The following is a 57,671-nucleotide window of genomic DNA, read 5'->3' on the forward strand; positions in this document are numbered from 1 at the left end:
CGCCATGCATTTCCCACCAAGTGGGCCCAACCGCCCGGAACGTGCACAGATGGGGGATAAAAAGAACATGGCGAGAACACGCGAGCTCGATGTGTAACTTTTGGGTCTGTGCGGCTTGAAACGTGTCACATTATGGAGGATGCGGCCCATTTGAGACAGCGGAATTTGTCACACTCGCCTGTCTCGTGAGGGTCTGCCCTTTTGTGACGCGATATCGACAGCTGCCATTCATGCAGCGCGCGGCGAAAACCGACGGTGAGCCCGACTTGTACCTTGGATTTTCGTGCTGCGTGCGCTCGCAGCAGCAAAATCGCCGCGCCTGCACTATTTTCGGTGCCGCTGCGCGGCGTGAAAACCAGCCGTTTAAGAATGCTGCAGCGAGATCTGTCACCCGAATTCACAGGCCGCAGGACGAAACAGATGAGCTAATAGGATGAACTGCCTTCCCACCGAACCGCTGCTATCGTGGTGGGATTGGCGGAGGAGAGGAGCATCCCTTTAGCTCAATCTGAGGTCGAAAAAGCCGTGACAAATGGTTCTGACGTCGATACGAGTCGCAGGAGTGCAACCATAGGGGCGTTGATTTATTGAAGTTCGCGTTGTTGGGTTGAGGGGCAACGTGGAGCTTTTTGCCAACTTAGGCTCTATTTTCAAAACTTAACGGTGAAAGCCGTGATCATTATTTGAGGTCGGTTTGATACAAAAATTTTTTCTGGTTTGGCTAATGTGCTTGGCCTCGATTGCGCGGGCTGATCTATTGGATCTTTCAGAGTATGGCGATTTCAAGAAGATTTACTACATCCCAGAAGCTTCCGCTGACAACGTCGAAGTGCGCTTATTCCTGCCGGTCGGTGAGGCGGATAGAACCGGGGCTGAAGGCCTTGCGCATTATCTTGAGCATTTGGTCGTCTGGTCCGCTGACAAAGTGCACGGCGAAGGCTTTCGCAATCGAGAAATGAATGCTTGGACCTCGCCTTTCTGGACAGCCTATTGGAACCGCGGCCCTAAAGATTCAACTGTGAATATGCTTCGCAATGCCCGTGCCGTGTTTGAGCCTGTGCAGCTTGACCAAGACTTTATGCTCACCGAACGGGACGTTGTTGAGCGGGAATTTGACCTTCGCTATCGTGATAATCCGACAGCGGTGCTCTATCGCGAGGCCTTTCATCATTTGTATGGCGATCATGGGCTTGGTCGCTCTGTCATGGGGACGCCTGATAGTCTTCGACAGTTGCCCGTCAAAGAGGCTTTGGCATTTCATCAGCAACGGTATAATGCGCAAGACGCATATCTGTTGATGTCTGGACCACTTACGAAGGAACAGATAATAGGGCAGATTGAGGAGCACTTACGTGGCTTGCCAAAACGCGCAGCCATTGCGCGAGGTTTTTCGTCGCCACTGCCCCGCCCACCATCAAGTTCCCTAACGCTGAATCTACCAAAGCTGGAGCGTGAGCTGGTGCTTTTTGTTGGCCAAGCGCAGCCCCCAGTCGAATTTTCACGCCGCAAGATTTGGTTCTCTCTGCTCCTATTGGAAGATATCCTGAATTCCTCTTTGCAGGGTGGACTAGCTAAGCCCTTATACTATGACCGTTTTACGGTTACCAAGATCAGCGCCAAACTCTATCTGCTGCCAACCGGTGATATTGGCTATGAGTTTTTCTTCGCCCCGGAAGATGGTATCTCTGCCCAACAGGCATTGAGCCGCGTTCAAAATCTTCTGCACCAGCTGGCAGACGACAGCATTCCAGATGAAACGTTAAAATCGCTCCGGGGCCGCACCTTAGAACAGGTGCGTCGTTTTGAAAAAGATGATCCGCACTACGCTACAACGATCGCGCAACAGAGCATCTTGAACCTTGGTGAAGCACTTGATGTGAAAACCTATCACTATGAGCTGGGGCGGCCCAGCTTGTCAGACTTGACTGCGATCCTGGCTTCAATTGTTGCCAGCCCTTTTGCAACAACTGCAATCACCAATCCGGAGTTATCCCAATGAAGACCTTCTTCAGCGCTCTTTGCCGCGCCGCTATGGTCCTGTTCCTGTTGACCGGGCAGGTTGTTGCCTATGAAATCACAGAACAAAAAACGCCAGATGGCTATGATTTCACCTATGTCCATATGCCAAAGGCAAACCGTACAGCCGTTTCAATTGCCTGGGTTGGCGGCTACGGGTTTTTATCGTCTCGCAAAGAGAACATCGAAGAGCTGGGCCCGATCCTGATGATCAATGGCGGTGCGGGCGGCCTCAGTCCGGATGAAGTCGTCGCACGGTTCAACGCCATTGACAGCGGCGCACGCCTTTATTTGGACGATGATGCCCTGCGTGGATTTATTGTGGCTCCGGCCAAGGACTTGGGCGAGGCCTCAACAATAGCCAACAAGGTTCTCGCCGAACCGACCTTCGATCCGCGCTGGTTAAAGCGGTTCCAACGTAACTATGTTGAAAACGTCAGGGGGTATAGTAAAACCCCGAAAGGGCAGGCGTGGCTGTCGCTGCGTAATATCACTGTCGGAAACCACCCCCTGCGACAAGTGTGGAATGGTACTCCAACGCAGAATATTTCCAGTATAACCATCGACGACGTCAGCGACTGGTACGCGCGTACCGTGACGACAGATGGCTTGGAGATCGCAGTTGCAGGGGATGCCAAACCGACGGCCGTTGCCGAAGCCATTGACACTGCGTTGCGCGCGCTGCCGAGCCAAAACGCACGCGAGGATTTGCCGCCTCTGCAAATGCACTATCCGGCCAAGACCATCCTGATCCATCGTCCCGAGGCAGAGAAATCCTTCATACTGATCGGCGGCCCGATCCCCCCTTCTTACAGCGTGGATTACGAAGCCTTGCAGCTCGCCACCGGAGTGTTGGGGGTATCGGATCAGTCACGTTTGTTTACAGCGGTCAGAAAAGAATTGCGTGCATCCTATGGGTTTAGTGCGCATTTTTCCGATTTCACGCGGGCCAACGGGATGCTCTATATGCAGGGCGAGGTCGAGACCGCTAAGCTGCAAAAAGCACTGGAAACAGTTCAACGCACCTATGAAACCTTCCGTACAGTTGGCGTTGGCATGGTTGAGTTTCCATTTGCGCATCGCATTTTCAAGAACCGTGTGCGCAGCAATATGGACAAACCCGATACCATCGCACATCTTTTGACCGAAGCGCAGTTGACAGGCCGGAGTTCTTCGTCGGGTTTGCAGTATCTCGAACGCGTAGAGGGCCTTTCACGCGCCGAAGTCAATGCAGCAATCCTGCGCCATTTTCCAAAGTTCGATGACATGGTGAAGATCGTCGTCAGCCCTGACAGAGACGCAGTCAAAGCGGATTGCGTCATCTCCGCTTTTTCGGACGCCGCCGACTGCCGTTGAGTTAATGCATGACCAATGAAATGAGCCATCAAAAGGAGAGCCTGCAGCCTAAAGAAATTCCTCTTTCTTGGTTTGGAAAAACACTTTGGAAGTTCACGCCGCTCTATGTTGAACTCGTCTTTCTGGCTGTTTGCACCCGGCTGTTGGGGTTGGTTGAACCCTTCATATTTCAGGTGATTATCGACCGAATACTACCTTTTGAACGTGAAGCGACTTTGGTCGTCGTAGTACTGATCTTTGCTGCCGTTAGTATTTTCCATATTGGGTTCAATATCCTGTCAAGTCTGCTAGGTATGCTTACCGCAAACCGTGTCACTAGTGAGCTTGGAAGACGAATATTTGAGCACTTGTTTCGGTTGCCATATGAGCATTTCAGAAGATGGCCCGTCGGCGAGACCATTGCTCGTATCAGTGAAACAGACACTATACGGTCCTTCCTCGTTGGCACGACCACAGGCGTATTTCTCGATCTTCTCTTCGTAGTAATTTACCTTTCCGTACTCTTTGCACTTTCTCCTACTCTCACTGCTATTGTATTGATTTCCCTGCCGGTCCAAGCATTTGTGTACTTCGTTTTTGGACCCTTTTTGCGTCGTAGATTACGTGCACAATTTGATGCAGGAGCACGGCATCAGTCGAGAATGGTCGAAAATATTGGAGGCATAGCAGCGATCAAAGCGCTTAGTGCAGAAGATAAAATGCTCGACAGCCTTGATGAGACACTCCACGCAAGCCTGGATGCAGGGTATCGAGTGGGCAAACTAAACATTGTCAGCAGCAATTTAGTTTATGCTGTCAGCCAAACACTCACAATCTTGATTATTTTTTTCGGAGCGAGGCTGGTGTTTTCAGGTGATCTAACCCTTGGCCAATTGATCGCTTTTCATCTTGTCACAGAGAAAATAGCATCACCAATAAGCAACTTCTCCGGTCTTTGGGAAAAGTGGCAGAACATCAGAATTTCCCGCCAACGGCTCGGAGATATCTTACTTTCTGCTCCAGAACCTTTTGGAACACTTCCAAGATTGCCGGAAAATGTTAAGCCCGAACTTAGATTTGAAAACGTATCCTTTGAATACCATCCCGGTGCACCAATACTGAAGCATTTTTCTTTTACAACTCAGCCTCAAAGCTTGACCCTTGTTGTGGGACCATCTGGCATTGGGAAAAGCACGTTTGGGCGTCTTGCGGCGGGCATCGAAAGTCCCGCGAAGGGAACCGTTCTATTGGGGGGTAATGATATCGCACAACACGAACCGCATGATGTGCGTACAAAGATCGCTTACGTTCCACAAGAACCCTACCTGTTTTCAGGAACGATACGCGAAAACCTCGTCCTGAGTGCAGCTAGTGCGAGCCCGACGCAAATTAGAGGTGCATTACGGGCAGCTGCTGCGGACGAGATGGTAGAACAACTCCCAATGGGGCTGGATACACAAGTCGGAGAACGCGGAGCCGCCTTGTCGGGTGGACAACGTCAGCGCGTTGCCATAGCTCGCTCACTGCTCAACAATCCCAAGGTATTGATCCTGGATGAACCAACCAGTGCCCTAGATGATGCAGCACAAAACCGAATGATCTCAGAGATTCAGAGCCTTCGAAACCACATGACAGTAATCGTTATCACGCACCGTCCGGAGGTCTTCTCTAACGCAGATCAAGTCGTGAACTTCGAGGCTCTAAGATGACCCGGCACAGAGCCTCGCAAAATGTAGCATCGCCCACTTTGCATGGGACCATCATTTTCACTGTGTCAGTTTTCTTCGCTATCCTGATCATGTCTTATATGTTCAAAGTAGAGATCGTGGCCAAAGGGATCGGAAAGGTCGTTCCCATTGGAAGAGTGCAGGTTGTACAGCCCGAGTTTGGCGGGCAAATCCGAGCTATCCATGTACGTGATGGGATCCGTGTTTCCAAAGGTGAAGTGGTCATTGAGCTTGATCTAACCAACGCCCAAGCTGCACAGAACACACTAGAAGCGGAAGATGAGCGGTTGCGCATTGAGCGATACCGAATAGAAACTGTCATTTCTGCTCTGTCACTGCATCAAGATCTAGACGATGGTACCGTCTTCCAAAAGATTACCGAGTTCAAAGAGTTCAGACCAAAGTCTCAGGTCAAATTTTTCAACGAACAGCGCGCGCTCATGAAGGCGGAATTGTCGGAGCTCTCTGACGCGCTTGCTCAGGTAGACGCCAGAATCCAAGCCAATGAAAAATCGAAATCCGTAACCCAAGCGGGTATCTCACGCATAGAAACCGCGCTAGTTACCCAGCAAGAACGACTTGTATCGGCGCAAAGCCTATTGGAAAAAGGTGCGACCAGTCGATCAAGCTATCTTGACGTTCTCGATGGATTCAACCGCCTTGAAACAGAGAGAGAGGTGTTTTTGCGCGAGCTGGATGAAAAGGCAGCCTTGGGTACCGCTCATCTGGCCGAGCGATCTGGCATTCTCTCTGCCCTACGAAGTCGGCTTCAAACCAGGAGAGCCGAACTTGAAGCCAGGCGTGCAACCCTATCTGAAGAACTCGTGACCAATCAAAGACGTCTTGAAAATACCAAGCTTATTGCGCCGGTATCTGGAACTGTAGATCAACTATCAGTGTTCACGATCGGTGGTATTGTTGATGCGGGACAAGAGTTGCTGCGTGTTGTTCCTGAGGATCAGGAATTCGAGATTGAAGCCATTTTCCCGAACACCGATGTTGGATTTCTTGAGGTTGGCCAGCGCGTTAATATCAAACTGGACGCCTACCCTGCGGAACGTTTTGGCGCATTACGAGGATCAGTGACAAATATCTCAGCTGACGCGGTTGAAGTTGATGACAATGTCTACGGGTTCGTTATCCGCATTCAACCTGAAACAATGGCGCTTGAGACACCGGCCAATAGCTATGCAATCCAGCCTGGCATGACATCTACCGTAGATGCCATCACAGGTGACAGGCGGATTATTAGCTACTTCTTCGCGCCTATAGTTAAGGTTGTTCAGGAAAGTTTAGGGGAGAGGTAACAAGAGTTGGATCCGGTACCGAGAAGGCTCCCCTCGCAATAAACTCAGTGTTTTCGAAGATAAGAGATCCCCAAAAACAATGCAAAGAAAACGGCAAAGAACGCAAAGTTTGCAAAGCTAAGAATTTCAGACCCAGAAGTGTAATTGGTAAATAGCGAAAAAAGAATTGTCGAGAGTACCGAAGCTACCCCAGTTTTTTTGATCATGTCGGAATTCAATGTTAATCTCCCTTGACTTTGAAGAATTCCCCGCCCTTTGGAAGGGCGAGGAGATTACTCTCTTTTTTACCGACCGAAACAGGCGTCACTACCAAGCCCACCAGCAACACCGCCAGACACCATACCTCCGAGCCCTCCAGCCGCACCGCCAGCTGCAGCACCTCCGGGACCTCCAAGCACTCCGCCTGCTACCGCACCACCTGCAAGTCCGGCAACACCACCGATAGCAGCTCCTTCGGCAATATCTCCCACACATTCACTGATGCCACCACCTTCGCCGCCACCGCCGCCACCACCAAAGCTGATCGGTGCAAAAAGATCGGCAGGATAAATATCGTCATTGTTGAACATTTTGTGTTCCTTTGGATTTTGGCAACCTTTTGTGTTATAATTGCCATTGCTGTTTTCTGGGATTAGTCCCAGAGGCTCAAACGGGCGGTTGGTTGGTCTAGAACCAGCCGCCCAACTTACGATTACCTGATGGCAATCGTAATCTCGGGAGGTCGCTAGTAACGCCAGAAGTAACTCACAGACATCGTCGGGCTATCCAATGCGAAGACTTGGTGGAACCAGCCCGCGGGCTGCACCAATAATTCGCCTGGATGCAGATCAACTGAAATCGATTTGGCCCCTTTGGCTTTCGGAAACAGATCATACCGGGGCTTATGCGGGTTGAACCAGCACGATTGATAGTAGCTGTAAGCCTTCTTGGGATACAACAAATCTGCCTGATCCGCAGAAAAAAGCTCCAACCGTTTACGCCCCATGACCTGGAATAGAAATCCCGTGGTTGGATCGCAGTGTAAAGCAGTTGCTGGTGTGTTTGTCGAAACGGACCCTAGCCAAAGCTGAGCCGGTATGAAATCCTCGCGATCAAAGAACATTGGCCCAAAATCATCCCACATCTCATGTGGCATCTTCACACCTTCGGTATAGGCCTTATCCAAGGTCGTGTCGTTCTCAAGCTCTGGCTTTTCTTCAAAGAGACGCATTTGATCAGCCAGCTCTCGCAATGTGATCTTCAGCTCTGAAGAACGACGGCAAACAATTGAATCGCCATATTTTTCGACCAGCCAATCAATTGTCCAATCCTTGCAGGGCGGTGAGGGCTCTAACCCTGTAATGATAGTCGGCAAACCTTCATCAATTGCTTCGAGCAACTGATGCTGAGATGGCAAATGAAGTCGCACCACTTCGTCAAGGTTCCGATGCCCTTTCTTCTTGTGTAGGGCGCGAAGGGCTGCAAGCCTGTCAATCGTAGTGTTTGAGGGCCTGACACAGGACATGCCGAGCTGGAACGCTAGATCTAGATTGCCTTCGAGCTCGACGGTTCCAAGAATCTCAGGGCTGCGCCAATCTAGGATTTCGTAGTCTCTGAATATGGTTTCTAAAGTAGCAAGCGGAAAGGTCATTCTTGTGTCGACCGGGTGCTCATGAATAGGCCTGACGATCTTAAGCGCCTCGCCGAACACCGCTAGGAAATCAAGTTCCGGATGATCAACTACCTGAACAAGAACTGTGCCCGAAATCTCATACGGATTCTCAAAACCTCCCTCCAGAAGCTGGATAAGTCCATTTACGGTCTCTTCTGCCGATGCGAACTCCGGCGCAGGATATGCAACGTTCATGAGGAGGAAACTCTCTGGCTTGCGGTTTCATGTATTGCGGGGCGCTTCCAGTGATTTACTCGCCGAACAGAGCCATCTAGGTTCCGTCGAACACTTGACGCGGTTCGAACCTTTGGAAAAACGTTGTTCATCATATCGCGAACGTAGTGACGTACACCCCCATAGGGCGCGACCCAGTCATTCATGAACATGCGGTCACCACACTGCCACTCGTCTCTTGAAAGAGCCCGGCCAGTTGCGTGAATTTCCTTCTCAACGCTCTCGTTGATCCAAGCCCAGGTGATCATGGCAGCAGGCACGCCGCGCTCGTCGAGATAAAACCTGATTTGGTGAGACCAGATGGCGGGAAGGATTTCCGTTCTGTAATAGTCCCCCAGCTTGTGTTGCCCATGGTAGGGTGAACGCGCAAGTAGTTCCAAAGCGAAGCCAGTGCTTGCATAACTATCCAAGTTCACCATGCGATTTGTGCCTGCCTTGCGCTTCGCTCATTTTTGGAGCTCGCTGTTTTGGCGTGCGGTAGCCGTCGCTTCAAACTACGTTGCAAACGTAGATGATCGCCAAAGGGCGCTGCTTGCCGAGTGAATTCAACATGCTCTGGATTTTGGTCACTTTCATTCCAAGTGGCGTAGCCAATAGGCTTGTTTTCATCCCCAATCACCACATAAGCTGTTTGGGTTTGCAGGTGATGAAGCAGCCTATTGTAATATTTCGAAATAGACATTTCAGAGTGACCCAATAAGTAATCGAGATCGAGGTAGGTCATCATGCCGAGCGTACGGTACGCTTCAATTGCAGGAAGGTCGGATTTCTCCGTAGGTATTTCTGGGAAATAGTTTTTCATTAGGACGCTATCCGAATTTTGACGTTTCGTCGGGAAAGGCAATGGGTGGCCACCGAAGTACTCCGCAGCAAGTTTGTTCAACATCCTCCCCCCGTTCGCCCCGGCAGCATATATTTTGCTCAACTGTGTCGACTTGCAGCGTTGGAAGAGAGTTTGCGAAAAATACCGAGCCAATGGATAGTTCCAGGCATATTGATATTGTCGTTGACCATCCAATAGCGCCGCTTCGAGAGAAGACTTGTGTGCGCCAAAATAGGTATTATCGTCCGCATTGTAGGCGCTACAAATGGAAGCTGAGGACAGTTCATTGAATTGTAGAATGGCGAGTTCCGATATGAATGCGCACCATTCCCGCGCAACAGGCGGCATCTGCCCTTTTCCACTCTTCCAACTTGCCACAATTTGCACTGCGTGACCGAATTCATGAGCCATTGTGAGCAAGTCCGCAACGCAGCCTTGGTAGTGCAAACTGACAAACGGTAACTTCCTGTGACCAAGGTCATATGTGAACGGCATTGGATGCTTCGCCTTATTGGGCGCCAAACACCTTGGGGCGTCCGTCGAAACCCTAGCTATTTCGTCAGACAGCTCTGGTATCGCGATGCACAATGACGTTGCACACTGCGCCCATGCCTCGTCCGCCGTCATGCAGGAGTTGATACGCTCCTTCGAAACAATCCTTGAGGTGTTCATCGGCTCGACGATCCGCTCGAGGTGGGAAAGCACGTCCTTTTTCTCAAAGTCATTAAAAATACACCAATCACAAATGGTTTGTCGACTTCCCATAAGGGGGCTTCTATCCAACAGCGGCATGTCGGCTTCACCAAGGAGGCATTTTAACTCTAAAGGGAACACGTAAAATTCTCACAAAAACATCCCTTCACAATAAACAACCCTGGAGGGAGATCAATGATTTTTTTGACGAGCATGAGGGAGCTCTCACCTTGCCAAAAATTCTACAGATTCTTTGTTCAAGAACTTGTAATTGTTTGATTTCTAAAAATAATATCCACGAGCGTCTCCTCGAATCACTTCATTAGGTAGGGTTTTCCGTACCCCCCCCCGGGGCGAGTCAGGGGTCATCAAAATTGTCACCAACTCTCACTTAAATCACTCTGCCTAATTGCTGTGTCTCCGATTTAAAGTACTGTAAATTTGAGCCAAGTAGGCATGATGTCCATCAAAGGGGTCTGTTCCGGCTGAGTGCAGAATGACACCTTAAGGCTTTCTGCACCTTTATTACTCATGATTTTTTCTCTGTGGCCGTCCTTGCGGCGGCCATGGCTGTTTTGGGTCCTGATGGTGGGTGTGAAGGTGGCAAGAAATAGGGTTGATTACTTCACATGGCGGAGTGGGCGCGCCCCCAGTTTTAGCCTGCCGTGAAAGCCTTACGCCACCTGTACTCACCGGTGAGTAGGATGTGGGCCCAACCGAGTGGCGAGATGTGCGCCAAGAGCTCAGGTTGGCAGTCGAGCCCGGCGCGGCGATACGCTGACTTTAAGCAGGCCTTGGTACCTCTCGCTGCCGTGCAAAACACGCCACGCTTGAGTATCCCGTTCGAGCCACATGAATGGTTGGATGATCGTAAGGCCCGTTTGAGAAATGGGCTTGAACGATTAGCGCACGCTGCCAGAAACGGGACAATCCCCGGCGGATCAATAGAAAATGGCACTCTCAAGCTTGACAGACTGTCCGCCGATGTTCCCGCTGAAGCAGATCAACTCGTGTTGGATTTATATCGCCGTATTCCTGATGTCCGCATCACAGATATTCTGCTGGATGTTGATAAGGCCACTGGGTTTACAGATGCCTTTACGCATTTGCGAACCGGCGTTCCGTGCAAGGATAAGATTGGCTTGTTGAATGTCCTGCTGGCAGAGGGTTTGAACCTCGGGCTGAGCAAAATGGCGGAGGCGTCCAACACCCACGAATATTTCCAGCTCTCACGTATATCGCGATGGCATATAGAAAGTGATGCTATCAATCGGGCACTCGCTATGGTGATCGAAGCGCAATCAGCGTTACCCATGTCCAGATTCTGGGGTGCTGGCTTAACCGCTTCCAGCGACGGGCAATTCTTCCCGGCCACCCCTCAGGGCGAGGCGATGAACCTTATCAATGCCAAATATGGCAACGGTCCCGGGCTGAAAGCCTACACCCACGTCTCGGATCAATTCGGGCCATTTGCCACTCAGAATATCCCGGCAACCGTGGGAGAGGCACCCTATATGGGGTCTGATCCGGTAAGGGGCAGGATAGTACGCTAAGCCGGATTGGTTATCGTTTTGGCCATCTGTATTCGCCGGTTAGCAAAATATGCGCCCACCCGAGCGGTGAGATATGCGACAGGAGCTCTGGTGGGCAATCTCGACCATCGTGCAATCTTGCCGTAACCGCGCGCCCGAGATGATCCGTGTTCCAATAGATGATGATCGCGGCCAATAGATTCAGGCCAGCCATCCTGTAGTGCTGACCTTCAGCCGTTCGGTCCCGGATTTCACCTTGCCTGCCAATCCGCAGAGCGTTCTTCAAAGCGTGATGCGCTTCACCCTTGTTCAAGCCAATCTGGGCACGGCGCTGCATGTCAGTGTCCAGCAACCATTCGACAATAAACAGGGTGCGCTCGATGCGGCCGATCTCCCGCAGAGCAACTGCCAGCTCATGCTGACGCGGGTACGATGCGAACTTCTTCAGCAGTTGGCTGGGCGGCATGATCCCTGCCGCCATTGTCGCAACAGCGCGCAGGATGTCCGGCCAATTCTGGGCAATCAGGTTTTCCCGAATCTTGCTGCCGACCAAGCCGCGCAACTCCTTGGGGGCTGTTGAGGGCTCGAATACATACAAGCGTTTGGATGGCAGATCCCGGATACGCGGGATGAATCGATAGCCCAGCAGGGCCGAAACGGCAAAGACATGATCGGTGAATCCACCGGTGTCGGTATATTGCTCTTTGATCCGCTTGCCGGTTTCATTCATGAGCAGGCCATCAAGGATGTAGGGCGCTTCGCTCACCGTAGCCGGAATGTTCTGGGTAGCGAATGGCCCGAACTGGTCGGATACGTGGGTATAGGCTTTCAACCCTGGCTCATTGCCGTATTTTGCATTGATCAGGTTCATCGCCTCACCCTGACGAGCCGCCGGGAAGAACTGACCATCACTGGACGCGGTGACACCTGCACCCCAGAACTTTGCCATCGGCAATCTGGATTGTGCGTCAATGACTGCCGCCAGTGCCCGGTTGATGGCATCGCTTTCGATGTGCCACCGGGACAGGCGTGACAGTTGAAGGTAATCATGGGTGTTGCTGGCTTCGGCCATTTTGCTCAGGCCGAGATTCAGCCCCTCTGCCAGCAGAACATTCAGCAGCCCAATCCTGTCCTTACAAGGCGCACCTGTTCGCAGATGGGTAAAGGCGTCTGTGAATCCAGTGGCCTCATCCACTTCCAGAAGCAGATCGGTGATGCGTATATCTGGAAGTTGGCGATAGAGATCGAGGACAAGCTCTTCCGCCTCGTCAGGTACGGCGGTTGTTAGTCGTTCGATCTTGAGCGCGCCATTCTCTATAGACCCGCCGGGGATGGCTCCGTGCCTGGCAGCCCGCGCTAAACGGTTCAGGCCGTCGGCTATCCGCACCTTTCGATCTGAAAGCCAAGTGACCGGATCAAGAGGCATTGTTAATCTGGGGATGGTGGTAACGGCTGAAATTGGCACAAGGACCTGCTTCAAATCAGCGTAGCGCTTTGAATGTCCCAGCCAGATATCCCCGGAACGGAAAGCATCGCGTAGATGAAACAGCACGGCGACCTCCCAAAGGCGATGGTCATCCTCCGGCTGAGTTTTAAGATTTCGATGCCATTTCGAGTTTTTGCGCAGAAAATCTGTCGGTTTTGCCCGGTCGACTTTTCCACCAATTGACTCAGTGGCATTCACCAAGGGAATGGCGACCGGGGCGGCCTTGATGTCCAGCGCTTTCAGCATGCGTGGGGCATAGCGCCGGAACCGGCGATGTCCTTGAACGACATGAGCAAGTGGGTCCGCAGCCATGGTGTTGGTCAATTGCGCCGACGTGGCAACCAGCTCCTCCAAGACCGGCCATCCAGGTGTGTCCGAAACGGTGGTTTCTAGGGATGCACCATCGCTGTGCGCGGCAAGTAAGGCAGTTCCCAACTCTGTGAAGGAGCGCAGCGTTTGCTGGACAGCGACCTTTGCGTCGTCAACGCGGGAGTCGCACAGCCTCTTGGCATCTCGCCAAGTCTTTCCAACGATCCGATCATGGGTTTCGACAACAGCGTCGGCGATAGCAGCCCGCCACCCCACCGCGCAGACCGCTAGAATGGCCAACCGTCTGTCGCTGGTAATGTCCCGCAACCCGTCCGCGAAATACCGTTCACCCTGTCTGCGCACCCGGGCAATCCGATGAGGCGGTACATCGTCCAGAATTTCGGCCGGCAACTCGATAGCCTGCAAGAAATCCAATCGATCAAGCAGACGACTAGCACCTGCCGAGTTTTGTCCGACTTCAAACTGGCGCAACCAAACAAATCGGCTGACCCGTTCATCGACCAGTTCCGTCAGCAATGCATCCAATTGGAATTGCATCGCTTCACTGAGACGATCCGCAATACGGCTGTCGATCTTCCGTTCTGAGACAACCAAGGCATCCGCACAAAGCCGTTCAACAACAGAGACACCGGGCAGGACTGTATGCGTATGGCGGCATTGCTCGACGAACCGCCGGGCCAAATCCAAACTGGATCGTGCCGTTTCTGCTTCCAGTGTCAGCCACGCTTTCAGATCACGTGCCCCCTGACCCGAGAACATCTTGTATCCATAAATCTCCCGAAGATCGGCAAGATGTTCGCGCCGGGTTTCAGCCCGGTGCGCGTAATCCGTCAAATCCTCGGGCGCTATGCCCAGCTGTGCCGCCAGAAACTCGGTGATCTCGGATGGAATGACTTCTCCCGGCTGCAACAGCCGACCCGGATAGCGAAAGACACAGAGCTGCAAAGCAAACCCAATACGGTTTTGTGCCCGGCGTCGGGATCGGATGTGTTCGATGTCATCATCGGCAAGCGTATAATGCCGGAGCAGGGTCGCTTCATCGGATGGAAGATCAAATAGCGCCGCCCGTTGTCGGTCGCTCAAAATCTGGCGTCTTGGCAATTCTAATTCCTGTATGTGGGGGATTGGCTTGTCCGTAAGGGGATCGCTGAGCGGGCGAATTCCCGCCGCACATCCCTTCAACAAAACTGGCTCAAAGAGCGTCTCATATAGATGGTACGATAAAAATTGCAATGAAGGGGCCTTATTCGTACAGTTCGGCCATGAACACCACACTTATCGGATACGCCCGCTGCTCCACTGACAACCAGGACCTCACCGCACAGAAACAAGCGCTGGAAAGTCTCGGCGTTGCCCCGGATCATATCTATACCGACCACGGGCTGACCGGCACCAACCGCACTCGTCCTGGTCTGGATCAGGCCATTGCCGCCGTGCGGGAAGGTGACACGCTGGTGGTTCCAAAACTCGACCGGCTGGCCCGATCTGTTCCTGATGCCCGCGCCATAGCTGATCAACTCCAGGAGAAAGGCGTCAAGCTGGCTCTTGGAGCGTCCATCTATGATCCGACCGATCCAATGGGAAAAATGTTCTTCAACATCCTTGCCACCTTTGCCGAGTTCGAGGCCGATCTGATCCGCATGCGGACCCGCGAAGGCATGGCTATCGCTCGTGCCAAGGGAAAACTGCGTGGCAAGCAGCCGAAGTTATCAGACAAACAGCAGAAGGAACTTTGCCGTATGCACGGCACTGGCGACTATTCCATCAGCGATCTGGCCGAGGTGTTTTCCGTGTCCAGGCCAACCGTTTACAGAACATTGAACAGGCACAAGACCTAACCAATCTTACACCATAAGATTTCACGGTTAGTTTGAATCAGATCAGTGTTCAAAGTGGAAACCCACACACTATTCTATCCGATCAGGCAATCCCCTGCCATTGTTCCACCAGCGGTTCGGGTTGTCACTTTTGGGGTTATAGGCGGCGCGGCTTGCCCAATCCTCCCGGACAAATATCACGGGTTCTTCGTAGTGATGCGCGTGGATGATTGCATCCATTACGCTTGATAGAGTGTCCAGGTCCCGCTCAACAGATATCTTCAGTTCGACCATCGGGTAAGTTTCGGTCGCTCCTGGTTCAAACCCTTCCACATGCGTTGTCGTTGTCGATCCAGGCTCGGGCTGGGTGGTTTCCTTTCCAACCGCTGAAATGCTGGCATTGCGCTGATACCGGCCAAAGCTCAACGGATGGATTTTCATGATCTCATCCAGAATGCGATCTGTGTCTTGCGGCAAAGTCTGCACCTCGATGGTCCATACGGGAACAAGCCGACCTGACTCGGCTTTGTATTCCGTCAAATCAATCATTAAGAATTCTCCTTGTTGTTTCAAACGGGGTGTAGGTTCTCGCTTCCTGCTTCATGAGGGCAGCGCCTCGACCACCACCGTCATGGCCCTCATTTCTGATTTTTCGCGGCCATCAGAACCGCGACCAGAACCAACATGCCCCCTGCTATGGTGCGGACATGCGGCACTTCAGAAAGAACCAGAAATGCCAGCACCGGTGCAAGGGGTACTTCAAGCGTACTCAAAAGCGCGGTCTGACCAGATGGGACACGTTTCGCGCCTTCGGCGAGCGTGACCGAGGCGATGGCAAACACCAGGCCAAAGGCGCTTAGTATCAGGATTTCCGATAGCGGAATGCCAAACGGATTGCCCAAGCCAAACGCGACGGGCGCAAGCAACAGGGAAGACAAAGCAGCCGGTCCCGCGCCGGGCGTTGACGGAAACTTGCGATAGATGACCATCAGAATCGCCATGGCAAAGGCCATGCCAAAGGCCAGGAGATCACCGCGAAGGTTTATCCGCCCGAGCGATCCCGAGACGATAATTGCGACGCCTCCAAGCGCCAGAAGCGAGCCGAAAACAACCGTTTTGGACGCTTTCTCACCTACCCAGAGCCATGCAAGAAGCGCCGCCAGCATCGGGGCCGTGGCATAAATCATGGAAACGTTGGCGATTGTGGTCAGTTTGAACGCGGCTATGAAGGCTGCTGTGCCAAGCGCACCCACAATGGCAACTGCGATACCGCTGATCCCCATTTTCGCGAAGTTGTCGCGGACCTGCCCGCGATACCAGACCCATAGCGTCGTAAACCCGGCAGAGAACACGCCGCGCCAAAAGATGATGTCCCATGGTGCTGCTGACACACCTTTGGAAAACAGCCCGGCGGTGCTGAAGGTGATGGCGGAAACAACGACGAGCATGCCCCCCAACCCATATTGGGATTGCGTTGCCTGCGCAGTCATCCCTCTTGTCCCTTGCCAGCAATTGCAGTGCCATGGATGTCCTGCGCATCAGGCCGGTTCCAATACTTGTTTGGATTGTCTTTGTCGCCGGTGTACTTTGACCGTGTGCCCCAACACTCACTGATGCGTATTGTCGGCTCTTCATGTACATGGTTTGCGATGATGATCGCAAGTGTCTGTTCAAGAAGCTGTTTATCTGGTGCGATTGAAATCGTGATGTCCAATACGGACACGGATTGAATCGTCTGTTCGGCCCCCGCATGTGACCCGTCCAAGGCGCGAAACTGTTGTTCCCCTTCTGCTGACACATGCAGACAGCAGTCGTAATGCCCCTGTTTCAGCTCGACGCCCTCGCGCAACGCTGCAAGCAAAGGCTCTTTCCCCTGCATGGGTGTCTGGATCACCAGCACCCATTCTTTTTCAAGAAAAGCATCTTTCATATCCACTTCGGCCAACCCGACCATCTGTTTCCCCTTACTTGTTTTCTCGGGTCTAACAGTTGACGGATGCGGCATGCTTCGGATATTTCCGAAATATGCATGATGAACCTCCCATGTCGCGCGTGGGTGCTCTGATCGGTTCCCCGGCACGCGCATTGATACTGACCGAGCTTTTTGACGGCCGGGCGCTGACAGCCACCGAACTCGCCGGTGTTGCGAATGTTTCTCCCGCAACTGCGAGCGAGCATCTGAGCCTTTTGTTGTCGGGTGGATTGGTTACACGAGAGAAGAGTGGACGGCATAATTATTACCGTCTCGCATCGCCCGAAATCGCGAACGTTCTTGAACAACTGGCCGTGCAAACAGCAAACATCGACCCAGCCGCGAAACCCATCCGAAAAGCCCGAACGCCAATCCAGAATGCCCGAATGTGCTATGATCACATTGCCGGACGTCTAGGGGTTTCGATTGCAGATGCTTTGGTGAAAAGAGGCGCCTTGATCGCTCTGGACACGGATTATGAACTAACCCCAAAGGGTGAAGCGTTATTTGATGCCTGGGGGATCAACCCTGCTGATCTGAAACGGTCAAAACGCGTTTTCGCACGACAATGCCTGGATTGGAGCGAACGCCGCCATCATGTCTCAGGTACTGTAGGGGCTGCTCTTGCTAACCTCGCGTTCGACAAAGGCTGGATAACACGTGCCAAAGAGCGCCGAGTTCTGATCGTTACGCCGCTAGGGCAGCGAGAAATGAAGACCCATCTCGGCATTACGGTTGGTCAAAATGAAACAACGGTTTAGCGACCAGTTTCAGCTTTAGCGTACTATCCTGCCCTCTACTGGAACAGACCCCAACTGGTGCGTAATCCTGAGCTTCAGGACGCTGTGATTGATCGGCTCCAAGAAGGTTGGTCACCTGAACAGATTGCCGGTCGTTTAAAGCTTGAAGGCTACACGGCGACCGTCAGTCACGAAACCATTTATGCCTATATCTACAGCCCGGATGGTCAGTCACAAGCGTTGGCGCGTTATCTTCCTGAGCGCCGCAAAAAGAGAAAACCGCGCTATGCCCGAACACCGCGCGGTATGATGTTTCCTCTGGAGCGCTCTATCCACAACAGGCCTGATCACATCAAATCCCGCGAGACATTTGGAGAATGGGAGGGTGATTTGATGATCTTCCGGCGCGAGCACGGGAAAGCAAACGTCGCATCGTTGGTCGAACGAAAGACCCGATTTGCAGTTTTGTTCCGCAACAATGACCGCAGCTCGAAACACTTCATTGCGAAACTCATGAACGTGATGGAGCCCCTCCCCCAGTCCGCCAGGCAATCGATAACATTTGATCGAGGAATTGAGTTCTCAGGCTGGAGGAAGCTGGAAGCCGGGATTGGAACGAGTGCATGGTTCTGTGATCCGCAGGCCCCCTGGCAGAAAGGGTCCGTTGAAAACTTGAACAAACGAGCACGAAGGTACTTGCCCCGCGACACCCCAATCGCTGCACTCTCAAACCGCGATATGAAGGCGATTTGTGACCGCCTGAATGGCACCCCCAGAAAGTGCCTTGGATGGCGAACACCAACAGAGGCATTCGCCGAAGAACTTAGAAAACTAGGATAGAGAAATGTCGCAACCTAACTTGAGTTCACACGTTTGCATCGGTCTTGTTCAACGTCTCGCCCAAAATCTTCTGTGCATGCCTCGCCTCGATGCAAATTGCCGGAAGCCCTTCCGCCTTCAAGGCATGAAAGAACCAAGTGCCAAGAGGACCAGTTTCAAAAACGACTCTCAGGGGTTCGTGTGCGTGTTTGCGAACTGTCTTTGCAATAACCTCTGGATCAGAGGGGCATTTCCCGCGCCATATTCTTTTGCCGTCTTCCCGGATCGCAATCGCGGTATCCTTCAACGAAACGTCAAGCCCTATATGTTGGCCCATTTTCAATCTCCATTTGTTGCTCCGAACAAGACCCTTTCGGATCACGCTCTGAACATACCGAAGAAAAAACATTCGGATGCCATGGCAGAACGCCGACGAGACAGAGCGATTACCCCATGTTCTGTGATCCCTCCTCACCCTGGCAAAAAGGCACTGTCGAGAATACCAACCGACGCGCCAGACGCTGGCTGCCCCGCAAACGTGACATCAGAGCGATGACCGATCACGACATGAAGCAGATCTGCGACCGCCTGAACAATACGCCCCGCAAATGCCTCGGATGGAAGACACCGGCCGAAGTCTTCCAAGAAAAGATGTTGGAGGAAATGCGATGACCACCCTACCCTGAGGCCAACAAGAGTCGCACATGCGCTTAAACTGTACTTACGGATAGCTCATGCTTACGTTTGCGCACTAAACCTCAACGGTTGCGCCCAAGACATTTCACTCAGCTTAGACTTACAGTTCTCTAAAACTTTAGAGGATTAACATGATTACACTTTTAAATGCCGCTCCCGACACTGGAAACCAGGGCGTAAGTGCCCTCTGCCATGCGACCGTTTCAGGTCTGTCACGCCGAGGCGCGTCAAATATTACGGTCGCGGACCATGGGCGCGGTTTACGTCAGGCGGATTGGGGCTATGCGACGGTCAACCTTGTTGGCCTCACTCATAACCGCCGCCTCTGGCGCGGAGATAATCTGCGTGCGGCACATGTTTGGACGCGAGCAGGTGGAGGTCCGAACACGCCCGCACGAACGGTTGCAAGATCTCGCGCAGTTCTTGATATCTCTGGCGGGGACAGTTTCACGGATGTTTACGGTCCCAAGCGGTTCCGCGCCATGATCCTTACCAAGCGATTGGCTCTAAACGCCGGTGTGCCACTCATCCTTTTACCGCAGAAACTCGGGCCCTTCTCCAACCCGGCCTTTAAAGCAGAAGCCGTCGCAATTCTGCGTGCGGCCACTGCCGTCTGGGTACGAGACACTCTCAGCTTTGACTTTCTTCGCGAAGCATTGGGAGCTGACTTCGATCCAAACCGGCACCGTCTGGGTGTCGACGTCGCGGTGGCTTTGCCCAAGGCACGACCAAATAAGTTGCAATCTTCGGCCTCAAGTTGGTTCAGAGCGCCCCGAGACTTCCCCCTGGCGGGACTGAATGTCTCCGGTCTTCTGTGCAATGACAAGGAGGCGGCCCGTCAGAATTTTGGCTTGAGAGATTTTCATACCAACCAGACCGATGCCCTGGCGCAAGAGTTGCTAAAACAAAATCCGGATCTTCGCTTGTTGCTAATTTCTCATGTGCATCGCCCCGGCGGTGACGTAGAAAGTGATCTGGACGCAGCGCGGGGTCTACAGGCACGGCTTGGTGCCTTGGGAGAGGGCCGTGTTTTGGTCCTGGAAGACCAGCTGAACGCAATGGAATTGAAATGGGTGCTGTCCCGGCTGGACTGGTTTGCCGGAGCGCGAATGCATGCAACAATTGGTGCGTTTTCCTCCGGGGTGCCAACCCTCGGGTTAGGCTACACGGACAAGGCACAAGGGGTGTTTGACGAGTGCGGCATTGGCGAAGAAGTTGTGGATCTTCGCTCTGCCAATGCCCGCCGGCTGGCCGAAAGAGCTGCGGCTTCTTTTTCCAATCGGTGCAATCTCAAGGCTGATCTTGCCAGCCGTATTGAGGGGATCAAAGCACGAGCCAACCATGAGATGAGTGTGATTGCCCGCCAGGCAGGCATTGCATGCTGATCGCAGCGCGGGCTTCATCCGGGAAAACGATGGTATGGATAATACCAATCCTTGCAGAGGCAGCTGCGCTAGGCCGCTCAGTGGTTTTTGCCTGGGTTCTCGGGCCAAGCGAGTTGGGCCAAGCAATGATCCTGGCCCTGACCGTTAGGCTTGCGGAAATGGCAAGTGACGTGGGTGTGGACCGGCTGATACTGCAAGCCGAGGATGGTGGCTCTTGCGGCTTTCAGTCCAAAATGCACGGCGTCACCATCGCAAGAGGGCTGATTGCGGCTCTGGTCCTGCTTGCCGCAGCACCTATCCTTTCCGCAGTGTTCACGGATGGTCCATCGCCTGCATCATACGCATGGCTGGCGGCTATTCTGGCGCTGCGCGGGATGGTACATCTGGACTTTCGCCGCAGTGAGCGCCTGTTCCGCTACAAGCGGATGGCGTTGATCGAAGGCGGTGCAACCGTTGCCATGATCATTTGCGTAGTACCAGCCGCAGTGATTTTCGCAGACCATCGGGCGATGCCGGCTGTGCTGATCGCGCATGCGGCCGTATATGCTGTCCTCTCTCATCTCGTGGCCACAAGGCGGTATCGCGTTCGATTTTCCGTCAGCGCCTTTTTGCGGGTCTGGCGCTTTGGCGCACCGTTGATTTCGAATGCCGTGCTTCTGTTTGTGATCTTCTATGCAGATCGGCTGATCGTGTCCAAGGCCTATGACTGGGCCACCCTGGCCGTATATGGCGTGGCCCTGCAACTGGCTTTGCTGCCTGCACAGATTACAGGTCGGGCCGCCGCATCCTTGGTCCTACCAAGACTTCGGATTGCCATCCGCCGCAATGCTCTGGCCTTGACCTGGCAGCCTGTATTTACACTGCATGTCTTGCTCGCCACCTCCATGACGGCGGGGTTTGTCCTGCTATCTCCCTCTTTCATTGCATTTGTCTATGGCTCGGGCTTTCGGCCAGATGCCGCACTGGTATTGGCGCTAGGAGGCGCTGCCGGGTTCCGCATTCTTAGAACCCCCTATTCGCAGCTGGCCATCGCAACCGGGCGCACCGGGGATCCGGCAAGGGCAAATCTGGTGCGGGCTCTGGCCCTCATCCCTGCGGCGGTTTTTGCAGTTGTCGGCCTTCCGCTTGCGGCAATCGCCGCCGCGGCTGCTCTTGGAGAAGCCGGAGCATCGTTGCGCGCATATCTACTTGCTCGTCCCACGTTCAGCACTTCAGAAAAAGAGGAGGTTTTCGCATGAACACCGACCCAATTACCGCGATTGTTGCAGGTAACATGTGCACCGGCTGCGGTGCCTGTGCCGGGGCCTTCCCCAACGCGATCCGTATGATTGAGGATCCGGTGCACGGGCGGCGGCCTGTGGTAGAAAACACCGGCGCGGGACGACAGGCTGCCAAATCGGCGCTGGCGGTTTGTGCCGGGGTGTCCAGCGATTGGTCCGATTTGCAACTTGAGGACAGGATCGACGCAGATTGGGGGCCTGTTTTAGGCGCTTGGGAGGCATGGGCTAGCGACCCGGAGATCCGCCGCCAAGGGTCTTCGGGGGGGGCGGTGACAGCCTTGGCCTGCCACGCGTTGTCGGCAGGCACAGCCGACGGAGTGGCCCATATCGCAGCACGGCGGGATGACCCGCGTTTGAATGAGGCCGTGATCAGCAAGAACCGCGAGGGGCTGATGCGGGGCACCGGGTCACGCTATGCCCAGGCAAGCCCGGCCGAAACACTGGGCAAAATCGCCCGCCAGAACGACCAGGTCGTATTTATTGGAAAACCATGCGATGTCGCGTCAGCGCATCAAGCTATGCGATCGCAGGCTGATCTCGCGGCCAAAATTCCGCTTACGATCGCGATTTTCTGCGCCGGAGCTCCAAACCTGAAGGCGACAGAGCGGCTGTTGGACAGGCTGGAGGTTCCCAAGAACGCGAATGTGGTGGACTTGCGTTATCGCGGGAATGGCTGGCCAGGCATGATGCAGGCCATGTGGAAGGACCCGCAAGGCATCTTGCATAAGAGCAAGAACATTACTTATGCCGAAGGCTGGGGTAAGTACCTGCAATCAGAACGTCGCTGGCGCTGCCGGATTTGCTCGGATCATACGGGCGCCTTTGCGGATATTTCGGTTGGGGATCCCTGGCACGCCCCTCCGTCTGGCGAACAGGACAAGGGGCGTTCGCTTGTCATTGCCAGAACCAAGCGGGGAAAAGAGTTTATCGAGGCGGCCATACGAGGCAAAGCACTCGTGGCAGTACCAAGACCTCGCGATGTGATCGCGCAGGCCCAACCCAATCTGAAAAATACGCATGGGGCTGTCTGGGGCCGCTCTCTGGCCATACGGGCCGTGGGGCTGCGAGCGCCCAGAACCTTGGGCCAGCCGCTCTTTTCCTTGTGGATGGGTCTGCCCCTGAAACAGAAAATCCAATCAGTTCTTGGCACCTGGAAACGCATATTGCGCGAGCGCCTGTGGCGCAAAGTGATTATCTCGGACATTCAGAAATGAAGCTGGCGGTCCTCCTTTCCACAGGGCGGACGTCCAATCTGGATGTCCTGAGGCTGGGTCTGGCCGGTTGTGTCATTGTCAGTCATGCGTGGCCCCTCGCACTTGGTCCCAGCACTGCAGAGCCACTGGCGCAGCTCACGGGCCGATCACTTGGCGGTTGGGCCGTGCTGTTGTTTTTCTTTCTGTCCGGCCTGCTGGTAACGGGAAGCGCTGAGCGCAAGACGATGTCGGCCTTCTGGCAAGCACGCGCCAAACGGATTTTCCCCGGATTAGGAGCAGCTTTGCTCGTCACGTTGGCGCTGGCATACGCCAGCGGAGCCGTGCCACAGGCGGATCAAGCTGTCGTTTGGTTCCTGCGCGCATTTACTCTGATGTCGATCGAACATCAGATTCCGGGTGCCTTTGCAGAGAACCCTTATCCCGGTGTTGTGAACGGCCCGCTGTGGAGCTTGTTTCATGAAGTAGCAGCCTATGTCCTCTGTGTCCTTCTCGTCCGCTCTGGCCTTGCCCGCCATGTGCTGGCTGTTGCGGGGCTTACGCTGGCCGCCGGAGCCGCAACCTGGTGGAGCGGGTATCTGGCCGGGCGCCTCGCGGTGTTCATCCCCTTGCTCTATGCCTTTCTGCTGGGCATGGCTGCCTACCGCCTGCGCCATATCATCAAGGTGAGACCTGCGCTTGTTGCCGTAGCTGGCCTGGCCGCTCTGGGTCTGCCCGGCGCTTTGTCCATTGGGGCTGTGTGCCTTGCAACGCTGGGAGCTGCACTCTGCCTGCCGCAGATTAAGCTGCATGCAGATTATTCCTATGGTCTCTATATCTATGGCTGGCCGGTTACGCAGTTTGCGATCCATCTGTTGCCGGGCACGGGGCCGGTTGCCTTGGCCATCCTCAGCCTTGCTGCAACATTTCCTTTTGCCGTTTTAAGTTGGCACCTGGTCGAAGCGCCAATGATGTCGCGTCGACCTGTGCAGGTGTAAATCATGGTGGCAAGGGTTTCATCATCACGCGGGATAATGGGCGTTCCAACTGCGATTGCAGTCTTTTTCCTAGCGGTCATGCTGCCTACAGCTGTCTCTCTCAACCTTGGAGGTCTCCGGCTTTCTGCCTACCGGGTTGTTCTGATTGTTCTCTTCCTGCCGATGCTTGTGCAGCTATTGTCAGGGCAAAGAGGCCGGATCACCATTTTTGACATCTTGCTCCTTTTGCACTGCACTTGGGCCGTTATTGCGTTGATCAAATGGGGTGGGCTTGGGCAAGGAATTGAGTCCGGCGGCATCTATTTTGTAGAATGCGCCGGGGCCTATCTGGTCGGCCGATTGTACATTAGGTCCTATGAGGACTTTGCCGCAGTGGCACAGGCCTATGTCGCCGTTGTGGTCGCCACGCTTTTTTTTACGATCCCCGAAGCGCTGACCGGCATTCACATTCTTCACGACAGCATCTCAGGTGCATTCGGAGGTGCGCGGGCGCCGTTCATTGAACCGCGAATGGGTATCGAACGCACCTTTGGTCCCTTCGATCACCCTATCCTCTACGGGGTGTTCTGCGCTTCGGCTTTCTCGCTTGCTTACTTTGTGGTTGCTGAGCGGAGGTTCAGCAATCTGAGGGGCATGGCCAAGGTGTTTGGTGTTGGCCTTGCAACCTTTATGTCCGCATCAGGCGGCCCTTATCTGGTCCTGATGATGCAAGGCTTTGTTGCCCTCTGGGAGCGCGCATTCAGCCGCGTGCAAGGCCGCTGGGCCGCGCTCTTTTCACTGATGGCACTCGCCTATATTGCGATTGATCTGTTCTCAACAAAAACACCCTTCCACGTGTTCGTGAACAATTTCACCTTTTCCAAACAATCCGCCTACAACCGAATTCTACTGTTTGAATATGGCACAGCCGAAGTCGCCAGACATCCCGTTTTTGGAATTGGTCTGGGAGATTGGGAGCGCCCAGCATGGATGTCGGACAGCATGGACAACTTCTGGCTGGTGACTGCTGTGCGCTACGGGCTGCCTGCGTTCTTCCTATTGGTCGCAATGTTGCTTGGACTGATTTGGGCCGCAGGACAGCGCAAGAGTTTACCAACGGAATGGCGCCGGGCCCGGCATGCCTGGGCTTTTACCCTATTCGGGATCAGCGTTGCCGCGGCAACGGTCCATCTTTGGAACGCCCTGTTTGTCTTGTTCTTCTTCCTAATCGGTGCGGGCGCCTGGCTGCAGGACGCGCGCCCTGGGAAAACCAGACTACCACTTCATACCCCCCCTGCGGTCTCCAGAGTACGACCGCAGCGCTTGCTTTAACCCTTTCAGGAAGGCCACGACTATGGATCTCTCAATTGTCATCGTGAACTGGAATACCCGGGATATGCTTCGAGATTGTTTGCAGTCCGTTGATGCCGGGAAGGGCTCTTTGAAGCTTGAAGTCTTTGTTGTTGATAATGCATCCAGCGATGCCTCCGCAGAAATGGTCCGTGCAGAGTTTCCCCACGTTCACCTCATTGAAAACAAAAAGAACCTCGGCTTTGCTGCGGGTAACAATGTCGCCCTAAAGAAAGCCGTGGGCCGGTTTGTTATGTTGCTGAATACCGACACGCTGGTGCATGGCAATGTTCTATCCGAAGCGGTTGCATGGCTGGACACACATCCAGACGTCGGTGTAATCGGCCCGCGGGTTCTGAATTCGGATGGCTCAGTTCAGCCCTCTTGCAGCGCTTTTCCGTCATTGAAGTTCCTGACGATGCAGGTGTTTGGCCTGACTAAAATTGCGCGGCTGGACAAGTACAGAATGACCGGCTGGGACCGTTCGTCAGAGCGGAAAGTAGATGTGATCTCAGGCTCCGCAATGTTTGTTCGGCGCACTGCGATGGATGACGTCGGTCTCTTGGACGAGGCATTTTTCTTCTACGGTGAAGAAACCGATTGGTGCCACCGTTTTGGCCGCGCAGGTTGGAAGCTTGTCTTTGTCCCAATCCCGGAAGTGACGCATTTTGGCGGCGGTGCTGTCGGCAAGCTCAATCACAAGCGGGATGTCATGATGACGGAAGGTACAACCCGGTTGCACCGGAAACATAGTGGGCTTGTAGCGGGGATCATCTGCTTTGCGATCCTGTGCCTTCACAATCTGTCCAGAGCCGCGTTTTGGTCTCTGTTGAGCCTTGCAAACCGAAAAGGTGCAAAGGACCGCGCCCGCCATTTCCTCTCCGTGGTAGCGGACCTGCGGAAAGCCTGGCCTGCCAACAAGCAACAGGCGGTGCGGTCATGAAGGTTCTTTTGATTGCCCCGAATATTGACGCCACTGATGTAGGAGAAGCCTTTGTTGCCTTCAAATGGGCCCAGGCCTTATCGTCCCGTACAGATCTGACCGTTTTGGCCTTTCAAAGGCCGGGACGCCAAAGCCTGGCGGCTCAATTGCCGGGTGCAAGGGTCGTGACCTGGCCCGAGCCGTCGTGGGCTCTGAAACATGAACGCCTCAATGCTATGCTCAAACCCGCTTGGCCTGTCTTTGCTCGCAAAGTGCGCAACTGGATTGCCTCCGCTTGCAACGCTGGAGAACGCTTTGACATCGCCCATCAGCTAATGCCGCAAGCAGCCCGCTATGCATCACCACTACGTCATTTCGCCATACCATACATCGTTGGACCACTAGGGGGCGCGCTCGATACACCAGCCGCCTTTCAAGCCGAAGCTGCCAGCGCACCTTTGTTTACCCGCCTCCGGAAACTTGATGCGTTTCGCTTTCGCAATGACCCCTGGTTGCGCGCAAGCTACGCGCGGGCGGCCTGTGTGCTGGGTGTCGCCCCATACGTTCAAAACGTCCTCGGAGATATTCCGCTAAAGCGGTTCGAGCCTGTACTCGAGCTTGGAACCGACGACGTGGAGCCACAACGGATGCGAGATCAGGAGCCTGGCCACCTTAGCTTGTTGCATGTGGGGCGTGCGGTGCGCACCAAGGGGCTACGGGACGCGGTGCGGGCGCTTGCGCATCTGAAGGATCTGCCGAATGTCACCTTAACCAGCGCAGGAGCCGGAGAAGAGCTGGAAGTGTGCCGCGCGGAAGCTGACCGGCTGGGTGTTGCGGACCGCGTCCGGTTTCTAGGCAAGGTCTCGAGGGAAGAGGTTGAGCACCTCTACGCCACCCATGATGTCTTTTGCTTCCCTTCCTTTCGCGAGCCAGCCGGAGGCGTGCTGTATGAAGCGATGCGTCATGGCTTGCCAGTGATAACGGCCGACAGAGGTGGTCCAGGCTGGATCGTAGATGATGGCTGTGGGATCCGGATCCCTGTTACCACACCGAAAGAATTTGCGACTGAAATCGCATCAGCCGCGAGACGGCTTGCAGCTTCGCCATCAGCCCGCAACACGCTTGGTACGAACGCAAGAAGCAAAGTTCTTCTTGAGGGGCAATGGGACGCAAAGGCTGCTCGGTTAGTTCATCTGTATAAAGACGTACTGACATAGCAGAAAGAAACAGATTGTACCCAAGAGTATAGTTCGACCTCACCCTATTACTCAAAGAGGAGTTCTTTTTACAATTTAAGTCAAATAGTTGCTGGATGCTATGGTGGTCTCAAGAACGAATTGAAAAACTTGGGAGCTCCGAAATGCATAGACCTAACCACTCGCGCCCCGTTGTCCTCGCTGTCTCGTCTGGCGGGGGCCACTGGGTTCAGTTGCAGCATCTTTCTCCAGCCTTCGATGGCGCAGAAGTACACTATGCAACAACGGACTCTTCAGCGGTTGAAAACGCTGGCACGAACCACGTGCATGTCTATCCCGATGCGAACAAGGACACCCCCCTTCGGCTGATCGCATGTGTGCTTCGCTTGGCCTGGCTGGTCCTGCGCATTCGACCAGATGCAGTTGTGTCAACGGGTGCTGCAGGCGGCTTTGTCGCCATCCGGCTGGCCAGAATGCTTGGCGCGCGAACCATGTTTATCGATTCAATTGCAAACGCTCGGAAGCTGTCGATTTCGGCAGGCCTTTCTCTCGGGGTTGCCGACCGAGTGCTGTCTCAATGGCCCGAGGTCGCCAAAGAAACTGGCGCGGAATACCAGGGGGCTTTGATCTGAACACGTTTCAATAAAGTGAGGTTTCAGCAATGATTTTTGCTACTGTAGGCACACAGTTGCCATTCGATCGCATGCTTACGAGTTTGGACAACTGGGCGGCGCACAATCCAAACATTCCAGTCTTCGCCCAGACGGGCAGCAGTTCCGGTTCTTTTCCTCATCTTAAAACAGTCTCCAGTCTTAGCCAGGTTGAATTTGGAGACTATTTCGAACGGGCACGGCTGGTTGTAGCGCATGCAGGAATGGGCACCATTCTTTCGGCTGCTGAAGTTGGCAAACCTCTTATCCTGATGCCCCGCAGGCTGAAGTTCAACGAACATCGCACGGATCATCAGCATGACACCGCCCAGGAAATGGCGAGACTGCCTAATGTCACTGTCGTGCAGGATGGTGTGGCCCTTCGTGAAGAGTTGGACCGGGCCTTGAACTGCAACTTCGAATTGCGCCCCTCCACGACCTCCAATGAAGCGCCCGAATTGGAGCAGCTCTTGCGTGCAATCCGGGATTTCGTCTGGAACCGGCCAACTCAGTTGCACTCAACCGAATCCGCAGATCAAAGCGGTGCCGCATGAGGAAGGCGACAATCCTTATTCCCGCGCATAATGAGGAAGCGGTCATCGCGCGTACTCTTTGGTATCTTGCCAAAGGACTCCGGCTTGATGACTTCCGCGTTGTTGTCATTGCCAACGGATGTTCCGATGCGACGGCGGCCCGGGTGCGCGCAGTCATGCCGCATGCAGAGGTCATCGAGACGGAGCGCCGCGGGAAATGCCATGCTCTGAACCTCGGGTTTAAAGCCTCCTGCAAGTCAGCGCCAATCGTCTGCCTTGATGCAGATCTGGATGTGACCTCAGAATCGCTGGCAGCATTGCTGGCACCACTGAACAGCGGAACTGCCCTGGCCTCTTGCGGCAAGATGGAGGTCATAACGTCTGAATCCTCTGCCGCCGTACGTGCTTTCTATCATGGATGGCGGTCAAACCCATATTTCAGTCAGGGCAAATTCGGAGGCCTGTTTGCGCTTTCGCCGGAAGGCGCTGCACGTGTGTTTCCTCTGCCCGAAATCATTGGTGACGACGAATACATCCGCCGGAGTTTCGACCAACGGGAAGTTGCCTTTGTGCCGGATTGCCGCTTTTCGGCTCGGGCCCCCGTTGGGCTTCCCGAGCTTATCAGGGTCAGACGTCGCAGCATCAGAGGGGCGAAGCAGGTCACCGGCCTTGGCAAGCCCAGCCCAGAGCGCAAGAGCATCGCAATAATGCTGCGTCGCGCATTGGTCTCCCGCACGGACACTTTGCCCATCGCCTTCTATTTGCTTGTAATGAGCTGGGTGCGGCTGTGCCTGATGTTTGAAGGCCAAGCCACTCACCTGCGTTGGGAACGCGATCTTTCTTCGCGCGCCGCTGGGTGACGGAATGGCTTTAACCGCACCCGCCGCCCCGCAAGTACATCAGCAACAGAACCCGGTCGTTGCAGAGGTCGAAGCCCCCGAACCAAATCCGGTTCACAGCGTCATTCGGATTATGAGAGGGCGCTGGAAGCAAACCTGCGGCAAGGCGTTGCTGCTGGGATCCGCGATGGCCGTCTTCGGCTTTCTCGCCGGTGTGAAACTGTATGAATCGCAGGCCATTCTTCGGGTTTTCCCCCAGGAATCCAACATCCTATACGCCACCGGCGACAGTTCGGTTCTCAAGACTTTCGATAGCTTTGTTAAGGCGGAAACCACCTATGTGGCGTCCCCGCCGGTCATGTTGCGCGCCGCTCAAACGCTTTCGTCCCAGCTGCCCGAAAATGCCGATCCCATAAGCCAGTCCAACCTGTCCGCCTCGATCGAAATCAGACGGTCCGACAGCTTGATCGTTCTGAAAACCAAAAGCCAGATTGCGGAATTCGCGCAGGACAAACTGGATGCCGTCGTTAATTCATACCTTCAACTGAAGACCGAGGCCGAAGCCGCACGATCAGAGGTGCGCCTGTCCGAACTGCGCATTCGGGAAGAGGAACTTGCGCTGCGCCTCACCAAGCTTAGGGCAACCCAGCTTGAGGTCGGCGGTGAGTTCGGCAGAAACGCGATAACAAAAGCCCATATCGAAAAGCTCGCCAAGATTGACAGGCTGGCGGCCCGCAAGGCCGAAGTCGCAGCCACACTTGCGGCGCTGGAAGCCAACAGCGGTGGCGCGTCCGCTGATACCTCTGACGAGGAAATCATGCGGGCGACGCTTTTGGATCGGGCGATGGCCGATCTCAACTTCGAGCGCGCCAAACTGATGAGCGAACTGGCCGCCCTGCAAGCTGGCTACAACGGTCAAAGCAACATTCGCTTCCAGCTCAAGGAAGAGGCCCTGCGTGATGAAATCAATGTCATTGCAACAGCCCTGGCCGACCGGCGCGAACAAATCAAAGTTCTGGGCCAGACCGGCGCGCTGACAAATGCTTCGGCAGAAGGGGACGACACCAGCATTCCCGAAATCCGCAGTTTGTATTCAAAGGTCGAGCGCCAGCTGGAAGAGGCCCGGCTTGACGCACGGGACCTGAACCGTCGACGTATCGAACTGGACCAGGTCGAACATGACATCAATGAAGCACAGGATCTGTTAGCGGAAACGCGTCGGGCGCTTGAGGTGATCAGGCTGGAATCCGGGCGCTCGCTCCCCGGTTACGCCGTTCTGATGTCACCCGCTTCGATGCCTCTCAATCCAGCAAGCGACAGCCGCAAGATGCTAGCGGCCTCTGGTCTTGCTGGTGGGGCTGGTCTGGCGCTGATGATGTCTCTCATCCTTGGTTTCAAGGACGGACGGCTGCGGTTTGCAGAGAGCCTCACCCCCGTCAAGCACCGCTTGCCGGTATTGCAGGTCTCTGCAGCTGAAGACGCGGACCGGCACGCTGCAGATCTGCTGCGCAACGAATTGCAATTGCACCCGCTGCGCAAACCGCGACTGGTTGGAAAGGCGCCGGTCATCGCTGTGACCCGAGCCGGGTCAGGGTCGACCATCGAACTGGCCCGCGCCCTTGCCGAAAGCTATGCCCGCGCGCGCATGAGCACGCTGATCATAGAAGCGGATATCGCTCAGGCCTCTCAATCGGCGTCCGCAAACCGCTGGCGAAGCTTTTTGTCCGGAGATTTCCCTGAGGTCATTGTCGAGAAAGGCAAAGCAGGCGTCTGGGAATTGCCGGACGGGCCAAAGAACAATCTCAATGACACCTCCGTTTCGGCGCCGATGGTGCGCCACGCCATCACGGAACTGGTGCGCTCTGTCGACATCATTGTGATTTCGGCGGGCAGCCTGTCCGACCGCCTGTCCAGTCAATTTGTTCTGTCCGCGTCTGACGTTGGCGTTCTCGCCATGACGCCCACCGACCCCAAAGATGCGGTTTTCGCCCAAATCGAGCGGTTGGACGGCCTGCCCCGCCATGGGGGTGTGGCCGTCATGCGCAAGGCCCTGCCCGGCGACCCGTGGCTGGCCGTTCCCACCTGAGTTTGTTGTTTATTCGGAGATTGCCAATGACGATGTCATCAATTGAAACCTCGAAACAAGCCCGCGCCTGGATTGGTGTGAGCCCAAAACGCCTTCTCGATCTTACCCTTTCCCTGGCAGCCTTGGCTGTCGCCTGGCCGCTGATCGTTCTGACCGCGGCGGCTGTCGCCTTGAGCTCCCGCGGCCCCGTCTTCTTTGTACAGAGGCGGGTCGGCTTGGACGGCAACCCGTTCAACATGATCAAGTTCCGGTCCATGCTCCAGGATGCGGAAGCGAACAGAGAGCAGCTTGCGGAGCTAAGCGACCGCGAAGGATTGTGCCTGAAGATCAAACACGACCCCCGGATCACCCGTGTCGGCCGGTTTCTCCGCCGCTGGTCCCTGGATGAGCTGCCGCAGCTCTTCAATGTAATCAAAGGCGACATGTCCCTGGTCGGGCCGCGCCCTGCTCTGATCGAGGAGGGCGCAGAGTACCCGGAGCGGGCGCATCTCCGCCACCGCGTTCTGCCTGGCATTACGGGGCTTTGGCAGGTCTCGGGGCGCGCCGAAGTCGGGTTCGAGGAAATGATCGACTTGGACCTGGCCTATGTCCGCAATTATAACCTCAGGACTGACATTACCATCCTGTTTCGGACTTTCCGCGCCGTTTGGGATGGCAGGGGCGCCTATTGATGAGGGCCCGCAGCCCTAAGGCGACAGCTCTGCGTCCACACGAATTACACATATCGCTGAACCAGTCGGGGCTCGCACCTTTGGCGTCAGCCTAAGACCAAACAATCAGGGAAGAAATGACCATGACAAACCTGCTGCAGGATACCGATGAAAGGCTCACCTTCGGGCAATACACCGTCTCGGATCACTGGGAGGGGGATGTCGACGAAGACGGAAGTCCGGTTTTGTCGACAACGGTCGAAACGATTGAGAGCGTCCCCTACGAGCTGGAATTCAACCTGGCGGCCAACCTGTCTGCCAATGTCGAAAGCGTCACAATTGAAGTGGTGTTTGGCGGCGAAAGCATCGGGAGTTTTGTTCACGAGGGTGGTGTCTTTGAAACCTACACCTTCAGTTTGACCGGCACCGGGCAGGCTACCGAACTCGAATTCAGAATTCTGGATGACTCGTCGGATGGAAAGGGGTCGATTGATACCTCTGGCGTTGTCCCGTCATACGAAAGCACCGTGGACTTTATGGGCAGCGAGGTCACCGTTGACGCCTTCGCTCCCGGCCAGAACTTCATCTACCAGGTCTTGAATGGGCAGCTTGTCAAATTCGATCTTGAAACAAACAGCTATACCCAAACGGAGACTTCCGCTGCGGTCAATGTAAACGCAATCGGTTACTCCAGCGAGGTTGACCTGATTTATGGTCTCGCCAGATCCGACGGGACCGACGCCGAGGGCAATGCGATTTCAAGAAATGACGTCATCGCAATGGACGCCACTGGCGCGACTTACAAAGTTTCGCCTGGGATCATGGGGTCCTATATCGGCGACGTTGACGACCAGGGCAATCTGTGGACCTTCAGCGGTAACCTGTCCACCGCGGTGGTCTATGATTTGTCGGAAACCGGGCCAGATGGCGCGCTGGTGTCTCAGGTCATTAATATGCCATCGCTGGGTATCCCCACCCGTGGTCTTGCGGATCTGGCCTATGATGCGAACACCCAAACTTTCTACGGGGTTGCCCATGGCGGATCGCACGGCGCCGACGGGGTGCTGGTCTCTGTCGACATCTCCGAAGTGAGCCTGGGCGGTGAGCCGATTGTAACCACCCAAACCCTTGCTGGCGCAATTGTGGATGGCGAAGTGAAGCCCGGCATTCCGGCAAGCGCATATGGCGCAACCATCGTCGATGCAGATGGCAACGTCTATGCTGGCGCCAATAACACAGATCATGATCTGGATCCGACAACCACAAATGCTGGCGGGTTTTACCGGATCATCACCGGGGAAGACGGAGCACTCTATATGGAGCTCTTGGCCGAAGCCCCAAGAGTTTACAGCAATGATGGCGCAATGGATACGCGCGGTGTGGATCCTTTCCTTGGCATTGACACCACGTCGACCGTATTGCTGCGCACGCCGGTCTTGTCGGTTGCGGTGGCCGAAGATGATACACTGAAGCTTGCCGCCAAGGGCGCCGCGATGGTGGTTGACCTGCTCGCGAATGACGAGGTCTCCGAAGGCGGCGCTTTAACATTGACCCATATTGACGGACAAGCGGTCGAGGTCGGCGCCACTTTCACACTGGCAAACGGCGAAATCGCAACCTACCTCGGCAACGGGTTTTTGGAGGTTACGCCTGGCAGCGAACCGCGCGATGTCACCGCCGAAATTTCCTACACCGTGGAAAGCGACGCCGAAATTTCAGATACCGCAACGTTGACAATTACGACCTCTCCCGTACAGGGCACGGCCGGAAATGATCACATGGTTGGGTTTACGGACCAGGACGGCACCCAGATTGACGGGTCAGACGGGCCGGATGATGTGATCTTGGGATATGGCGGCAATGACAAGATTTTCGCAGGCGACGGCAACGACGATATCTACGGCGGTTTTGGCAATGATTTCATTCGGGCGCAATCGGGCGATGATGTGATCTACGGCGAGGCGGGTCGCGACGTGCTGGATGGAGGTACCGGCGCCGATGTCATGTATGGTGGCACGGGCAATGATATCTACTTTGTAGACCATGCAGATGATGTGGTGTCCGAAGCCGGAGGCGATGGAACCGATACTGTGAAATCGAAGGTCAGCTTTACGCTGGACGATGGCCTGGAAAACCTATGGCTTCTCAGAGGATCAGACGCAGTCACTGCCACAGGCAATGACCTGCGCAACATGATTGTCGGGAACGAGTGGGACAATGTGATTGATGGTGAGGCTGGGAACGACAACCTGATTGCCGGGGCCGGGAACGACACTGTTTTTGGTGGCGAGGGTCACGACAAGCTGCACGGTGGGGATGGCGTCGATGAATTGTGGGGGCAGGAAGGCAACGACAAACTGCATGGTGGCGCTGGGGCGGATACAGTCCATGGCGGCGATGGCAATGACATCCTTTGCCCCGGTCTTGGTGATGACATCATGTATGGTGGAGCTGGCAACGATCTGCTGTCAGGCAATGCAGGTGCAGATACCGCTTACGGTGGGACAGGAAACGACACCTATAAAGTTTCAGATCCGCTCGACACGATCGTGGAGTATGAAGGCGAAGGCCATGATGTCGTGCATGCAAAGGCGGATGTGACGCTGTCAGAGAATGTCGAAGATGTTTTCCTGTTTGGCAGTGATGACTACAGCGCAACTGGAAATTCGGGCGCAAACCGTCTGCTGGGCAACTCGGGCAGCAATACGTTGTTAGGAATGGCAGGGAACGACCACATAAACGGCCGCCAGGGAAATGACAGCATTCACGGCGGTGCCGGAATAGACAAGCTGCACGGCGGCACAGGTAGCGATGAACTTTCCGGAGGCGCAGGGGCTGACACGATCAGCGGTGAACAGGGCGCGGATCTGATCTTGGGTGGAAGAGAGAACGACCTGCTTTACGGAGGAGCCGACGCTGACACCTTTGAGTTCCGCAACGGCGACGGACAAGATGTGATCGGTGATTTCGACGTGACCACAGATGTCATTCATTTGGTAGGTGTCAGCGCTGATGAACTGACCTGGCACAACGGCATCAATGGTATCAGCCTATCATACGGGCAGGAAGACGAGGTTCTGTTCAGTGGCCTAACGCAGGACGCTGCCTCAGAAATAAATTTCTTTCTGCTTGATGGCTGACAGGCAAGACACAGCCGGTCATGCGGGGAAGCTATCTTGATCTGAAGAACCAGAATGGCATGTGTTTGCTGAGCGTATATCTCGCCAAGCGCTTAAAACAAACAGAAAATAAAAATCGAGATGTGACTGTCTTCAGGAGGAGGAAAAATGACTACCCGACTTGTTCAACGATCTGAAACGCACGTTCAATCAAAGAAAATCCAACACCGTGACGGACGGCCAAACGGGAACAACACCTCCGCCCGCTCTTGCAGTGGTTCTGTCGCATCATTTTCGGATTTTGGTTGCGGCTGTTTTCCGGTAAGCGTCTGTGCCTAAACTTTTCTTATGGGTATGATTTCACGATGATCGACTTCAGGGGCAGCCACTACCCGAAATCCGTGGTGCTGTTCGCAGTGACATTCTATCTGCGCTACCCTGTTTCGTATCGGGATCTGGAAGAAATCATGGCTGAACGTGGGGTGGATGTCGACCACGCCAGCTTGAACCGTTGGGTGGTCACGTGGCAATCGGCGTTGTGTGGATCGGTGCTGGCCCAGAACGAGGCAAACCCGTCGCTCAGACACTTTGAACCGGCTACGCACATGATCGATGCAGGCCCGTCGACGTGAGGGGCTCAAAAGTTTCCCGATGCGGCCTCCTTTAGGATCAGCTTGTCCAATGTCAGGTCAGAAACCGCACGACGAAGGCGCTCGTTCTCTTTCTGCAGTCGTTTGAGTTCCTTGAGTTGTTCCGTGCCCATTCCGCCATACTTCTTTTTCCAACGATAATAGGTTTGTTCAGTCACGCTGATCTGTCGGATCGCATCAATCCGGGGCATGCCTTGTCCCATCAGGACTTCAACCTGCCGTAACTTCACGACAATTTCTTCGGGCTTCGGTCTCTTGATCGCTATCTCTGGTCCTCCGCTTTCCTAACTATAGGGGCGGACCACTTCAAAGGGGGAGGCTCATGCCGATCGGATCATTTTCATGGATCACGGCCAAATCATTGAACAGAACGCGCCCGAGGAGTTCTTCAAAAGCCCACAGTCAGATCGCGCCAAACTGTTCCTTAAGCAGATACTCTCACATTGAGAATGGTTTTTGTGTACGGTATTGCCAAGTTGTTAGTGGGGGCTCATCCAATTAGGTGGGCGAGATGAAGAAACCATCTGAGATGCCGCGCCTGAAAGGCTTCCGTTTTCCCCGCGAAATCATTGCATATGCTATCTAGGTCTACCGTCGCTTTGCGCTCAGCACCGCGGATGTCGAAGATCTGCTGGCAGAACGAGGCGTGATCGTGAGCAGGGAGGCCATTCGGCTGTGGGTGAATTGGTTTGGCAAATATTTTGCTGATTGCGTTAAACGAGATCGGCCAACTGCAGCAGACAAATGGCACCTGGACGAAGTTGTGGTTCCGATCAACGGCGTAAAATACTGGCTTTGGAGGGCGGTTGATGCAAACGGCGACGTGCTCGATATTCTGATCCAGCGCCATCGGAATGCTAAGGCTGCGAAGCGGTTTCTGAAACGGCTGATCGCTCGGTTTGGTGAGCCACGCGTCGTGATCACGGACAAATTGCGGAGCTATTTCAAGCCGATCCGTGACCTAACCCCAGATACGGATCACCGGGCGCTCTAGGGGCTCAACAATCGCATCGAGGGATCACACCGACCACCCCGGAAACGCGAGAAGATAATGGGGCGATTCAAATCTCCCCGCCAAGTGCAGAGATTCCTCACTGCCCACGACCAGATCAATATCGTTTTCCGCCCCCGCCGTTACAATCTCCCCGCACTATCATACCGCCACGCCCGATCCGATGCCTTCGACCTATGGGCAGACTACGCACGAGAAATGACCCCCTGACTTAGGGTTTGTTGACGTTCAGGATTCCCATTTGATCTGACTTCTGATTCAAGGTTGCAAACAATGGGGAGCAACCTTGACCCGACGCGTATTGACCGATGCCCTATGGGCGATTGTCGAACCCTTTTGCCTTGGAACGTCAAAACATCCCGGCCAGACCGGGCGCGATCCCCGTCTTTTCTTGGAAGCTGTTCTTTGGATTGTTCGGACGGGGGCGCAGTGGCGCGAACTTCCAGATGAGTTTGGCAAGTGGAACTCGGTATTCAAACGGTTCCGCAGGTGGGTAAAGGCCGATGCTTTCTACAGCATGTTCAGAAGCTTAAGCTCAGACGCCGACTTTGAGTATGCAATGATTGATGGTTCCATCGTTAAAGTCCACCGCTCCGGTCAAGGCGCAAAAGGGGGACTCTGCGCCAGGCCATAGGGCGTTCGCGTGGTGGGATCACAACCAAGATATTGGCTCTGACGGATGCCCTGGGAAACCTAGCCGATTTTCGTCTGATGCCGGGGCAAGCGCATGATTTACGTGCAGTGCCAGATCTCATCGCAAATCTGGAGGCTGATCATATGCTGGCTGATCGCGCCTTTGACGCTGACTGGTTGCGAATGGCGCTGACAGAAAGAGGCATTACCCCTGTTATCCCGCCAAAATCCAACCGCAGGTTCCCCGCGACCTTCGACAAGGAGACTTATAAATGGAGGCACTTGATCGAGAATTACTTCGGCAAACTAAAGGAAAACAGGGGGATTGCGATGCGTACGTGCAAAACAGATCAGATCTTCGCCGCATTCATTTCTATGGCCGCAACTCTCATTCAGATAAGATGAACGTCAACAGGCCCTAGTTAAGTCAGGCCAAATTCGAGCTGACGCAACCAACTTGGCAATGCCCATCAAATGGTGCGCCGGTTTTCATTGATCAACAATCTCGCTAACAATCATCGTGGTGTTTCACTCTTTCTTTTGAAATTGAAGGGATCGGCTCCCCAGCCCATTCGAACGTCCAGGTGTCGCCTTGACGAACATTCTGGACCAAATGCGGTCGCAGAGCGACCAGGCATTGTCCCCCATCGTGTCGGCTGGAGGGATAGAGTAGCCCGTTTCCGCCTGAACCAAGCACGTCCTGCGCAAGGGTTTGACCGATCGGGTAAGCGACCGCGGTATCGGGACTCATTGCATCCTCCCCTGCCCCGCCATTGAGATCGTGCAGTCGCGTTGTGAACCCTGCGAGCAGTTCACGGTAGGCCGTGATGTTCTCGTAGATGCCGGTCGCCTCGAGTTCGCGCGTCAGGTGCCAAGCCACTTCGGCCTGCGCTGTTTCAATGGAATTCTCCCCATAGCTTGCGTACCAGGCGCCGCGCTCCGGTCCGTTAAATCGGTTGCCGGTCGCCTTGGTGTAGCAAAAGGCGGCATTCACATAGCTCCATCCGTATCCAGCCGCCTCGGTCAGAAGCTCGGCTGGATCGAGGCCGCCGGGCACGGGAAGTGTGACCGTGCGGCGTGCGGAGGTGAAGCCCTCAATCTCTTCCAGGATTGCCAGGTCGTCCTCATCGTCCGCCAAGGGAGCCATCGCGGGCTCGTCAATGTAGGCAGTCGAGATCAGACGAACTGTCGTTGGATCCGTAAACTCTACCTCATCGAGATCTCTAGCTCTGATCACACGCCGCCCCGGAGTGCATCTATGTGTTGTCGAACCTTCATCATTGCCGGGATGCCACCTGCGCACATGATCTGAACTGGACTCTTTCCATTAAACCCAGGGCCGGAGTTTGCAGTTTTTGGCCATCCATAGGTCAAAGGACCATTGAACAGGAGCCGCAGGCCTTTGAAGAGGCCGATTAACAGACTCGCACGTGTGACCTTGTCTTGGTCGAGAACGCCCTTGTAGATGCCAGACTGGGATTGCCAACTTATTCTGCAGTGATCATGGAAGTCCCGTCTGGCTTTTGTCACACAGCCATTTCGAGAGCATAGCTCTGCCACAAATCGAAGGCATCAGATCTGGCGTGACGGTACGAGATGGCGGAAAGGCGATAGCGGCGGGGTCTGAAAATCGTATTGATCTGGTCATGGGCGGCGAGGAACCTCTGGGCTTGCCTCGCGGATTTGAACCGGCCAATGAACTTCTCTCGTTTTCGGGTCGGACGGTGAGAGCCCTCTATCCGGTTATTCAGCCCCTTATGTGCGCGGTGATCTGCGTCCGGTGCCAGCTGGCGGATCGGCTTGATATAGCTTCTGAGCTTGTCCGTCATGATCACGCGAGGCGTGCCAAATCGGGCGAACAGCCGTTGTAGAAAGCGCTTGGCTGCTTTGCCATTTCGTCTTGTTTGCACCAGAATGTCGAGCACATCGCCGTTGCTATCCACGGCCCGCCACAACCACATCTTCACACCATTGATCGGGACGACGACCTCGTCCAGATGCCACTTGTCTGCTGCAGCAGGCCGCTCACGTTTAACGCAATGCTCGAAATGCCGGCCAAACCGGTTAACCCATTTGCGTATGGCTTCCCGGCTAACCATTACACCCCGCTCAGCAAGCAGGTCTTCGACATCTGCCGTGCTTAGCGCGAAGCGGTGGTACGTCCAGACCGCATAAGCGATAATCTCACGCGGGAAACGGTAGCCTTTCAGGCGAGGCATTTTGGCTGGTAGTGTCATCGAGACCGATTAGCCTCACCGAACAGCATCAGCAAGTTGGCAATGCCGCCTAAACGGCCTTTCCACCCAATCTGGTAAACACTATAGGCAGTCGGCCCCTGTCCCTTGGTTTTCATGTAACATAGAGGCAAAAGAGTGTGTTTGAATGTTACCTGAATCTTCAAATGAGCTCAAACAGTCGGCCGCATAGGTTTTTCTGGCGCGTCAGTTGAAGCGCCCGCACCACTTCGAACATCATTGCCTGATTTGAGGTCACGACCGGCTTGTCCAGTTCCTGTTCAATGTCTTCGATGGCTTCGACAGCTCGCATGTCGGTGCAGCTTAGAACAATGACTTCGGCCTCGGGGTGGTCGGCGGCGCAGGCTAGGTCAAATACCTCATCCGGAGTGAGCTCGCCCTGCCCGTAGTTGCCAAGCTCGCGCCCGATATCCGCACATTTGACCGTCTCAATCTGGTTCTGCGCCAAAAATGCCATGGCCTGAGTATTGATCTCACCAAGATAGGGAGAAGAAAAACCAACCTTTTTGGCGCCGATTGTTTTGATTGCCGCGACTAGTGCGGCCGCCGCGGTAAATGAATGCGCGCCAGAGGCTGCCTTGATGCCCCGTGCAAGTTGCGCGTCAAAAGATGGCCCGTGCGTCAGCGTGGCCGATGTGCAGCCATATAGCACCACATCGGGCCTAACCCCTGCAATCATCTTCAGATCATGACTGATATCCGAGGCGCCAAGCCCAGCCATCTGGTCAGAGCCCGGGATCTCATCTACATCGTACCCCCCCATGCGCTGGAAATGAACCGTGGTGTCGGGGCAGCGCATCAGCATCATATCGGCTTCGAGATTGGTGTTGGTGAATGGGACAAGAACTCCGATCTTGGCCCGAGTACGAGTTTCATATGTCAAATCAGTACCTCCTGTTGATCCAGCGCCGGGCGTATATATGTGCGTTGTGAACTGGGTTATGGGGCAGTTCCGGCCACGTGCGGGGGCTGGCCGGAACCTCAGTTAGTCTTTGCCAGCAACAGGTCCATAAGCTGCAGCACCAACCTCGCTCACCAGACCACGTTTGAGATCCAGCGCCAGCGCCTCGGACGCACGTTCGGACGGTGCGCCAAAGCCGCCACCGCCGGGAGTGTCAAAGATCAGGTAGTCACCTGGCGCCACCCGCAGCTCTCCCTTGCCGGGAATATCCATGTCACCTTCTCGAAAGCGGATACGCCCCGGAGCGCCGGGATGTCCGCCCATGCGTCCAAGGGCCGGAAATTTGAGCCGCTCAACCGACAGAAACACAATGAAGGGAGCGTCATTTGACGATGTCATCTCAATCCGCTGTCCAAGACCGCCGCGGAATTTGCCCGGGCCGCCGGAGTCCGGTAACAGCTCACGCCGCCACATCACCACCGGGGCGACACTTTCGGTGATTTCAACCTGTGATCCAAACACGCCAGACGGATAGGCTGTGGCCGACAATCCATCCGCATGAGGTCGCGCCCCAGTCCCACCGTTGTGAACAGGCTCAATCGCAAATTCGCGTCCGCCATTTGCGGCAACCTCTGGGGCATGGCGCATCGGCAGGTCAAACATGCAGCTTGCGCCTTCAGCCGGAACTCTGTCAGGTAGAGCCTGATGCAGACAGCCAAGGACCAGATCGGGCGTGACTTGACCCAGGGTGTGCCGCATTGCAACGGGCGCTGGGTGCTGGGCATTTAGGATGCAGTTCTTGGGCCCTTCGACGGTGAATGGCGCCAGAGACCCCGCATTGTTGGGAATGTCCGGACCGACCAGGCAGCGCAGCGCAAAAACTGTGTAAGCCGTAGCATAGTTCAGCGGCACATTGATGCCCTTTTTGGAAAGGCCTGAGGTCCCGGTGAAATCCACATGCATACTGTTTTTGGTCACGGTCAGTGTTGCGTGCAACTCCAGCTCATTCTCATAGCCATCCATCTTTAGCATGTTTTTATAGACGCCGGTCGGCACCTCTGAGATTGCCTCAATCGCCCCTTTCCGCGAGATCTCGATGATGTAGTCCCCAAGGGCATAAAGATCATCTGTGCCGAATTCCTCCATCATTGCGACCAGTCGGTTCACCCCCGCTTCACAACAGGCAATCAGCGCATAGATATCACCTTCGTTGGCAACGGGCTCACGCGAGTTGGCGCGCACGATATCCATCAACAGTGCATTGGGCGTACCTGCCTCGACCAGCTTGCAAGGCGGGATCAGCAGGCCCTCATCATAGATGTCAGAGCCTTCTGGCCCCATGCCTAATCCACCCAGATCGACCAAATGCGAGGTGCAGGAAGTAAAGCCCACCACCCTGCCCTCCTTGAAGGCTGGCATCATCAGTAAAAAATCGTTCAGATGCCCCGAGGCAAGCCAAGGATCATTCGTCATGTAGATATCGCCGGGCTTCATGTCTTCCAGGGCAAAGCGCCCCCGCAGATGCAAAACCGCTTCGGCCATGGTGTTGATATGGCCCGGCGTGCCGGTCACTGCCTGGGCCAGCATGCGACCATCGACATCAAAAATCCCGGCGGAAATGTCACCACATTCGCGCACGATCGGCGAAAAGGCCGCGCGGATCAGGGTTTGCCCCTGCTCTTCGACGACCGACAGCAGGCGGTTCCACATGACTTGCAAGCGCGCCGCAGAAAGGGGAGATGCTTTGGCCTGAGAGAGATCAACACTCATAGTGCGCCTCCTTTCTGAGTTTGGATCAGGACAAGATTTCCGATGGCATCCACCTCGGCAGTGAAATCAACTGAGACAAGCGTTGTGGTCTGGGGTTCATGGATCAATGCCGGTCCTGGAACGATATCACCGGGGCTAAGATCCGCACGCGCAACAAAAGCGGCTTCTTTGGTGGTGCCGTCGACGTCACAGGTGATTGGGCGGGTTTCGTAGGCGACAAAGGCCTTATTATCAGGAGCCTGAGGCGCAGGCGGGATTCGACCATCTTTCGTGGCAACCCGGACTGACCAGTTCAGGATCTCGATCTTCATGCCCGGAACCGGGCGCGAGAACTGCTTGCGGTATTCATCCTCGAATGCCGTGGTCAAAGGTGCCACATCAGCCGAAGACAGCAAGCGATCCGGCAATGCGATTTCAATTTCATGGCCTTGTCCGTTGTAGCGCATGAAGGCAGTGCGTAGCACCTCGACCTCGGCGTTGCCCGCCTCCTGCGAAACAACTCCCTTGGCCTCGGCAACCATGTTCTCGAACAGCTGGTTGATGTCGTCCAAATCCATACTGCCCAACAGCGCATAGCGCGACCTGACAATTTCGAACGACACGGGCGCAAAGAGAAATCCAACAGCCGACCCCACCCCCGGGTTGGGCGGAATTACAATGCGTGACACCCCGGCTGAACGCGCTACACGCGTGGCATGCAACGGGCCGTTGCCGCCAAAGGCAATCATGGTGCGTGGCCCCAGATCCTTGCCAGATTCCACAGCATGCATCCTGCCCGCGGATGCCATGCTCTCATCCACGATGCGGCTTACCCCGTCAGCAGTGGCTACAGCGTCCAAATTCAGTCGTGAGCCAATCACACGGGTCAGTGCCTCTTTGGAACCCTCAGGGTCCAGCTCAATGTGACCTTCGGCAAAGGTATCTGGCACGATGTACCCTAGGGTTATGTCGCTATCAGTGACCGTGGGTTCGGTGCCGCCACGTTTAAAGGCCACCGGTCCCGGTTCAGAACCCGCTGATCTGGGGCCAACCGTCAAGCGGCCCAGCCGGTCCACACCCGCGATGGATCCTCCGCCTGCGCCGATTTCGATCATTTCAATCACCGGAATACGAACCGGCATGCCAGATCCCTTGATGAACCGGGCGGCACGGGCGATTTCGAACGCGCGCGAAGTTTGTGGGCGAGCATTGTCGATCAGGCAGAGTTTGGCCGTGGTGCCACCGACATCAAATGACAAAACCTCATCTAGGCCCGCATGGGCAGCAACGCGGGCCGCCAGAATAGCCCCACCCGCCGGGCCGCTTTCAACCAGCCGGATTGGAAAACGAGAAGCAGTCTGGACCGTGCACATTCCCCCGCCTGCGGTCATCATCAGGATCGGACAGGTGACGCCTTCAGCTTCGAACTGAGCCACGAACCGGGCAAGATAGCTTTCCATCAGCGGCTGGATATAGGCATTGGCAACTGTGGTGCAAAGACGGTCGAACTCGCGTGCCTCGGGGCTGACCTCGGATGAAATCGAGACCGTCAGACCGGGGCGGCGTTCAGCAAGCAGGTCGCGGAGCCTGATTTCATGTGCCGGATTGGCGTAGGCATGCATCAGGCAAATGGCGATGGCGTCCACACCGCTACGATCAATCTGCGCAAGCAGAGCATCAATCGCCCCATCCTCCATTGGGATGAGAACCTCCCCCTCGGCGGACATACGCTCGCTGATGACAAAAGACCGTTCGCGCGGCACCAGCAGATCGGGCTTTTCAAGATTGATATCATACTGCGAATACCGACGCTCGTAACCGATATCAAGAATATCGCGAAAACCTTCGGTGCAGATGGTTGCAACCTCAGCGCCGCGCCGCTCGATCAAGGCATTTGTTGCCAGTGTCGTTCCATGGATAAATCCCGTCACGTCTGACAGTTTGCGCGCGGCGGTCTCAGTCACCCGCCTTGCCCCCTCCATGGCGCCATCGGCGGGGTTTGCATGGGTTGTTAGTGTTTTGGTTGAGGCAAGGATTCTGTCCTCACCTTCAAGCAAAACCGTGTCGGTAAAGGTTCCACCGATATCAATGGCAATGCGAAGGGGCTGCGCCCCTGAAGTTGCGTTCATTTGGTTAGTCCTGCTGATTGAATGTCCGTATGCGACGCGTCCCAATGGGGGACCAATCAGCATTCCGGCACGACGCAGTCGCAACCTGTGGACCGGCGATCCAGGCGTTTGATATTTCTGTTAGGTTTCATGTCAGAAGCTCTTGGTAGCCCTGTGCTTAGTCGGCCCGCCCAAGGTGCGAGCCTCTCTATTGCACTCAGCGCCGTCATTGACAGCGCGCGATCATTTCGACCTCAACCGCGGCATTGCCCGGCAAAGAGGACACTCCGACAGCTGATCGTGCGTGAAGACCGACATCCCCCATCACCGCGGAAATCAGATCAGAGGCCCCGTTTGCGACCTTGGGGTGGTCGGCAAACCCCTGTGCGGCGTTCACGAAAACGGTCAGCTTGGAGATCTGTGTGACCTTGTTTAGATCTCCCACAGCCTCCTGAAGGGCAGAGAGCAGCCGCAGAGCACAAAGCCCTGCCGCAGCCCGTCCGGCATTCAGGTCCAGTTCCGCCCCGACCTGGCCAATGTATTGCAGCTCTGTGCCCTTTTTGGGGGTCTGTCCGGCCAGATAGATGATATCACCATCCCGAACCCATGGGCGATAATGTGCTGCGGGTTCAGGTGGCGGCGGCAGAACAAGGCCAAGCTCTTCGAGGCGGTTTTTGATTGTCATGGTGAAGTTTCCTTGCCGATCAGCCGATGACGGAATTCAGGGCTTGTTCCAAATCTGCAATGAGCTCATCAATATTTTCGATACCAACAGAAAGACGGAGCAAATCACGCGGGGTTGGTGAATCTGCGCTCTCCATACCGGCCCGGTGTTCGATCACGGTTTCAGTACTGCCAAACGAAATGGCCTGCCGGATGACCCGGACTTGTGCAGCAATCGATTTGGCCGCATTCTCCCCCCCTTTCAGACGAAATGAGAGCATTCCACCAAAGCCACCGTTCATCTGACGACATGCAATCTGATGCTGTGGATGACTCGGCAAACCGGGGTAGAGAACCTTTTCAACGGCGGGGTGCGCCTGCAGAAACTGGGCCATCTTCAGCGCATTGGCCGAACTGGTTTTGACCCGCAGAGCCAAGGTTCGCATCCCGCGTAGCAAGAGCCAGGCCTCAAAGCTGCCGACAACGCCCCCATAGGCATTCCGAAGTGCCGCCATTTCCTTGAGAACATGCTCTTTTCCAGGTGCAACAATCGCCGCTCCTGCAATCAGATCCCCATGCCCATTCAGATACTTACTGCAAGAATGGATCACGATGTCCGCCCCATGGGCGATGGGCTGTGTCAGGATTGGGGTGGAGACCGTGCTGTCGATTGCCACCAAACACCCCGCCGCATGTGCAACCTCGGCAATGGCCTCAATGTCAGATACGATCCAGGTCGGGTTGCTCGGGGTTTCCACCCAGATGAGCTTGGTCTTGCCCGGTAAAATGGCGGCAGCAACCGCCGACGCGTCAAAGTCGGGAAGGAAGCTGAAGGTCAGCCCCCAGAGGCGACCATGCTGGTTCGCCCAATCTCGCAGGCCGGAATAAACGGCGGCAGGCAGGATCACGTGATCCCCTGGCGCCAGGCGTTGGAAAACAGTGGTGATCGCTGACATCCCTGAAGGGGGTGTTGTCACATAAAGCTGTCCTCGTTGCCGACGTCGACATTTGCTCGTAGGCATCTCGGATGAGCACACAATCAATCAGCTACAAGCGTCATCGTTTTCCACCAGCGATTATCACTCACGCTGTTTGGCTATATTGTCGTTTCAACCTCAGCCTTCGCGAGGTTGAAGAGATGTTTCTGGAACGTGGGATTGATGTTTCGTACGAGACCATCCGCAGATGGGTTGCGAAATTTGGCCCATCCATTGCGCGCAAATTGCGTCAGCGACAGCCAGTGCCCGGCGACATTTGGCATCTGGACGAAGTCGTCGTGAAGATCAAAGGCAGGAGATTTTGGCTGTGGCGGGCCGTTGATCAGAACGGCGTTGTTTTGGATGAAATTCTTCAACGAAAGCGCGATAAGAAAGCAGCGAAACGCCTGTTTCACAGGTTGATGAAAAAGCAGGAGCGCGCGCCAAAACGTATCATCACGGACAAGCTGAGGTCTTATGGTGCAGCCAAACGTGAGATCGCGCCGGGCGTTGAGCATCGGTCGCACAAAGGCCTCAACAACCGGGCCGAGAACAGCCACTTGGCATTTCGAAAGCGGGAAAGGGCGATGCAGGGATATCGCTCGCCAGGAAACCTACAGCGGTTCGTATCAATTCACTCTGCCATCCGAAATTGCTTCTCCGTTCCAGCCCGCCGTCGCTCTGCCTTAACAATTCGATACCACCGTCTCGAGGCTTTCGACGCTTGGAATGCCGTCACACGGGCAGCTTGAAATACGAGCATCGGGATTTTTCCTTGGTCACGCTGTTAAGGTGACAACACCAGGCCAACAAGAGTCGCAGTTCATGTATCGCTCACAAGGGAGCGCGCTACCTGCACCTGCCTATCCCCTACATTGTTGCGGATTAAGGCTTTCCTTGGTTGAAAATATTGGATACAATATCCACAAACTCCGATCCAAAAGCGAGACAGACATGACCTTCTCTCCCCACGGGAAACACCTGATTGCAGGTAACTGGGTGTCAGCCGAGGCGACCTTTGCCTCCAGCCCGGCGCATGGACCCAGCCATAACTATGCCATTGGGCGTATCCAAGATGTCGAGGCAGCCGTGCAGGCGGCTGAGCAGGCCTTTTGGGATTTTGGCTATTCCTCTCGTGAAACCCGCGCCAAGTTTCTGAACGCCATTGCCGATGAAATCGAGGCCCGTGGCGATTCCATCACCGAGATCGGCACCCAGGAAACCGGTCTGCCCGAAGCCCGCCTGCAGGGCGAGCGTGGCCGCACCACAGGTCAGCTGCGTATGTTTGCCAATCATATCGAGGAGGGGGAGTACCTCGATTGTCGCCATGACGAAGCGCTGCCCGAGCGCCAACCACTGCCACGTCCTGATTTGAAGATGGTCCAGCGCCCCATCGGTCCGGTCGCGGTCTTTGGTGCGTCCAACTTTCCCCTGGCCTTCTCGACCGCCGGCGGTGACACCGCAGCGGCGCTGGCGGCAGGCTGCCCGGTTGTGGTTAAAGGTCACTCCGCCCACCCCGGCACCGGTGAAATCATTGCCGAAGCCATTCATGCAGCCATTGTAAAATGCGGCATGAACCCCGGCGTGTTCAGCCTTATTCAGGGGGGGGACCGCAAGGTGGGCTCGGCTCTGGTCCAGCACCCGCTGATCAAGGCCGTGGGCTTTACCGGCTCATTGGCAGGTGGTCGTGCGCTGTTTGATCTTTGCGCGGCGCGCCCCGAGCCAATCCCCTTCTTTGGTGAACTGGGCTCGGTCAATCCGATGTTCATTCTGGAAGGCGCGCTGACAAAACGCGGGACGGAAATTGGCGAAGGCTGGGCCGGGTCGCTCTGCATGGGGGCCGGTCAGTTCTGCACCAACCCCGGAATCGCGATTGTGCGGGCCGGTGGCGCGGCAGAGGCCTTTGCAACGGCGGCGCAGAAGGCCTTGGGCGAGATGTCTGCCCAGACCATGCTGACCGATGGGATCGCCGCAGCCTATCGCGACGGGCAGAAGCGTATCGTCAATACCGGTGGTGTGCAGGAACTGCTGACAACAACCTGCGATTTGCGCGATGCGACGCCCTACCTCTATCAGACCACTGCTAAGAACTGGCTGGCAAACGAAGCCCTAGCCGAGGAGGTCTTTGGCCCGCTTGGTCTCATCGTGGTTGCCGAAGATGACGCGGAAATGCGCGACATCGCCCTGGGTTTGCAGGGGCAGCTGACCTGCACGCTACACATGGACGACAGCGATATGGAGGCCGCAAAAAGGCTGATGCCGGTGCTGGAGCGCAAGGCTGGCCGTATCCTGGCCAATGGTTTCCCAACGGGCGTTGAGGTCAGCGACACCATGGTGCATGGCGGCCCCTACCCGGCCTCTACAAACTTTGGCGCCACCTCGGTTGGTACTCTGTCGATCCGCCGCTTCCTGCGTCCGGTCTGCTATCAGAACCTTGCGGATCAGCTGGTTCCAGAGCAGTCGGTATAAACAAGATCCCGTTGCGCAGCGTCCTGCGCAACGGGACACGCCAATGATCTCTCTTTGATCGTACCGGGCCGAGGTCGCTGTGTTACGGCACTGAGGCCGCTTGTCCGTCTTAGCGCGATGGTGTTTTGCGTTGCGCAGCGATCATTTCCAAAAGCTCGGTCTTGGTGCGCAGGATATGCTGTTCCAGCAGTGCCGTTCCCGCCGCAACCTCGCCGTTGCGGGCAAGGGCCAACAACTGGCGGTGCTCTTCCTTGGCGGGTTCTCGCTGCTTCATCACGCTGAGATGGATACGGACATAGCGGTCTGAATGCAGGCTCAGCCGCTCCAGAAATTCATTCGACATCCGCCGGTCCGCTGCCGCATAGAGCGCCATGTGATAGCTATAATTGAGCTTGCCCCACTGGCTGATGTCATCGGAATTTTCCATCTCGGTCAAAATCCGTTCACAGGTCGCAAAGTCGGCCTCGCCCATCTGAGGTATGGATCGGCGAAACAGATCAAGCTCGATCAGCAGGCGCAGGTCAAAGATTTCGCCGATCTCGGGCAGCGAGTGCTTCACCACGGAGCCGCCACGGTTGTTTTCCCACAGGACCAGGCCTTCGGCATTGAGACGTTTCAGCGCCTCGCGCACTGGCATACGCGACACATCGTATTCCTCAGCCAAAAGCTCTTGGCGGATCGCCTCGCCCTCTGCCAGCTCTCCACTCAGGATGCGTTCCCTCAGATCACTAGCAATCATTTCAGGTAGGCTCTGTTTCTTGACCACGCGCGCGCCTGCCATCGTAACTCCCTCATTTGTATTTTGGATCAAATCTACGCAGCATCACGGGGATACATCAACTCCGTTGCCAGATAAACGCTTCGTTCGGATTGAAACTTGATGCAAGTGTATTGTATCCAATATCCTGAAATTCAGATAAGGGCAGTTTGCATGGTAAAAATGAAACAACTTGCGTTGCAGGAAATCAAGAGCCTGAGCCTGTCGGTACTGGATCGTGCTGGTTATGGTTCGGCGCATGCGCAGTCCATCGCGGCGATGCTCTATACTTGCCAGCTGGATGACTGTCAGTCGCATGGGCTGTTTCGCCTGCTTATGTGTGCTCAAACGATGCAGGCGGGCAAGATTGACGGCCATGTTGCCCCTGTGATCGAGACCGGAGACAATGCCATTGTAAGGGCAGATGCCCGAGGTGGAATGTCGCTCTTGGCTTTCGAACAGGCCCTGCCCTCTTTGATTGAAAAGACCCGCAAAAACGGTATTGCCGCCCTAGCGGTGAACAACTGTTTTCATTTCTCGGCGCTTTGGCCTGAGGTTGAAGCGCTCTCGTCCCAGGGGTTGGCTGCAATGGCCATGGTCCCCAGCCATTCCTGGGTCGCTCCTGCGGGCGGAAAGCGAGGATCGCTTGGCACCAACCCTCTGGCCTTTTCTTGGCCCCGCCGTAGTAGGGATCCCTTTACTTTTGACTTTGCCACCAGTGGTTTTGCAAGAGGTGAGATCGAACTCTACAAACGTGCAGGCAAGCCGCTGCCCGAAGGGGTTGCCATCGATAAGGCAGGGAACCCCACGACGGATCCCCAGGCCGCCCTGGATGGCGCCATGCTGACCTTTGGCGGTTACAAAGGATCGGCACTGTCGATCATGATCGAACTGCTGGCAGGGCCACTGATTGATGATCTCACCAGCCTTGAGAGTATGGAGTTTGCTGCGGGCACCGGCGGAGCCCCCTATCATGGGGAAATCCTACTGGCCTTTGATCCGGCCCATTTCAGTGGCGGCAGGGTCGCTGAGAATGACGCCCGCGCCGAGCGACTGTTTGCGGATATTGTCGATCAGGGTGCCCGGCTGCCATCGCAGCGCCGCTTTGCGGCCCGGGCGCGCAACCTGGCGCGCGGCTATGTGGAAATTCCGCAGGCGCTATATGAGGACCTGCAGGCGATGTGCTGAAGAAGCAATTTGCAAAGAAAGAGGTGCCTCTGGCACCTCTTTCTCTGTTAAAAGCGATCTGCGCGATAGGGGGTCAGCGGGATAGCGGTCTTGCGATCGGCCACAAGATCGCGCACCAGTTCGGCTGTTGCAGAGGACTGGGTCAGCCCCAGATGGCCATGGCCAAAGGCATAGACAACATGTCTGGAGGCTTTAGCGTGGCCAATAATCGGCAGCGTGTCTGGCAGCGATGGACGAAAGCCCATCCATTGGCTGCCACCGCTGGTCTGAAGCCCTGGCAGGAAACGCGCCGCCTTTTCCAGCAGCACATCGGCACGCTTGTAATTGGGTGGCAAATTCAATCCGCCCAGCTCTACCGCACCGCCGACGCGCACACCGCCATTGATGCGGCTAACCACAAAACCGTGGTTGCCAAAGGTCAGATGGGTCCGCAGATCAAAGGACCCAGCCGGTAGGGTGGTGTTATAGCCCCGCTCAGTCTCCAGCGGGATGGAGTCGCCCAGTGTTTTGGCCAGCTTATGGGACCAGGCGCCCGCAGCCAAAACAACCTTATCCGCGAAGATGTCCCCGGCACGACAGCTCAGTGCAACACCTGATTCCGTCGCCGTCAAACGCTGCACCTCATCCTGGATCACCTCTCCGCCGGCCCGGGCCAATACCTGGGCCAGATGGTCGACCCAGGCCTTTGGGTCCGAGGTGTTAATCCAGTCCGGCGTATAGCCTGCATGGGTAAAGCGGCGGTCCAGTCCGGGCTGAACTTCGGCAATGGCCTCGGGGGTTTCGAAAAACTCGAAGGTGATCCCGTGCCGCCGCCGGATTTCCCAGCCGGGATGGCTGTCGCGAAATTGCTTTTCGCCCTCAAAGAGCTGCATCTGACCGTTTCTCTGGATCAGAGCCTCGCCTTTGGTGCTGACGATTTGACGTTCCAGCGCGGCCTTGGACAGGTTCATTAGGGCGCTTTGCGCAACTATCGACGCATCATGGCGATCCTGCCAGCTGGCCCGCCAAAACCGCAACATCCAGGGCGCAATCTTCAGCGCATAGCGCGGCGGAACCGAAAGAGGCCCCAAGGGATCCAACAGCCATTTTGGCGCCTTGCGCATGATGCCCGGCGCCGCCAGCGGCATCACATCAGTAAAGGCAAAGGCTCCGGCATTCCCCTGCGAGGCCTCAGCCGCGATACCTTTGCGGTCCAGAACCTTGACCCTGTGACCCTGCCGAACCAGTTCGACAGCGATGCTGATCCCGACAACGCCTGCACCGAGAACAATGATATCTTGCGACATGGGGTTTGCCTTTTGATTGGAGCCAGGACACGAGGCAGAGATCTGCCCCGTGACATGTCAAACAGAGTGTCTACAGGGTGATGCCGCTGCGAAACGGGTCATTCTCGGCAAAGATGAGCCTGCTGTCGGCCATCACATGTGCCTGCCCGGTGATGCGCGGGATCACACCTCCTGCGGACCCTGGCTGATAGGACAGCTGGTAAGAGCTGCCAATCACGCTTTCCAGGGTGATCTCTTCTCCCGCGGCAAGCTGATCCTTGGCAGCCAGACAGGCGGCAAAGGCAGAGCTGCCCGTTCCACAGGGAGAGCGGTCATATTCATCATCCGGACACAGAACAAAGTTGCGGCGCAGTACGGCGTCACAGGGGCTGTCGCCGCTCAGGATCACATGATCCACCCGCTGGCCATCTGGTCCCGCCAGCCCGGCTTGGTGGCAGGCAGCGCGGATCTGTACCGCGAGTTCTGTCAGGGGCGGGATCTGCTCGGCTGAGACCTCAATCGGCGATCGGGCGATGAAGAACCAATTGCCGCCATAGGCCATATCGCCGGTAAAGGTACCCTGGCCCTTCACTTCGACTGTGACGTCGGGATGGACCACCCGGCTTTCGATATTGGTGACGGAAACGGTGTTATTGTCGTGCAGGTCTATAGTGACCACCCCGGCCGGCGTCTCGAACTTATGGGTGCCGATGTCGATGCGCCCCAAATGGGCCAGAGTGACCGCCAGACCAATGGTGCCATGACCACACATGCCCAAAACCGCATCGGCATCAAAATAGATCACACCAGTCACGCAGTCGGGATCAATAGGCTCGACCAAAAGGGCACCAACCATGCCGGCCTGGCCGCGCGGCTCAAACAGGATCGCGTTGCAAAATTCCTGATGGTCTTCCGACAGCTCTGTTGCGCGCGCCGATAGCGGCCCTGACCCAAGGTCAGGACCGCCATCCAGAATAACCCGTGTGGGCATTCCGCCTGTATGGCTGTCGATCACATGCATTCAGCGATCACTCCGCCCTGCTTGCTCCAGTCCGCAAACCAGTTCCGGAACAAGGTATACTGCTGTTCGCAATAGTTGCGTTGCGCATCCGATAGCACATCGGTTTCGTTGAAGTGCAGGCGGTATTCTTCTTCACCGTTCAGCACCAGCAGGTACTTGTAGTAGAGAACCAGGTCGGTGCCCTCGTCAAAGCTGGCCAGCACGCCAAAGGCCTCTTCCAGCTCAAGCGCGCGCATACGGGCTTCGGCATGGCCGGCGGCGGCTTTCTGCGCCAGGGCCGCCAGAAGCAACGCTTCTTTTGGCAGGGCGGTGCCAATGCCGGTGATCGACCCGGTGGCGCCACAGTTGACAAAACCGTGGTAGACTTCGGTATCGACACCAACCATCAGTGTCACCTGATCGTCCTGGCTGGTGATGTTTTCAGCGGCGTAGCGCAGATCATCCTTGCCGCCAAATTCCTTGAACCCAATCAGGTTCTTATGCTCGGCGCGGAGGGCAAAGAACAGTTCCGCGCGGGTGGCAAAACCATAGACCGGGCTGTTGTAGATGATCGCGGGCACATCAGGCGCTGCGCCCAGAATGGCCTTGAAGTGGTTCTTTTGCGCCGCAATCGAGGTGCCGCGCGACAGGACACGGGGGATCACCATCAGCCCAGCAGCGCCGACTTTTTGCGCATGGGCGGCATGGGCCGCGGCAGATTTTGAGTTGATTGCGCCGGTGCCAACAACAACCGGCAGACCCGCGTCAACCAGGCGTTCCACACCCTTCATACGTTCTTCGTCGCTCAGCAGCGGCCAATCTCCCATCGAGCCGCAGTAGACCACCGCCGACATGCCGGCCGCGATCATCTCTTTGCCCTTCTTGACCAGCGCGTCGTAGTCCGGCGTGCGGTCGGCTTTGCAGGGGGTCATCAGGGCAGGCATGGTGCCCGAAAAAACGTTCTGAGACATAACAGTTCCTATCTGTTTCGCCAGCACAAGGGCCTGGCGTCTGTTTGGGCTCTGACCAAGGGGGCGGCGGCTGCCACCCCTGGCAAGCGATGTCACTTCAGCAGGCTGATTCCGGTGGATTTCACGCACAGAAGTAGTGGTCTGTCAGCATATTGCACAAATTGTATCCAAAATCCAATATCTATTTTCGTGTCACGGCCGAAAATACTTCCACCCGATACCGGCCCTTCAAGCGCTGCATAGCTGGTCTGCAAAGACAGGCTCTTCTTAGGATACCTTGTGGTTGTTAGGTCTGCGTTAGAAGCACGTAACCAAGGAGAGCTTTTATGTCCCTGCAAGTCCGAAATGGTATTCAGTACTCCGGCTTTGTCCTGGCCGGTTTGTCGATGATTCTGACTGTCTCAATCATCTCATACCTGTGAGCTGCCAGTGCCGGCGGCAAAGCCGTTTCCAGATCCCAAAACAATGAAAACCGGCGATAAACGCCGGTTTTCTTTCGGGTATTCCCCTCCCCAGCGCTTACCGGGGATATCTGCGACCTTTAGCCCAAAAGCAGTTCCGGCAGCCACAGAGCCAGCGATGGAACAAAGGTGGTCAACATCAGCGTTGGCAACCAAGCAAAGACGATAAAGACCAAAGTCGGCCAGAGCATCTTGGCCACTGGGGTGTCGGTGATCTGCGCGCCAAGGTAGAGCAGTGGTGCCGTCGGCGGCGTGATGTTGGCCATGCCGAGGTTCACACCAATCACCGCCGCAAAATGGATCGGGTCCATGCCAACGCTTTGCGCAATCGGCAGCAGGATGGGTGTCGACAGCAGCAGGCCCGAGATATCGTCCATCAGCATCCCAATCAGGATCATCACGACATTGATCATCAGCAAGATCACGATTGGGTTGTCAGAAACGGAATAGACCAGATCCTTGGCAATCTGTGGCGCGCCCTGGGCAATCAGATTGTCCGAGACGATCAGCACCATAAAGATCATGGTCATGACCACGCCGATGGTGATGCCCGAGCTCTTGATGGTTTCCGCCAGGGTTTTCCAAGTCAGGCCCTTGTAGAAATAGATTGCAACCGGGATCGCATAGACCACGGCGATGCCTGCGGCCTCGGTTGGGGTCATGATGCCACCATAGATGCCGCCCAGGATGATGATTGGCATCATCAGGGCCGGACCGGCAACGCGACCCTGTGCTTTTAGTGTTGGCAGAAATGGCCTGGGGCGTTGCGTCAGCTGAATATCGTCATATTTGCGCAGCATGAACTGGTTGGTGATGATCAACAATGTGATCAGGATGATCGCCGGGATCACTGTCGACAGGAAGCATTTCAGCACGTGCTGCTGCGCCACCCAGCCATACAGAATATGCGAGGAACTTGGCGGGATCAGCAGCCCCAGCGGGCTGGCGGAGACAAGCAAGGCCGCGGATTGCCCAGCCGGGTAATTTGCCTTGCGCAGATGCGGCATCATGATGCCACCAATACAGGTGAGTGTCGCGTTTGCGGCTCCAGAAATCGAGCCAAACACGCCACAGGCCAGAACCGCTGCGGCAGCAAGGCCGCCTTTGAGGTGGCCAATGAACATTTCCGCCAGGGATACCAGCGGCGCCGCAATCCGACCCTTTTCCATGACGCCGCCGGCAATCATGAACAGTGGGATCGCCAATAGAACCAGCGAGCGGATGCCGGTCGCACCAGTTGGCAGATAGCCGGTGATGGATTGATCCCCTACCAGGGCGATAAACATCAGCACCGATCCAAAGGCGACAAAGACGCTGACACCCAGCAACAGCATGGCGCAGACGATGACGAGGCTTCCAATAATAATCACTGTGCAAGGCCCTCGGCTTGGTCTGATTTAAGAGGCAGTCCCAGCCCTTTGCGGATGTGGACGTAGAGATAGGCGGCGGAATACATCGACATGAAGCCAAAGGCGATCATGATCGCAATGCGCCAGGAGACAAAGGGAATGCGCAGGGCCGGCGTAGAGCGCAAACGCGGGAAGGAGAAATCATCGGCCAGCGACAAGTAGCAAGCATAAACGATAAACAGGGTCACGATCAGCTCGATCGCCAACACCACAAAGCCACGCCACCAGATTGCGCGGGGGTTCTGGATGATGATCCCCAGGATATCCGCGCTGATGTGCAGCCTGCGTTCCGACGCCAGCACCGCCCCGGCAAAGAAACCAACGATACTGATCGCCAGCAACCATTCTTCGTAGGCAAAGAGATCGCCCCCGAAGCCATATCGCACGATAACAACGGCCCCAAAGGTGACCCCCATCAAGGCGCCGGAAAAAATGACGATGGCTTTCATTATGACCAAGGCCCAATTCATCGGAACTCCGATGAACCTGGGCAGTTCATCCGTTACGCGTGTCATGTTTCCCTCCTCGTTTCCGGGTGTTCAGTGACTTTGTCAGCGGGCCTGTCAAAGCGGAACAAGATACGCAGGTCTGGCCTTTGGTATCTTTTGATCAGTCAGCTGTCTGATCACTGCTGCCCGGAAATGTCAATCAGGGCTGACGGTATCACCGCCAGCCCTGATTGGTATCTTATTTAACGGCGGCTTTGACGCGGTCCAGAGTGTCCTGGCCAACATCAGATGCCATTGCAGGCCAGATGTTTTCGCGCACGTGCTCGGCCATCGCCTGCTGCTCTTCAGGGGTCAGCTGCAGGATGGTGTAGCCTTTTTCGATCAGCTTCTCACCGAACTTGGCGTCATGCTCACGGTTGTAGGCAAAGAAGTCAGCCGAGGCTTTGGCCATCGCAGCCTGGATCACGTTACGCTGTTCGTCGTTCAGCTTTGCCAGGGCGCGCTCGGAACCGTAATAGAAGGTCTGCTCGAGGATCGAGTTGTACTCAACAAAGTGGGTGCCAACATCGGACTGGGCAAAGATCGAGTAGGTCGCGGTCTTGGTGCAGCAGATGGCGCCGTCAACAATGCCGGACTGCAGCGCGGGGAAGATATCGCCCCAAGCCATAGTGGTGGCGCGGAAGCCCAGAAGCTCAACCATGGATTTCACGGTGTTGGACGACCAAACGCGGATGTTCATGCCCTTGTCGTCAAAGTTGTTCCAGTTGGTGGGCTCTTTGTTGGCGACGATGCCGACAAAACCTTCGGGGTTGGCGGCCATGACGCGCACGCCATATTCATCGGTGATGCCCTGCAGGATCTGGTTGTAGGGCGAGTCCATGTCCAGCATGACGGTGTTGATCTGATCCCAGTTGCTGACCAGGAACGGCATGTTGAGGAAGTCGAGGCGCGGGTCGGTGTCAGAATAGATGAAGGCCGCAGCAAAATCGATGTTGCCACGCGCAACATCTTCAAACAGCGCCTCGCCCGAACCAAGCTGGTTGGCAGGGAAAACGGTCATCTCCAGACCAACACCCGCAGCATTCACGTCAGCTGCGACCTGCTCCATCATTTTGGTGCCCTGATGATCAATCGGGAACACGCCGGCAAAGCGCAGTTTGATGTCGTCAGCAAAAGCAGGTGCTGCCAGCTGCAGGGCAAGCGTGCTGGCCGCAAGGGTTTTCAGCAGAGTTTTCATCTCATGGTCTCCATGTTGTGAGAGGGCAAACATCTCGAGCTAATTTTTGGCTCAGTCATTGGGGGCATTGGGCCGAAGGCGTCGATCACTCGGGCCGAACAAACGTAGTGGCACCGGGTTTCATTTGGTGAGAAACAGGGCGCACCAGAATCGGCTTTTGGT

At 55.5% G+C, this 57,671-nt stretch carries 46 protein-coding genes and 8 pseudogenes; 29 read left to right on the forward strand and 25 right to left on the reverse strand.

What is annotated here, in order from left to right; genetic code table 11:
• Positions 1–730 precede the first annotated feature (730 nt).
• Genes AN476_RS18755 through AN476_RS18770 form a run of 4 tightly spaced genes read left to right on the forward strand, consistent with a single transcriptional unit; the run spans position 731 to position 6,385 of the window.
• Positions 731–1,999, forward strand: a complete 1,269-nt coding sequence (locus AN476_RS18755) for a pitrilysin family protein (RefSeq protein ID WP_172684855.1) — start codon at positions 731–733, stop codon at positions 1,997–1,999.
• Positions 1,996–3,372 carry a pitrilysin family protein gene (locus AN476_RS18760; RefSeq protein WP_054463315.1) on the forward strand — a complete coding sequence of 459 codons (1,377 nt, stop codon included), beginning with the start codon at positions 1,996–1,998 and terminating at the stop codon, positions 3,370–3,372. The genes AN476_RS18755 and AN476_RS18760 overlap by 4 nt, the downstream gene beginning before the upstream one ends.
• Positions 3,373–3,380: 8 nt before the next feature.
• Positions 3,381–5,060 carry a peptidase domain-containing ABC transporter gene (locus tag AN476_RS18765; protein ID WP_054463316.1) on the forward strand — a complete coding sequence of 560 codons (1,680 nt, stop codon included), beginning with the start codon at positions 3,381–3,383 and terminating at the stop codon, positions 5,058–5,060.
• Complete coding sequence (locus tag AN476_RS18770) at positions 5,057–6,385, forward strand: HlyD family type I secretion periplasmic adaptor subunit (protein WP_054463317.1); 1,329 nt, start codon at positions 5,057–5,059, stop codon at positions 6,383–6,385. Before AN476_RS18765 ends, AN476_RS18770 begins: the two co-directional genes overlap by 4 nt.
• 284 nt (positions 6,386–6,669) lie before the next feature.
• On the opposite strand, the gene AN476_RS22940 is transcribed toward AN476_RS18770, so the two are convergent.
• The 5 genes and pseudogenes from AN476_RS22940 to AN476_RS23610 form a co-directional block, all read right to left on the reverse strand.
• Complete coding sequence (locus AN476_RS22940; protein WP_157063811.1) at positions 6,670–6,954, reverse strand: hypothetical protein; 285 nt, start codon at positions 6,952–6,954, stop codon at positions 6,670–6,672.
• A 155-nt stretch (positions 6,955–7,109) separates the two neighbouring features.
• A complete protein-coding gene (locus AN476_RS18775) occupies positions 7,110–8,231 on the reverse strand; it encodes a cupin-like domain-containing protein (RefSeq protein ID WP_054463318.1) in 1,122 nt (373 codons plus the stop codon).
• Positions 8,228–8,689, reverse strand: a complete 462-nt coding sequence (locus AN476_RS23605; RefSeq protein WP_054463319.1) for a toxin-activating lysine-acyltransferase — start codon at positions 8,687–8,689, stop codon at positions 8,228–8,230. Before AN476_RS23605 ends, AN476_RS18775 begins: the two co-directional genes overlap by 4 nt.
• Positions 8,683–9,885, reverse strand: coding sequence for a hypothetical protein (locus tag AN476_RS18785; protein ID WP_157063812.1), 1,203 nt, complete (start codon positions 9,883–9,885; stop codon positions 8,683–8,685). The genes AN476_RS23605 and AN476_RS18785 overlap by 7 nt, the downstream gene beginning before the upstream one ends.
• Before the next feature lie 556 nt (positions 9,886–10,441).
• A pseudogene (locus AN476_RS23610) lies at positions 10,442–10,558 on the reverse strand (Tn3 family transposase); the annotation flags it as partial.
• Between AN476_RS23610 and AN476_RS18790 the strand changes: the two are divergent.
• Positions 10,551–11,303: pseudogene (locus AN476_RS18790) on the forward strand (Tn3 family transposase); the annotation flags it as partial. The pseudogenes AN476_RS23610 and AN476_RS18790 sit on opposite strands and share 8 nt — an antisense overlap.
• Before the next feature lie 46 nt (positions 11,304–11,349).
• On the opposite strand, the gene AN476_RS18795 reads toward AN476_RS18790, so the two are convergent.
• Positions 11,350–14,235, reverse strand: a complete 2,886-nt coding sequence (locus AN476_RS18795) for a Tn3 family transposase (protein ID WP_054463322.1) — start codon at positions 14,233–14,235, stop codon at positions 11,350–11,352.
• A gap of 161 nt (positions 14,236–14,396) precedes the next feature.
• Between AN476_RS18795 and AN476_RS18800 the strand changes: the two genes are divergently transcribed.
• A complete protein-coding gene (locus AN476_RS18800) occupies positions 14,397–14,972 on the forward strand; it encodes a recombinase family protein (protein WP_054463323.1) in 576 nt (191 codons plus the stop codon).
• A gap of 69 nt (positions 14,973–15,041) precedes the next feature.
• Here AN476_RS18800 and AN476_RS18805 read toward each other — a convergent pair whose 3' ends face one another.
• The 3 genes from AN476_RS18805 to AN476_RS18815 all read right to left on the reverse strand — a co-directional run bounded on the left by AN476_RS18805 (position 15,042) and on the right by AN476_RS18815 (position 16,905).
• Positions 15,042–15,500 carry a hypothetical protein gene (locus AN476_RS18805; protein ID WP_216598395.1) on the reverse strand — a complete coding sequence of 153 codons (459 nt, stop codon included), beginning with the start codon at positions 15,498–15,500 and terminating at the stop codon, positions 15,042–15,044.
• Between the two features lie 89 nt (positions 15,501–15,589).
• A complete protein-coding gene (locus tag AN476_RS18810) occupies positions 15,590–16,441 on the reverse strand; it encodes a DMT family transporter (RefSeq protein ID WP_054463324.1) in 852 nt (283 codons plus the stop codon).
• A complete protein-coding gene (locus tag AN476_RS18815) occupies positions 16,438–16,905 on the reverse strand; it encodes a hypothetical protein (RefSeq protein ID WP_054463325.1) in 468 nt (155 codons plus the stop codon). The genes AN476_RS18810 and AN476_RS18815 overlap by 4 nt, the downstream gene beginning before the upstream one ends.
• A gap of 71 nt (positions 16,906–16,976) precedes the next feature.
• Here AN476_RS18815 and AN476_RS18820 point away from each other — a divergent pair, with 71 nt between their 5' ends.
• Entirely contained in the window at positions 16,977–17,684 is a 708-nt protein-coding gene (locus tag AN476_RS18820) for a helix-turn-helix transcriptional regulator (RefSeq protein ID WP_083464400.1), read from the forward strand.
• Positions 17,685–17,741: 57 nt separating this feature from the next.
• Positions 17,742–18,503 (forward strand): IS30 family transposase, encoded by a 762-nt coding sequence (locus tag AN476_RS18825; protein ID WP_253279934.1) that lies wholly within the window; start codon positions 17,742–17,744, stop codon positions 18,501–18,503.
• A gap of 31 nt (positions 18,504–18,534) precedes the next feature.
• Here AN476_RS18825 and AN476_RS18830 read toward each other — a convergent pair.
• A pseudogene (locus AN476_RS18830) lies at positions 18,535–18,819 on the reverse strand (IS110 family transposase); the annotation flags it as partial.
• Positions 18,820–18,932: 113 nt separating this feature from the next.
• Here AN476_RS18830 and AN476_RS18835 point away from each other — a divergent pair.
• The 15 genes and pseudogenes from AN476_RS18835 to AN476_RS22560 all read left to right on the forward strand — a co-directional run.
• Positions 18,933–19,154: pseudogene (locus AN476_RS18835) on the forward strand (transposase); the annotation flags it as partial.
• Between the two features lie 155 nt (positions 19,155–19,309).
• The gene (locus AN476_RS18845; protein ID WP_083464401.1) at positions 19,310–20,563 is read left to right on the forward strand and encodes a polysaccharide pyruvyl transferase family protein; all 1,254 of its coding nucleotides are present in this window, start codon (positions 19,310–19,312) and stop codon (positions 20,561–20,563) included.
• A gap of 29 nt (positions 20,564–20,592) precedes the next feature.
• Complete coding sequence (locus AN476_RS18850) at positions 20,593–21,801, forward strand: oligosaccharide flippase family protein (RefSeq protein WP_256363958.1); 1,209 nt, start codon at positions 20,593–20,595, stop codon at positions 21,799–21,801.
• The gene (locus AN476_RS18855) at positions 21,798–23,057 is read left to right on the forward strand and encodes a Coenzyme F420 hydrogenase/dehydrogenase, beta subunit C-terminal domain (RefSeq protein ID WP_054463330.1); all 1,260 of its coding nucleotides are present in this window, start codon (positions 21,798–21,800) and stop codon (positions 23,055–23,057) included. The genes AN476_RS18850 and AN476_RS18855 overlap by 4 nt, the downstream gene beginning before the upstream one ends.
• Positions 23,054–24,031, forward strand: a complete 978-nt coding sequence (locus tag AN476_RS18860) for an acyltransferase (protein WP_054463331.1) — start codon at positions 23,054–23,056, stop codon at positions 24,029–24,031. The genes AN476_RS18855 and AN476_RS18860 overlap by 4 nt, the downstream gene beginning before the upstream one ends.
• 372 nt (positions 24,032–24,403) lie before the next feature.
• On the forward strand, positions 24,404–25,342 hold the full coding sequence (locus AN476_RS18865; RefSeq protein WP_157063813.1) for an O-antigen ligase: 939 nt from the start codon (positions 24,404–24,406) through the stop codon (positions 25,340–25,342).
• A gap of 22 nt (positions 25,343–25,364) precedes the next feature.
• Positions 25,365–26,303 (forward strand): glycosyltransferase family 2 protein, encoded by a 939-nt coding sequence (locus AN476_RS18870; RefSeq protein WP_054463333.1) that lies wholly within the window; start codon positions 25,365–25,367, stop codon positions 26,301–26,303.
• On the forward strand, positions 26,300–27,499 hold the full coding sequence (locus AN476_RS18875) for a glycosyltransferase family 4 protein (RefSeq protein ID WP_054463334.1): 1,200 nt from the start codon (positions 26,300–26,302) through the stop codon (positions 27,497–27,499). The genes AN476_RS18870 and AN476_RS18875 overlap by 4 nt, the downstream gene beginning before the upstream one ends.
• Positions 27,500–27,642: 143 nt before the next feature.
• A complete protein-coding gene (locus AN476_RS22555; RefSeq protein WP_172684857.1) occupies positions 27,643–28,110 on the forward strand; it encodes a hypothetical protein in 468 nt (155 codons plus the stop codon).
• Positions 28,111–28,139: 29 nt separating this feature from the next.
• Positions 28,140–28,682, forward strand: a complete 543-nt coding sequence (locus AN476_RS18885; RefSeq protein WP_054463336.1) for a glycosyltransferase — start codon at positions 28,140–28,142, stop codon at positions 28,680–28,682.
• On the forward strand, positions 28,679–29,521 hold the full coding sequence (locus tag AN476_RS18890) for a glycosyltransferase family 2 protein (RefSeq protein ID WP_054463337.1): 843 nt from the start codon (positions 28,679–28,681) through the stop codon (positions 29,519–29,521). Before AN476_RS18885 ends, AN476_RS18890 begins: the two co-directional genes overlap by 4 nt.
• Positions 29,522–29,525: 4 nt before the next feature.
• Positions 29,526–31,586 (forward strand): hypothetical protein, encoded by a 2,061-nt coding sequence (locus tag AN476_RS18895; protein WP_054463338.1) that lies wholly within the window; start codon positions 29,526–29,528, stop codon positions 31,584–31,586.
• Positions 31,587–31,612: 26 nt separating this feature from the next.
• Entirely contained in the window at positions 31,613–32,257 is a 645-nt protein-coding gene (locus AN476_RS18900; protein ID WP_054463339.1) for a sugar transferase, read from the forward strand.
• A 122-nt stretch (positions 32,258–32,379) separates the two neighbouring features.
• On the forward strand, positions 32,380–35,376 hold the full coding sequence (locus tag AN476_RS18905; protein WP_172684858.1) for a calcium-binding protein: 2,997 nt from the start codon (positions 32,380–32,382) through the stop codon (positions 35,374–35,376).
• 344 nt (positions 35,377–35,720) lie between these two features.
• A pseudogene (locus AN476_RS22560) lies at positions 35,721–35,873 on the forward strand (IS6 family transposase); the annotation flags it as partial.
• Between the two features lie 6 nt (positions 35,874–35,879).
• On the opposite strand, the pseudogene AN476_RS22565 reads toward AN476_RS22560, so the two are convergent.
• Positions 35,880–36,271: pseudogene (locus AN476_RS22565) on the reverse strand (transposase); the annotation flags it as partial.
• A 58-nt stretch (positions 36,272–36,329) separates the two neighbouring features.
• Here AN476_RS22565 and AN476_RS23430 point away from each other — a divergent pair.
• The 3 genes and pseudogenes from AN476_RS23430 to AN476_RS23615 form a co-directional block, all read left to right on the forward strand.
• Positions 36,330–36,452: pseudogene (locus AN476_RS23430) on the forward strand (amino acid ABC transporter ATP-binding protein); the annotation flags it as partial.
• 64 nt (positions 36,453–36,516) lie between these two features.
• Positions 36,517–37,227 (forward strand): annotated as a pseudogene (locus AN476_RS18920) (IS6 family transposase).
• A gap of 76 nt (positions 37,228–37,303) precedes the next feature.
• Positions 37,304–38,055, forward strand: a protein-coding gene (locus tag AN476_RS23615; RefSeq protein WP_371257372.1) for an IS5 family transposase whose coding sequence is annotated in 2 segments (ribosomal slippage) — positions 37,304–37,637 and positions 37,637–38,055 — 753 coding nt in all. Because the reading frame shifts where the segments join, the coding sequence is not laid out codon by codon here.
• A 103-nt stretch (positions 38,056–38,158) separates the two neighbouring features.
• Here the strand turns inward: AN476_RS23615 and AN476_RS18935 are convergent.
• The 7 genes from AN476_RS18935 to AN476_RS18965 all read right to left on the reverse strand — a co-directional run bounded on the left by AN476_RS18935 (position 38,159) and on the right by AN476_RS18965 (position 46,303).
• Positions 38,159–38,788, reverse strand: coding sequence for an RES family NAD+ phosphorylase (locus tag AN476_RS18935; protein WP_216598398.1), 630 nt, complete (start codon positions 38,786–38,788; stop codon positions 38,159–38,161).
• A gap of 388 nt (positions 38,789–39,176) precedes the next feature.
• The gene (locus AN476_RS18940) at positions 39,177–39,887 is read right to left on the reverse strand and encodes an IS6 family transposase (RefSeq protein ID WP_054463345.1); all 711 of its coding nucleotides are present in this window, start codon (positions 39,885–39,887) and stop codon (positions 39,177–39,179) included.
• 160 nt (positions 39,888–40,047) lie between these two features.
• Complete coding sequence (locus AN476_RS18945) at positions 40,048–40,788, reverse strand: Asp/Glu racemase (protein ID WP_054463346.1); 741 nt, start codon at positions 40,786–40,788, stop codon at positions 40,048–40,050.
• Positions 40,789–40,890: 102 nt separating this feature from the next.
• The gene (locus AN476_RS18950; RefSeq protein WP_054463347.1) at positions 40,891–42,576 is read right to left on the reverse strand and encodes a hydantoinase B/oxoprolinase family protein; all 1,686 of its coding nucleotides are present in this window, start codon (positions 42,574–42,576) and stop codon (positions 40,891–40,893) included.
• Positions 42,573–44,684 carry a hydantoinase/oxoprolinase family protein gene (locus tag AN476_RS18955; RefSeq protein ID WP_054463348.1) on the reverse strand — a complete coding sequence of 704 codons (2,112 nt, stop codon included), beginning with the start codon at positions 44,682–44,684 and terminating at the stop codon, positions 42,573–42,575. Before AN476_RS18955 ends, AN476_RS18950 begins: the two co-directional genes overlap by 4 nt.
• A gap of 205 nt (positions 44,685–44,889) precedes the next feature.
• Positions 44,890–45,348 (reverse strand): RidA family protein, encoded by a 459-nt coding sequence (locus AN476_RS18960; protein WP_054463349.1) that lies wholly within the window; start codon positions 45,346–45,348, stop codon positions 44,890–44,892.
• 19 nt (positions 45,349–45,367) lie between these two features.
• Complete coding sequence (locus AN476_RS18965) at positions 45,368–46,303, reverse strand: PLP-dependent aspartate aminotransferase family protein (protein WP_172684859.1); 936 nt, start codon at positions 46,301–46,303, stop codon at positions 45,368–45,370.
• 50 nt (positions 46,304–46,353) lie between these two features.
• Between AN476_RS18965 and AN476_RS22580 the strand changes: the two genes are divergently transcribed.
• Together AN476_RS22580 and AN476_RS18975 are read left to right on the forward strand one after the other, a co-directional pair.
• Positions 46,354–47,055 carry an IS6 family transposase gene (locus tag AN476_RS22580; RefSeq protein ID WP_083464404.1) on the forward strand — a complete coding sequence of 234 codons (702 nt, stop codon included), beginning with the start codon at positions 46,354–46,356 and terminating at the stop codon, positions 47,053–47,055.
• A gap of 202 nt (positions 47,056–47,257) precedes the next feature.
• Positions 47,258–48,772, forward strand: coding sequence for an aldehyde dehydrogenase (NADP(+)) (locus AN476_RS18975; protein WP_054463352.1), 1,515 nt, complete (start codon positions 47,258–47,260; stop codon positions 48,770–48,772).
• Between the two features lie 109 nt (positions 48,773–48,881).
• Here the strand turns inward: AN476_RS18975 and AN476_RS18980 are convergent, their stop codons facing one another.
• Positions 48,882–49,553, reverse strand: a complete 672-nt coding sequence (locus AN476_RS18980; protein WP_054463353.1) for a GntR family transcriptional regulator — start codon at positions 49,551–49,553, stop codon at positions 48,882–48,884.
• 150 nt (positions 49,554–49,703) lie between these two features.
• Between AN476_RS18980 and AN476_RS18985 the strand changes: the two genes are divergently transcribed.
• The gene (locus AN476_RS18985) at positions 49,704–50,717 is read left to right on the forward strand and encodes an Ldh family oxidoreductase (RefSeq protein ID WP_054463354.1); all 1,014 of its coding nucleotides are present in this window, start codon (positions 49,704–49,706) and stop codon (positions 50,715–50,717) included.
• A gap of 47 nt (positions 50,718–50,764) precedes the next feature.
• On the opposite strand, the gene AN476_RS18990 is transcribed toward AN476_RS18985, so the two are convergent.
• The 6 genes from AN476_RS18990 to dctP form a co-directional block, all read right to left on the reverse strand.
• A complete protein-coding gene (locus AN476_RS18990; RefSeq protein WP_054463355.1) occupies positions 50,765–52,003 on the reverse strand; it encodes an FAD-binding oxidoreductase in 1,239 nt (412 codons plus the stop codon).
• A gap of 70 nt (positions 52,004–52,073) precedes the next feature.
• Positions 52,074–53,003: a proline racemase family protein gene (locus AN476_RS18995; RefSeq protein WP_054463356.1), complete on the reverse strand. Its 930-nt coding sequence runs from the start codon at positions 53,001–53,003 to the stop codon at positions 52,074–52,076.
• The gene (locus AN476_RS19000; RefSeq protein ID WP_054463357.1) at positions 52,994–53,953 is read right to left on the reverse strand and encodes a dihydrodipicolinate synthase family protein; all 960 of its coding nucleotides are present in this window, start codon (positions 53,951–53,953) and stop codon (positions 52,994–52,996) included. The genes AN476_RS18995 and AN476_RS19000 overlap by 10 nt, the downstream gene beginning before the upstream one ends.
• A gap of 541 nt (positions 53,954–54,494) precedes the next feature.
• Positions 54,495–55,784 carry a TRAP transporter large permease gene (locus AN476_RS19005; RefSeq protein WP_054463358.1) on the reverse strand — a complete coding sequence of 430 codons (1,290 nt, stop codon included), beginning with the start codon at positions 55,782–55,784 and terminating at the stop codon, positions 54,495–54,497.
• A complete protein-coding gene (locus AN476_RS19010; protein WP_054463359.1) occupies positions 55,781–56,338 on the reverse strand; it encodes a TRAP transporter small permease in 558 nt (185 codons plus the stop codon). Before AN476_RS19010 ends, AN476_RS19005 begins: the two co-directional genes overlap by 4 nt.
• Positions 56,339–56,510: 172 nt before the next feature.
• The gene (gene dctP / locus AN476_RS19015) at positions 56,511–57,509 is read right to left on the reverse strand and encodes a TRAP transporter substrate-binding protein DctP (protein ID WP_054463360.1); all 999 of its coding nucleotides are present in this window, start codon (positions 57,507–57,509) and stop codon (positions 56,511–56,513) included.
• Between the last annotated feature and the right edge of the window lie 162 nt (positions 57,510–57,671).

It is taken from the genome of Phaeobacter sp. 11ANDIMAR09 (assembly GCF_001294455.1).
GTDB lineage: Bacteria > Pseudomonadota > Alphaproteobacteria > Rhodobacterales > Rhodobacteraceae > Pseudophaeobacter.

Excerpts from the sequence above, each read along its gene's own strand:
- AN476_RS18760 (WP_054463315.1), top strand. The coding sequence starts at position 1,996 with ATGAAGACCTTCTTCAGCGCTCTTTGCCGCGCCGCTATGGTCCTGTTC.
- AN476_RS18765 (WP_054463316.1), top strand. The coding sequence starts at position 3,381 with ATGACCAATGAAATGAGCCATCAAAAGGAGAGCCTGCAGCCTAAAGAA.
- AN476_RS18770 (WP_054463317.1), top strand. The coding sequence starts at position 5,057 with ATGACCCGGCACAGAGCCTCGCAAAATGTAGCATCGCCCACTTTGCAT.
- AN476_RS22940 (WP_157063811.1), bottom strand. The coding sequence starts at position 6,954 with ATGTTCAACAATGACGATATTTATCCTGCCGATCTTTTTGCACCGATC.
- AN476_RS18775 (WP_054463318.1), bottom strand. The coding sequence starts at position 8,231 with ATGAACGTTGCATATCCTGCGCCGGAGTTCGCATCGGCAGAAGAGACC.
- AN476_RS23605 (WP_054463319.1), bottom strand. The coding sequence starts at position 8,689 with ATGGTGAACTTGGATAGTTATGCAAGCACTGGCTTCGCTTTGGAACTA.
- AN476_RS18785 (WP_157063812.1), bottom strand. The coding sequence starts at position 9,885 with ATGCCGCTGTTGGATAGAAGCCCCCTTATGGGAAGTCGACAAACCATT.
- AN476_RS18800 (WP_054463323.1), top strand. The coding sequence starts at position 14,397 with ATGAACACCACACTTATCGGATACGCCCGCTGCTCCACTGACAACCAG.
- AN476_RS18805 (WP_216598395.1), bottom strand. The coding sequence starts at position 15,500 with ATGATTGATTTGACGGAATACAAAGCCGAGTCAGGTCGGCTTGTTCCC.
- AN476_RS18810 (WP_054463324.1), bottom strand. The coding sequence starts at position 16,441 with ATGACTGCGCAGGCAACGCAATCCCAATATGGGTTGGGGGGCATGCTC.
- AN476_RS18815 (WP_054463325.1), bottom strand. The coding sequence starts at position 16,905 with ATGGTCGGGTTGGCCGAAGTGGATATGAAAGATGCTTTTCTTGAAAAA.
- AN476_RS18820 (WP_083464400.1), top strand. The coding sequence starts at position 16,977 with ATGCATGATGAACCTCCCATGTCGCGCGTGGGTGCTCTGATCGGTTCC.
- AN476_RS18845 (WP_083464401.1), top strand. The coding sequence starts at position 19,310 with ATGATTACACTTTTAAATGCCGCTCCCGACACTGGAAACCAGGGCGTA.
- AN476_RS18850 (WP_256363958.1), top strand. The coding sequence starts at position 20,593 with ATGGTATGGATAATACCAATCCTTGCAGAGGCAGCTGCGCTAGGCCGC.
- AN476_RS18855 (WP_054463330.1), top strand. The coding sequence starts at position 21,798 with ATGAACACCGACCCAATTACCGCGATTGTTGCAGGTAACATGTGCACC.
- AN476_RS18860 (WP_054463331.1), top strand. The coding sequence starts at position 23,054 with ATGAAGCTGGCGGTCCTCCTTTCCACAGGGCGGACGTCCAATCTGGAT.
- AN476_RS18870 (WP_054463333.1), top strand. The coding sequence starts at position 25,365 with ATGGATCTCTCAATTGTCATCGTGAACTGGAATACCCGGGATATGCTT.
- AN476_RS18875 (WP_054463334.1), top strand. The coding sequence starts at position 26,300 with ATGAAGGTTCTTTTGATTGCCCCGAATATTGACGCCACTGATGTAGGA.
- AN476_RS22555 (WP_172684857.1), top strand. The coding sequence starts at position 27,643 with ATGCATAGACCTAACCACTCGCGCCCCGTTGTCCTCGCTGTCTCGTCT.
- AN476_RS18885 (WP_054463336.1), top strand. The coding sequence starts at position 28,140 with ATGATTTTTGCTACTGTAGGCACACAGTTGCCATTCGATCGCATGCTT.
- AN476_RS18890 (WP_054463337.1), top strand. The coding sequence starts at position 28,679 with ATGAGGAAGGCGACAATCCTTATTCCCGCGCATAATGAGGAAGCGGTC.
- AN476_RS18895 (WP_054463338.1), top strand. The coding sequence starts at position 29,526 with ATGGCTTTAACCGCACCCGCCGCCCCGCAAGTACATCAGCAACAGAAC.
- AN476_RS18900 (WP_054463339.1), top strand. The coding sequence starts at position 31,613 with ATGACGATGTCATCAATTGAAACCTCGAAACAAGCCCGCGCCTGGATT.
- AN476_RS18905 (WP_172684858.1), top strand. The coding sequence starts at position 32,380 with ATGACAAACCTGCTGCAGGATACCGATGAAAGGCTCACCTTCGGGCAA.
- AN476_RS18940 (WP_054463345.1), bottom strand. The coding sequence starts at position 39,887 with ATGACACTACCAGCCAAAATGCCTCGCCTGAAAGGCTACCGTTTCCCG.
- AN476_RS18950 (WP_054463347.1), bottom strand. The coding sequence starts at position 42,576 with ATGAGTGTTGATCTCTCTCAGGCCAAAGCATCTCCCCTTTCTGCGGCG.
- AN476_RS18955 (WP_054463348.1), bottom strand. The coding sequence starts at position 44,684 with ATGAACGCAACTTCAGGGGCGCAGCCCCTTCGCATTGCCATTGATATC.
- AN476_RS18960 (WP_054463349.1), bottom strand. The coding sequence starts at position 45,348 with ATGACAATCAAAAACCGCCTCGAAGAGCTTGGCCTTGTTCTGCCGCCG.
- AN476_RS22580 (WP_083464404.1), top strand. The coding sequence starts at position 46,354 with ATGAGCACACAATCAATCAGCTACAAGCGTCATCGTTTTCCACCAGCG.
- AN476_RS18975 (WP_054463352.1), top strand. The coding sequence starts at position 47,258 with ATGACCTTCTCTCCCCACGGGAAACACCTGATTGCAGGTAACTGGGTG.
- AN476_RS18980 (WP_054463353.1), bottom strand. The coding sequence starts at position 49,553 with ATGGCAGGCGCGCGCGTGGTCAAGAAACAGAGCCTACCTGAAATGATT.
- AN476_RS18985 (WP_054463354.1), top strand. The coding sequence starts at position 49,704 with ATGGTAAAAATGAAACAACTTGCGTTGCAGGAAATCAAGAGCCTGAGC.
- AN476_RS18990 (WP_054463355.1), bottom strand. The coding sequence starts at position 52,003 with ATGTCGCAAGATATCATTGTTCTCGGTGCAGGCGTTGTCGGGATCAGC.
- AN476_RS18995 (WP_054463356.1), bottom strand. The coding sequence starts at position 53,003 with ATGCATGTGATCGACAGCCATACAGGCGGAATGCCCACACGGGTTATT.
- AN476_RS19000 (WP_054463357.1), bottom strand. The coding sequence starts at position 53,953 with ATGTCTCAGAACGTTTTTTCGGGCACCATGCCTGCCCTGATGACCCCC.
- AN476_RS19010 (WP_054463359.1), bottom strand. The coding sequence starts at position 56,338 with ATGACACGCGTAACGGATGAACTGCCCAGGTTCATCGGAGTTCCGATG.
- dctP (WP_054463360.1), bottom strand. The coding sequence starts at position 57,509 with ATGAAAACTCTGCTGAAAACCCTTGCGGCCAGCACGCTTGCCCTGCAG.